The organism is Pseudochrobactrum sp. sp1633 (assembly GCF_030376605.1).
In the GTDB taxonomy this organism is placed as follows: domain Bacteria; phylum Pseudomonadota; class Alphaproteobacteria; order Rhizobiales; family Rhizobiaceae; genus Pseudochrobactrum.
In genome coordinates this window covers 1-50,670 of the sequence record NZ_JARRAE010000020.1, presented here as the reverse complement: position 1 = coordinate 50,670, position 50,670 = coordinate 1, and the positions used below count along the sequence as shown (strand labels likewise).

Sequence of the window (50,670 nt, the reverse complement as noted above, 5' to 3'; positions counted from 1 at the left end):
TTGCTGAAGTAATTGATGTAGGTACTCTTTTCGACTTTACAGCCAAAGATTTTAATGAGCTATCTCAGAAAATATGCTCTTCAATAAGAGATGTAGTTGCACAAGATTTACCTAGTGAACCAAACCCTTATTCTGAACTGGTATCATGGATTACCGGTATTAATCGAAAATACGCAGTTGAAATTTTTACAACTAATTATGACCTTTTAATTGAAAATGCATTAGAGAGAGCACGAACACCTTATTTTGATGGTTTCAGTGGATCAAAATGCGCATTTTTTGATCCTTCGAGTATTTCTAAGAATGACCTTCCACCCCGTTGGGTAAGACTATGGAAGCTTCATGGATCCATTGGCTGGGAATCAACAGAAAATGGCGAGGTCGTGCGCGTACCAAATTCAGACAATGCTAATATGGTCTATCCATCACACATCAAGTATGATCAGACACAAGCAGCTCCATTTTCATCTTTGTTCGAGCGCTTAAAAAATTTCATCCTGGAACCAGACACATTGATTTTATGTACAGGGTTTTCTTTTGCCGACGCGCACATCTCATCTCGACTACTTGAGAGTTTAATGGCAAACCCTACAGCAGCATTACTAGCATTCCAATTCAATAGCCTAGCGGACGAAAAAGCGGCTAAAGAATTAGCCTTGAGATGCTCAGGCGTGAGTGTTTTTTGTACAGATGGTGCAGTAATAAACGGCGTAGAAGCGAAATGGAAACTTGGCACTCCTCCAACAAAAAACTGGCCAGAAATTCGATCTGAATATTACCAAGAAAATAAATTTTTACTTGGAGATTTTGTCCGTCTCGCTCGTTTTTTAGCAACAGCGGGTAGTAATATATCTCAAGACATCGTGCAGCCAAACGCTCCAGAAGAAGAACAGAACACAGGGGCGTCAGACGCACATGAGGTGCAAGCATGACAACTCTGCAACCAACATTTTTAGGCGTTGTAAGCTCCGTTTCAAGTGCATCAGTAACGGTTGATCTTGCTGCGTCTGTTGAGTCAGGAATCGTAGTATTAGAAGGGCGCAATTATAGAATTGGACAGGTTGGAAGTTTTGTAAAAATTCCTTTGGGATATAATCATCTTTACGGTGTTATTTCCGAATCCAGTGAAACATCAAAGATTAATGCAGATTCCGAAATGGCCTCCGAAAGAAAGTGGATCAAAGTCGAACTCGTGGGGGAAGCCATTGGTGGTCACTTTGACAGAGGTATCAGTGAATATCCAAGCATTGGTGATCAAGTTCATTTTGTTGTCGATAGTGATTTGGAAACAATATTCAGCAAGCGCTTAAATAGTCATTTTCAAGTTGGTCGTTTATCTAGTTCAGAAGGAATTGAAATCAGTTTAGACTTGGATAAACTTATTGCACGACACTCTGCCATACTAGGATCTACCGGATCCGGCAAGTCCACCAGTACAGCAAGTCTTCTGCGATCAATGGTTATAAAATCTGATGAGACACCATTACCATCAGCGAGAGTTCTTCTAATAGATATACATGGCGAATATGGCCCTGCTCTCAGCGATGTAGCAAAAACATTCTCAATTTTGCCATCGGGAGAAAACCAACTTTACATACCCTTTTGGAGCATTTCACCCGATAAATTGATCGATTTTCTTTCAAACAATCCCAACGAAACTCAAAGAACTCTCTTTTTAGACAAAACTGTTGAAGAAAAAAAATTAAGTATAATAGAAAACAACATACAAAATATTGAGCCCGAAAAAGTAACCAACAATACTCCTCTTCCTTATCGATTGAAAAAAATATGGTATGATCTCTGCCATGAAGACGGCATAACCTATAGTGACAATGCCATGACTACACCGGCCTATACAGAAAATGGTCAAGGATCATTTGAAGAATTAGTTGCTCCTAAGTTCACCCCTCCTGGGATTGGTTCAGCATTGCCGAAAAAAGGTGGCACTGGGTCTATGAAAAGACAACTTGATTTAATGAAATCAAGATTACTCGATTCTCAATATTCATTTCTTTTGGAACCAGGTGATTGGAACCCAAATCCCGATGGAAAGATTAATAAAGACTTAGATCAACTTCTTGAGGATTGGCTTGGACATGATAAACCTATAACAATTTTTGATTTATCTGGGATGCCATCGGCTCGATTATCATTACTTCTAGGAGCCTTACTTGATATTATTTTTGAGGCAGCACTCTGGGGGAGAAATGTTGCGGAAGGAATGCGCGAACGTCCACTTTTAATTGTTCTTGAAGAAGCACACCGCTATCTAGGAAAGGCCGAAAATGGACATTCGAAAGAAATGGTACAACGGATTGCTAAAGAGGGACGAAAGTTCGGAGTCGGTGCAATGATAGTTAGCCAGCGTCCCTCTGAGATAGATGAAACAATCTTATCTCAGTGTGGAACTATTATATCCTTAAGAATTAATAATTCAACTGATCGTGGCATAGTTAAAGCAGCAATGTCAGATGGCTTAGCTGGAATTGTTGATTCATTACCTGTTCTTAGAACTGGTGAAGCCATAATAGTAGGTGAGGCAGCACAGCTTCCCACGCGTTGCAGATTCAATGTCTTACCAGCTGATAAATACCCCAACAGCGGGGATCCCCAAATTGGTGAAAAATGGAATACTGAACGAGGTGATGAAGATTACTCAAAACTTGTTCAGGCTTGGAGAAACCAAGATAGTGTACAGTAGGGAAAATCATGGATCGTCAATCCGTTAGTTCTTCGAATATCGCTTCCGTAGGGTATGATGAAATATCACAGACTCTTGAAATAGAATTCTTATCTGGGGGGATATATGAGTATTACAACGTGCCAGAGAATGTTTACCAGGAATTAATAAGCGCATCATCAGTGGGGCGTTATTTTGCACAAAGAGTAAGAAGTACGTATAATTTCAGTAGAGTTGGATAAACAAAAATACTAAATTCAATAATCCATTATAGTATTTTTTACTAATCAGAAGCCACTTCTGAAAGTTCCTCCCATTTTTTACGCAATGCTGCTTCGATCACATCTTCTATCTCATTAACTCTCATGCCCTTACTATGAGCTAATTGTGATATTAGTCTAAAAATATTTGGATTTATTGGCCCATAAAGGTGCCAATCGTCTAGTAAATGACTGTCCGGATGATGCTGCATACTGCCTCGTTAGAATAAATTATACATTGTAGAAAAATGGGAATTTCTGTTTATATCTCGACTTAAGAGGAACTCATAATAACTCTCTAAGTGCCATGCAAAGATTCTACTAGATTATTACGAATTCGATATTTTTATGATCCTGTGATAGATTGAAGCGATATGTCCACATCAAATCTATGTCGTGTTGTTAGCATCTATAATATTCAGTGTTTTTTTAATTCTTTCAAGCTCTTGCTGAAGAACTTTGCGCTGTAGTAGAGGCAAACGCCTTTCCTTCAACAACTCACTAATCTCATTGGCAGAACGCAACCAAGCCGGCCTATGCCTTGCCGTTATACATGCATTAGGACAATGTGTAGGTTGGCAAAGTGACGGCAAAGGTATCTTATCATTCGTAGAGCTCACTTGCTTCAAACATAGAGCTGTTCCGGGATCAAAGAAACAATCAGCTAAAACGCCAACATGTAATGTCCGTGCGAGACTTGCAAGCATAGTTCGCAATCGAGACCTGTCAGCAATCATAGCTGGCAACGCATCAAGATCGCCTGATATATGATCAAGTGTTTTCGCTATACGTGTAGCCGCAGGCCCTGACAACGACTCTCCCGCTTTTCGTTGATCGAAATAGATCAACAAATCATCAATCTGACCGAGACTGTGCTGACTCTCGACTTCCGCCTTGAAATCAGATCGACTGGAGCCAGCATATCCTTCAAAGACAGCGACGGACGCATGCTTATATTGTATCATGCCCGCAATAGTTCCGAACGGGCGGTTGGCAATGTGCCATGCGATCGTTCGTCTGAACTGCCGCGTTGTAATCCGCCATGGTTTTCCCTCTGCGTCATTCGGAATTACGGGCTGGTCAGGCGTGCCGAATAAATCATTAAGATGGTCACGGTAATGATTGAGCTGAGGAACGATTTCAGCCGAAAGGTGATCCTTACTAACCGATTTAGCCGCGAGTACAGGCCAGAGCGTTGTCAATCCGCGAGCAGATGCAGCTCTAAACGACAAACGCTCCAGAACTTGTATAGCTCTGGCAACAGGCTCAATAGTAATCCAATCAGCGGGTTCACCCTGACTAGATTTCCCCTTATAAGCGACTGAACGCACACGATGGCGCATGATTATACCGTCTTCGCTACGCGTCAGTGAAAGACACCCGCGCTGCATCGCTTGAACCTCGCAGTCCCGCATGCCGGTCAAATAGGCACAGACTATATAGGCAGCCGACTGCAACATCCTCTCTTCCTGGGCGAGAGCTTTAATATCAAAGCGAGATCGCCAAGGTTTGCCAGACTCCGCTAAATAAGAAATTGGTGTATTCATTCCACCAGCCTCCACACCAAGCTCGCTCACAGCAGCCTTGATCTGACGGGACATATCGCCTGACAATTGGATATGCATTTTGGGCTCAGCTTTAACATCAATCCCGATATGCAAATTTAGTAAATGTGAATTAATCGGTGGAGAGATATTGCCAGTTTGGGGATGTTGTAGAAACGTACCATTGTGTGTGTTTACCCAAATTGGGACCCCACGCCCATCGTTACGTAGACGTTCAAAATAATTCTTGAGCCGTTTGCACTGTCGTTCTCGACGTTGCTTGTGATCCAAAAATCGATCCGCTTTTACAATCGCTGCACATTTAGCTTCCAGACAGTCCATTTCATCACGAGCAGCGAATATATCGGAAGCGAATTGGTTCAAATATTGGATCGACCAAGCCAGAAGTGGCGATATGATCTCCTCGGGTATTCGCGGTGTTCGGTTCTCTCTGACATGACATCCCCCCGCAACTCGCGTTGGCGAAGTTCCTGCCCAAGGCTGAAATGACAAACCTCCAGAGGAAAGATGATCCCTATAGATATAGAGATCAGCAGGGATCTCCAGCAATTGCGCTATAATAATAGGGCGGCGATTACGATCAGCCATGAGGAAATGAGCATAGCGATCCAGATGGGACTGGCCAATACGTTGAAGATCAACAACACCCAGTTCCCTATGCACGAACTCAAAAAAACGTCGTGCGCGATTGAATACCTGCCGGACACTGGCCGGAGGGAGCATTTTGCGGTACCCTGGTATATTAATGTTGAGTCGAGCATAAAGAAATTCACGAACCGCCTCACGGACACTCGCATCATCTACCGAGCCAAAGTGCACAGTAACATGACAGCGCCGAGCGTTTTCACGAAACACAGCCGGCCCAAGATCCCAACTCGGATCACTGTAGCGCGACAGTGCACTTCGTTCAAAACCAGACTTTAATGGCGCCGTTAAGAGAACTGGGCGAAGATCAAGTTGCAAAAAAGTACGAACTACTGACCTCTGTCTCGTCATTGCCTAGCCTCCGGCGGGAGATAAAGGGCGCTCCTCTCCGCCTCGAGACGGGCGATAGCAATCACACTTTCGGGGAAAGCAGAGAGAATTTGCTTCACAATACGATCATGTACGCGGCCGAACTTCATTGCCCAATCCATTGCAGCCAGTCCTATCCGTTGATCTTCAATAAACTGCAAGAACGCGATTATCGCGGGAAGTTTGCGCTCGGTAATAACCGCATTACTGCATTCGAGACACCCCCAGAAGGGCTGCGGACAAGGAGCTCCCTGCTTTCCAAAAGGGCTACTGGTAAATCCGGAGCATGCAGCCAACCAGACATCCTGCTCACCATTTAGAAGAGTATCAACATTAGTGCCACCTTCGGAAGCAGAGTGGTTTTTGCGCCAAGAATCCTCGTTGCCGGAAGCCAAGATGGTCGGACCTAATACGGCCGCAGCCTCAGTAAATGCTTCCGCTACAGTGGCTTCGTGAAGAGGACGTAGTGAAGGAATATCAGCATAGTGGCGAGCTGCAATTTCAGATGTATGTCCGACAGCAAAACGAGCCATATGACCTTCGGTCTTAAGATACCAGAGCGCTTTATGTGTCTTACGTAGGCGAGAAAGGACAAGGCGAAGAGGTTCACCATTGTCATTAAGAATGTTGTGACTCCTAGTCCATCGATCAACAAGCTCATGCGGATAAGCGATACCTGCACGGAGCTGTTTCCTTCCTGTATAATAGTAAAGCCAAAGGCAATCACTCGGCACAAACTGCCTTGTAAAAGCAGTAACTTCGATCAATTTTCGGATGAGACCACCCGGCGTTCCGATTCCACCATCACGCACTCTAATATTTTTGTACTCGGAGCCACGGGCGCGGCGCTTTACATAAGCGATCTCGACTGTCCCAGGTCGAGGATTTTGAAGACACTCTATCGTCAATGTCTTACAGCACTCAATTTCCAAACCAGTTTCTAGGGAAAGAAAGCTTATGAGGGGAGGAATATCAAAGGCGCGAAGATGAAAACGCGCATGCAAATCTTCGGCTAAGGTTGACACAGAAAGACCGCGGCGCAGCCTCATGAAATAGACTTTTTTGAAAATGCGATCCCCACTGCTGATCCTGCCAGCGGCGGCAATCCGAGCGTTGGCCTCGTCGGTTATTTCACGAAGATAGGGATAGTCATCGTCTTCATCAAACGGCTTGCCAACCCGCTTGAATATGTTGGTAATATCAGCGCGGGCAGCATCTCGAAGTTGTCTTGCAACGAACGGACTATAGGCGTCACGCGGTTGCGATCGACCAATGGGATGCGCACTAGTGTAATTCAGCCGTCGACGCACCCCTTCAGCGAGAAGACCTGGATGATCGGCATCAATTGAGCGTAAGGCAAGAATAACCTTGGCGAGAACTGAGTGAAGGTGAATAGGTTTCATTCCTCCGCTCTTGAGAAAAGTTTCGTATCCTTCAATATCCTCAGCGCGCAGATCCTGCAGCGTCTTGATTATGGTGTGTTCACGCAGAAAGGCGAAAAACTTCAAATAACCCTGCAAGTGCTGTTTGATCGTGCTCCGCGCGCCCAACGACCCGCCAAGCTCAGATTGCCTACGAAGAGCACCGGCAAAAGCAATTACAATCTGCCGCGGATGCACATCTACAAGATCAATCTCGACAACCCCACCATAGCGCGCTTCGATATTGAAACGCAGACCCAATACCGTATCCCGCTCTTGCACCGGCGCAATACCATCTGTGGGCTCAAAATGGACTGAGGTTCCCTTCCTAGGCCGCCCCCTCATAACGAGACCTCCGAAGGAAGTAGTGCCAGTAACTCCTCAACCGCGGCATCCACAGTATCCGCTCGTGACGCAATATGATTGAGATAAATGTAGGTGGTCGTCAAGCTAGCATGACCAAGAAGCCTTTGTACCTGTTGGAGAGGATCGCCAAGGATTTGTCGGTAGCCTTCCATTGAAGGGGTCGGTTCCGGTATGGGGCGAAATGACACCCTAAGCGCCCGTCAAGCGGCGAGCGCGTTAAGGATCGGGCATTCCGGCACGTCTTCGCCAGAGCATTGCGAGATCATTGTCACGAGCACCGCTTCAATGCGCTGGAGGTCGGCAATCTTGGCGCGAACCTCGGCTAGATGCGGTTCGGTCCGGCGCTGCACCTCCGCGCAGGTCTGGCTTCTGCAATCGACAAGATGAAGCAGGCCGCGGACCTCGTCGATGCCAAAGCCGAGTTCGCGCGCCCTGAGGATGAAGCGCAGGCGGCGGACGTCGGTTTCGTCATAGATGCGATAACCGCTGGCGCTGCGCGGCGGGTCGGGTAGCAGGCCGATCTTCTCGTAATAGCGGATGGTCTCCAGATGGCAGCCGGTCGCACGGGCCAATTGGTGGCGCTGCAGTCCCTTGGCGGAAAGAAGAGAATTCATGGTGAAAATACCTCTTGAGTCTGTACTGGCTACAGAGCCTATCCTGTTTTCAGTCAGAAATCGAGGATGGTTTGCGATGAACGAAATTGGTAGCAAGACATTGAATTCTTCGAAGGCGGCCGCCGAACCGGATCGGCGCGAGGGCGGGCTCGCGGCGATAAGCGTTATCGGCGCTTTTCTGGCATCGGCCTGTTGCATCGTCCCGCTGCTCCTGGTGACACTCGGTGTATCGGGCGCATGGATCGGCAACCTGACGATGCTCGAACCCTATAAGCCCTATATCGCGGCGGCGACACTCGTGCCGCTCGGGTTTGGCTTCTGGCAGGTCTATTTCAAGCCCAAAGCCGCGTGCGAGCCGGGTTCCTACTGCGCCCGTCCGCGCTCCGCCATCATCACCAAGACCGCGCTTTGGATCGCAACGATCCTCATCGTGCTCGCCAGCACCATCGGCTGGTGGGCGCCGCTGTTCTATTGAAACGAGGAGATAACCACGTGAAATACCTGTCGAAACATCTGGTCGCCGCGGCTGCGCTTGGCTTGAGCGGTACTATTATGCTGCCACTTGCCCTTCCCGCGTCCGCACAATCCGCGTCGGAAACGGTTACCGTCAAGGAGCTGACGCAGACCTTCGCAATCGAGAACATGTATTGTGCCCTTTGTCCGGTCACCGTGCGCAAGGCCATGGAAGGCGTTGCGGGCGTGAAGTCGGTCAAGGTGGATTTCGAGGCCAAGACGGCGACGGTTGCCTATGACCCGTCGACCGCGACGGTCGCGGCCATTGCCGCTGCTTCCACCAATGTTGGCTATCCTGCCAAGGCGATCGGGAGTTGAGTCCGTGCCTGACCGGTCCATGCTTGGCGTCGGAGTGGTTGGCGTCTTGATCGCGGCGCTGTGCTGTCTGGTGCCGATCCTGCTGGTGGCGGCAGGTTTGATCGGCGTGGGAGCGCTGACAACAGCGGTCTACGGTCTGGTGCCAATTCTCATCCTCATCATTGCCGCAGCCGGTTACCTGCTGTGGCGACATCGTTCACACATCGATACCAGGAAACATTAGGAGATTTTCATGTCTGACTGCTGTGCGCCCCAAAAAGGCAATGGCCGCTACGATCTTGCGGTGATCGGTGCCGGTTCGGCAGGGTTCTCGGCCGCAATCACGGCCTCTGAGCAGGGGGCGAATGTCGCCCTGATCGGCCACGGCACGATCGGCGGCACCTGTGTCAATGTCGGCTGCGTACCGTCGAAGACGATGATCCGCGCTGCCGAGGCGCTGCATGGTGCACGCGCCGCGCATCGCTTTCCCGGTCTTGCCGGGGAAGCCAACGTCGCTGACTGGGGCCGTTTGGTCGCCGCCAAGGACGACCTGGTGACCACGCTCAGGCAGAAGAAATATGTCGACCTTCTGCCACAATACAACGGCGTCGCCTATCTGGAAGGGAAAGCGCGCCTGAATGGGCAGGGCGCTCTGATTGTGAACGGCGATCCGATCATGGCTGGCAAAATCATCATTGCTACCGGATCAGCGCCGGCCCTGCCGGACATTCCCGGCATTGGGGATGTGCCTTACCTCACCAGCACGACCGCGCTCGAGCTTTCCGAGCTGCCGCGTTCGCTGCTGGTGATCGGCGGTGGCTATATCGGCTGTGAACTGGCGCAGATGTTCGCCCGTGCCGGGGCGGAAGTGACACTTGTAACCCGCCGCCGCCTGTTGCCGGAAGCCGAGCCGGAAATCTCCGCAGCATTGACCGGTTATCTTCGCGACGAGGGCATTACCGTCCTAACCGGCCTCTCCTATCGCCGGATCGCGCGCACGGACCGCGGTGTCGAACTGACGGTCGCCATCGACGGAGCGGACGAAGTGATCGCGGCCGAGCAGGTGCTTTTGACCACTGGGCGGTCCCCGAACACCGGCGGTCTTGGCCTTGCCGAGGCGGGAGTTAAGCTATGCGGTAATGGCGGCGTCTTGGTTGATGAGCGGATGCGCACCTCAAAGCCTGGCGTCTATGCGGCAGGTGATGTCACCGGTCGCGACCAGTTCGTCTATATGGCAGCCTATGGCGCCAAGCTCGCTGCCCAAAACGCACTGAACGGTGACAGCCTTGTCTATGACAATGCGGCCATGCCGTGGGTGACGTTCACCGATCCGCAGGTCGCGGGCGTCGGCCTGACCGAACAGGCGGCTCGCGACGCCGGCTTCGAGACCAAGACTTCGATCGTATCTCTTGACCAGGTGCCGAGGGCGCTGGCCGCGCGCGACACGCGCGGGCTCATCAAACTGGTTGCCGACGCCAAAAGCGACCGATTGCTTGGTGGACAGATCCTCGCGCCCGAGGGCGCCGACAGCATCCAGACGGTGGTGTTGGCCATCAAGCACGGCATGACGGCGAAGGCGCTCGGCGAGACAATCTTCCCTTATCTCACCACGGTCGAAGGGTTGAAACTGGCGGCGCAGGGCTTCGGCAAGGACGTGGCGAAGCTGTCATGCTGCGCCGGATAGGAGGCTTCGATGGAACCTTCGAACGGATAGGGGTCAGAACAAGAGCTGCTCGAAATCGTACGCTAAGCTTGAACGGAGCGGGAACGCTTGATTGACCGCATTTCAAAAAGGGCATCTATGACCGGACATTCTGGAACCTGATCGCCGGTGCATTGCGCCGCCATATTCGACATGGCCCGCTCCAGACGCCGCAAATCGGCGATTTTCTGACGGATATCTTTCAAATGTTCGATGGTGAGCGCATGGACCTCCCGGCAGGTGTAGGTATGCCCATCGACCAGGCGAAGCAGGCCGCGCAACTCGTCCAGGCTGAAGCCGAGTTCACGGCCGCGCCGCACGAAATGCAGCCGCCTTGCGTGTTCAGTTGTGTAGATACGATAACCCGCTGCGCTGCGGGCGGGCTTCGGCATGACGCCGATTTTCTCGTAATAGCGGATCGTCTCTATGTTGACGCCGCTGCGCTCGGACAGCACGCCGATCGAAAATTCATCATTCTGTGTCATCACATAGCTCGCACAAATCCGTGAAAATTTCTCGCTTGACCCTGTAGTCGCTACAGGCACTAGGGTCACGATAGATCAATTGCGGGAGCATGTGAACGATGATGCAGGATGAAACACGGACGCTGGCAAATACAGTCACAGAGCCAGCCGAAAAGGGTTTTGATCGGGCAGCATTGCTGTCGGTCGGCGGCATCGTTGCGGCACTGGGCGCAGCAACCTGTTGCGTGCTGCCCTTTGCCTTGTTCTTCGCTGGCATCAGCGGCGCGTGGATCGGCAATTTGACCGCGTTCGAACCCTACCAGCCTGTGTTTATCACGATCGCGCTCGCCTGCCTCGGCTACGGTTTCTATCTCGTCTATCGCAGGCCGAAGGCGGCTGAATGCGCCGAGGGTTCCTACTGCGCGCGTCCATCATCCCATCGGAACGCCAAGATCGGCCTTTGGGTCGCAACTGTCTTGATCATTATCGCCGTGGGCTTTCCCTACGCCGCCCGCCTTGTCCTCGATGCTTAATCCCAAGGAGAATCTCATGAAAATCCTGCCCCTCATTGCCCTTACTGCGTCCCTGCTGACGGGTGGTCACGCTTTTGCCGCCGAGCAGACCGTAACCTTGAATGTTGCCAATGCCACCTGCGAACTCTGCGGCCCGATTGTGAAGCGGGCGCTCAGCAACGTTCCAGGCGTGCTCGATGTTGATGTATCGGAGGCGACCGGCGCGGCGATCGCGAAGGTGCGCTTTGACGACAGCCAGACGAATGTCGCCGCGCTGATCACCGCAACCACCAATGCTGGCTATCCGTCCGGCGTTTCGCAGTAAGGAGGTTCAGCATGACAGATGGAAAGTTCATCGGCCTTGGCGGAGTCGGGTTTCTCGCCGTCATCTGTTGCGCCGCGCCATTTCTTTTGGTCGCCGCTGGCTCTTTTGGCTTTTCCGCATGGTTCGCAGCGGCCGGCTATGTGCTGATCCCGATCGCTCTCGCCGCGATTGGGGCGTCCGCACTTTATCTTTACCGGCGTCGGCGTTCCGCCTCATCAGCGGATGCCAATTGCTGCTCGATGAATAACAAGACAACAAAGGTGAATTGAATGTGTGAAGCTTGCGACGTTCCAACTTCCAACAAAGGCAACGGCCGTTATGATCTTGTGGTCGTCGGAGCTGGCTCGGCCGGTTTCTCCGCCGCGATCACGGCCGCCGAACTAGGCGCCCAAGTGGCTCTTGTCGGGCATGGCACGATCGGCGGTACATGCGTCAACATCGGCTGCGTGCCCTCGAAAGCCCTGATCCGGGCCACGGAGGCTGTACGTCACGCCAACGATGCGGCTGCCCGGTTTGATGGGATCGAAAGCGGCGCGCGCGTGGTTGATTGGGCCGCTCAGATCGCCCAGAAAGACGCTTTGGTTGCCGGTCTGCGACAGGCGAAATACGCTGATCTGCTGCCGGAGTACAACAATGTGGTCTACCACGAAGGTCCGGCCCGCCTCGTTGACGGCGGTGTCCAGGTCGCGGGCCAGCACATCGGCTCCGAGCGAATTATCATCACCACCGGTGCGCGTCCGGCGTTGCCGGGGATTCCGGGGATCGCTGACGTATCGCCGCTCGACAGCACGACAGCGCTCGCCCTGACCGAGCTGCCACGCTCGATGATAGTGCTTGGCGGCGGCTACATCGGCGTGGAGCTTGCCCAGACTTTCGCACGGGCCGGTGTCGAAGTGACACTCGTGTTCCGCAGCCGGCTTCTGCCGGAGGCTGAACCCGAAATCGGCGCTGCGCTTGCCACCTATCTGGCCGATGAGGGGATTAAAATCGTCAGCGGCATTACCTACGAGTCCGCCCGCAAGACCGATGATGGTGGTGTTGCCCTCGCCATCGCGCGGGACGGACGTCCGGAAATCTTGACTGCCGAGCGGATTCTTGTGGCGACGGGACGCCGCTCGAACACTGAAGCCCTTGGGCTTGCTGAAACCGGTATAGACCTGACACCGGCCGGGGCCATCATCGTTGATGATCGAATGCGCACCTCGAAGGCGGGCGTCTATGCCGCCGGCGATGTAACCGGAAAAGATCAGTTCGTCTACATGGCCGCCTATGGCGCAAAGCTCGCCGCCAAGAACGCATTGAACGGCAACAGCCTGAGTTACGACAACACCGCAATGCCCGCCGTGGTCTTTACCGATCCGCAGGTGGCGAGCGTCGGCATGACCGAAGCGCAGGCGCGGGCTGCCGGACATTCGGTTCGCACCTCCGTCCTTTCCCTCGACAATGTGCCGCGGGCGCTGGCGGCGCGCGACACGCGCGGCCTGATCAAGCTGGTCGCCGACGGGTCAACCCGGAAACTCCTTGGCGCTCACATCCTTGCACCAGAGGGTGCTGACAGCATTCAGACGGCAGCCTTGGCCATCCGCTGCGGCCTGACGATCGATGATCTCTCGGAGACGATCTTTCCATATCTGACGACTGTCGAAGGTTTGAAGCTTGCGGCTCAGACCTTCGACAGGGATGTGAAAAAACTGTCCTGCTGCGCGGGGTGAGGCGAAAGGGAAACGGGTGCCTACTCAAGTCACGGCTTAAACGGAGCGGTCGCCCTCGATCCTGACACGCATGATGGTCTGGCGGCTGGTGTCAAATTTTCTGGCGAGTGCGGAAACGCTCATCCCGCCCGCCAAATCCGAGAGAACATCCAATTTCTGCTTCTCATTGAGCCGAGCGGGACGGCCGAGGGTCTTGCCTTCCGACTTGGCTCGTTTGAGGCCCGACTGCGTGCGTTCGATCAGCAGATCACGCTCGAACTGAGCGACGGCATTGATGACGCTCATCGTCATCTTCCCGGCGGAACTCGCCAGATCGACGCCGCCGAGGGCCAGACAATGGACCCGCACGCCCAGCTCCTCCAGTTTCCTGACCGTCGTACTGACATCGATCGCATCTCGGCCGAGCCGATCGAGCTTGGTGACGATGAGCACGTCCCCGGCTTCGAGTTTATCCATCAGTCGCGAGAAACCCCGGCGCTGCGCAATGGCGACGCTGCCCGAGATGGTCTCGGTGACTATACGGCGTGGCTCGACGTGGAAGCCGGCCGCTTCGATTTCCTGAATCTGGTTTTCGGTGGTCTGTCCGGTCGTGGAGACACGGACATAGGCAAAGGTGCGTGGCATAAGGTTCAATTTCGTCCGAATAGGTTGTCCGAAAGGTGATGCCTGTCCACAAATAAGTCAAGATAATTTGTGGACAGGGTGATTTAGGCCTGTACTCAAACGACCGTTTCCGGACATGCCCGGAACCATCGACGCAAGTTTGTATGGAGTAAAAAATGGCGCGGCGGAAGTTTCTCAAAATTCAGGATCAACAGGAGCTGTTCGGCGTACCGACCGATGAGGATAGTCTGATCCGTCACTACACTCTATCTCCATCGGACCGGCTGGAGATCGAAGTCCGCAGGCGAAAACATAACCAGCTCGGCTTTGCTGTCCAGCTTTGCATGATGCGGCATCCGGGCCGGGCTCTCATGGTGCACGAAATTCCGCCGAGGGCGATGCTCAATTATATAGCCGAACAATTGGATGCTGATCCGGAGAGTTTCCGTTCCTATGCCAGGCGGGAGGAAACTCGCCGCGAGCATATCGCGCATTTGCTTTCCTATTTTGGAAAACGAACAGCAACAGCACAGGACCGGCGCGCCGCCTTACTATCCGCCGTCGAAACGGCGACCGCAACGGACAAGGGCCATTCTATTGCCCAAGCTATTGTCACCACGCTGCGGGAGCGGAAGGTGTTACTTCCCGCACCTGACACAATAGAGCGGATCGGCTTTGCCGGCCGCGTAATAGCCCGCCGTCGCGCCGAGGCTGCCCTGATATCGGGCCTTTCAGCCGAAAAGCTCCAATCCCTCGATGATCTTTTGACGGTTGATCCCGAGATACGACAGACGCGATTCCATTGGCTGCGATCTGCGCCAGATGCTCCGGGAGCAACCAACCTGGTCACGCTGACCGACAGGATCGCTTTCATCCGCGCGCTCGATATCGATCCCCGACTACAAGCCCGCATCCACTCCGGTCGCTGGGAGCAGATGGTCCGGGAGGGCGATGTGACACCGGCATGGCTTGCCGCCGACTTCAACGCCAGTCGGCGGCGCGCGACGATCATCGCGCAGATCATCAAGCTTGGGCAAAAGCTCACCGACGCCGCAGTCACCATGTTCATCAAGCTGATCGGCAGGCTGTTTTCGCAGGCGAATAACCGCAAGAAGCAGCGCCATGTGAACACCCGGATGGAGACGGCTAAGGCACTACGGCTGTTTCTCGACACGATATCGGCTCTTCAGTGCGCCAATGACAATGATGAAGATGCAATTGAAACGCTCGACCGCCACGTCGGCTGGCATCGCTTGGTGCAGGCAAAGCCGACGCTTGCGGCGATGGTGGAAGACAATGACGCCTCACCCTTGCTTATTGCAGCTGAGCAATATGCCAATGTTCGCAATTATGCAGGCCGGTTCCTCCTGACCTTCACATTCCATTCAAGTCGTCGGTATGATCCTTTGCTGGCAGCGATCGAAACACTCAGATCCCTTTACGCGGAAGGAAGGCGCGTGCTTCCCGAACGTGTCCCGATCGCTCATCTCGGCGCGGCGGAGCGTAAACTGATCTTCGGGCAGGCAAAGGCCGATCGCCGTCTCTATGAGATTGCAACACTGGCAGCGTTGCGCGAGCGGCTTCGTTCGGCCGACATCTGGGTCGAAGGCAGCAGGGCGTTCCGGCCGATAAATGAAAATTTCATGCCCCGCCCTACTTTTACCAAGCTGAAGGAAACTGACCAGCTTGGGCTCGGTGTGCAGCGCGACGGGGTGGCTTGGCTCACCGAAATGCAACAATTGCTGGACTTCAATCTGAAACGTCTCGCCCATCGCGCCCGCAACGGCAAACTTGAAGGCGTCCGTCTCGATGCCGGAACCCTGATTGTAACACCGCTGGCGAGCGAAGTGCCCGCTGCAGCCGATGAACTAAATATCGAACTCAGCGAAATGTATCCGCTTGTCGAAGTGCCGGATCTCTTAAGAGACGTGCATGAGTGGACCGGCTTTGCCGACCAGTTCACCCATGTTCGAACGGGCGATTCACCGCAAAACATTCCGGCCATGCTCGCCGGCACGCTCGCGGACGCCACCAATCTTGGCCCGAAACGTATGGCCGGAGCCTCCAAGGGGATCAGCGCCCATCAGATCGGATGGATGCGCATGTTCCATGCCCGCACGGAAACCTATCGCGCAGCGCAGGCATGTGTGACCGACGCCCATGCGCGTCATCCCCACGCCCAGCTCTGGGGAACAGGGACGACCGCATCATCTGATGGTCAGTTCTTCCGGGCCAGTGATCGTGCCGCCAAACGCGGTGATATCAACCTGCATTATGGCAGCGAGCCAGGCTCGAAATTTTACAGCCACCTTTCCGATCAGTACGGCTATTTCAGCATTCTGCCGATCAGCCCGACCGAGAGCGAGGCAGCCTATGTTCTCGACGGCCTGTTCGACCACGACACCATCCTGGAGATCGAGGAGCACTTTACCGATACCGGAGGTGCGAGCGATCATGTATTTGCCCTCTTCACTCTGATCGGAAAGCGTTTTGCGCCTCGGCTGCGCAATCTCAAGGACCGGAAGTTCCATACTTTCGAAAAGGCCGACTCATATCCAGCACTGGCCAACCATATCGGCGCGCCGATCAATACCGCCCTCATTCTGGAACACTGGGATGACCTTCTCCATCTGGCGGCATCAATCACGACACGCTCTGTTGCGCCCTCAATGATCCTCAAAAAGCTGGCGGCATCCTCGAAACCGAGCCAGTTGGCGAAAGCCCTGCGTGAGCTCGGGCGCATCGAGCGATCCCTGTTTATGATCGAATGGTATTCCAACCCGGCACTTCGCCGGCGATGTCAAGCCGGTCTTAACAAAGGAGAATCCGCCCACAAGCTCAAGCGGGCCGTTTTCTTCCATGAGCGCGGCGAAATCCGCGACCGATCGTTCGAAAGTCAGGCATTCCGTGCCTCGGGCCTCAACCTTGTCGTCAGCGCCATCGTCCACTGGAATACCGTTTATCTCAGCCGTGCCGTAGCCCATCTGCGTCAAAGTGGTCGAACTATCCCCGACATATTGCTCAAGCATGTCTCGCCACTCAGCTGGGAGCACATAAATCTCACCGGCATCTATTCCTGGGACACCGAGCAGCAGATGCCCGAAGGCTTCAGGCCATTGCGACTTCCTGGAAGAATCCTCCGCGCTGCATGACGTTCCCGCTCCGTTCGGTCTTAGCGTACGATTTCGAGCAGCTCTTGTTCTGACCCCCTCATGGCGTTCGGCAGCCCGGAAGCATGGCAGCGGGTGGCGTCGGCCGACCAGCTCATTGAGGCGAACAGGGACTCGGTAGCGGCTTGTTGGGAGGCCGCGCGCACGTCCGGAGGATCAGCGTTGCACCATCACCGTGAAAGCGACGGAATGATCGGCGTTTTCACTCGGCAAACAAGTGTAGAGATCACTTAGGCTCCAAGTCACCGTTCGATTAACTGACCATCATCCGTTAGATACATACCATCTGATAGGTAAACTAGCCCATCTTCGTCGGCGGCATCGGAAAGCTCCGCCCATATCTCAGCCATATCCGACAGTTCCAAGCCGAGGGCATTTGCCAAGGATTGCCCTCCTTGCTCGATTTGGGTTTGGCTCAAGCCAGTAAATTCGACGTAGCGCCTGCCATGGAGGTCGCTTGCATGTCGGGCCGACGCCCCAAATGCGGAAAAGATGCTGGCCGCATGTTCGATGAGGCGTTCTTGATTTGGATATGGGGCTTTACTTCTGTCGTCTTCTCCGGCTGTCGCTGTCATAACAGTATAGGATGCTTGGAACCGAACTATTCTCAGAAGCACAAAACTATCTGACGACAAGCAGTATTGAGCCTGACTAGAATCAAATTTGTCCGACGAAGAAATTGTAGCCACAGGGTTTTCTCTTACGTTGCTGCACCTCTGCAAATGCAGGTGGGTGAGTTTTGTCTCGCTCGCTTGCAACAGCGCCTAGCGTCCCTTGTCGGAAAGGTGTCCATCGGGCGATATCCACAGACCATCCGAAAGATAGGCGTCGTCGCGGCCGTCTCCCCCGATCGCGTTATACAACGCATCCGTACGGTGTCCTAGAATAGGGCTGGCGCTCCTCCGGCTAGGTTTTCGATCTGAAATCGAGACGGCCATTTCGAAGAGGCGCTGTTCGGGATCGGAGCGATTGGTGCGTAAGAGGCGGCCGGCAGGATCAATCAACTCTCCTAACCGAGATGGATCAGATATCGAGGAGCGAACGGCTTCATGATCGTGCCCCAGGCTGACGAGATGTTGCGTTAGCCGCCCGAGCGCGCTCCTGGTTTCTTCTTCTGACGGCTCAAAGTCCTTTGTGATCACACGCAAGATTTTACCGCTCTGACCATCAAAAACGACTTGTCCTGCCTGCGATAGGTCGAACCGGCATGTCATGCCGCGAAAAGATTGCAATCCAGAAAGCACCGCAAGAATGCGCGAAAGCGAGGTGTTAATCGGCCAGTTCTCACGTTCGAAGAGCAAGGGTTTGTCGCTCTTCTGTTCAACTACGATCCAGGATCGGTGGTGAGAGGAAGCGAATGTGAGCCGCCCTGCCAGGAATTCGGGCCAAACAGCGGCCATGATCATAACGGCTTCTTGGACCCCGATGTACTGGTCTTCAGTCCATGAGCGGAGCTGCCGAACGAGCGGCCGCTTTTGATGATAATCTAGCGCCGCAGCGGTCAGAATATCGAAATTCGAAGCGACTCCTTGATTGTTACGGTGTTTTTCGAGCCAATTTTGCTCACTGTCGGCTCGATCTCTCATAAGAAGACGACGAGAGACGCCTATAACGTCCTGATTTGATCCGCCGTTGGCGAATTCTTCAATTATGAGCGGATTTCGAAACCCATCCGGAAGCGTGGTAATATAGCTGTTTTCCGGGTTATCCTCATCTTCATATGGAATGCCGAAGTGGCTTCGGAGGTAATTCTCGGCAACCTCATTCGACCGCTTCTTGCGTTCCTCCGGTGTTAGGTCTTGCTCGTCATCATCCCAGAATTCCTCACTATCCTGGTCGTCCTCTTCACCGTGTATTTCATATAATGGCTCGTAGATCGCCTGAAACGGACTGCCGCCAAAACTTGCCAGAAGACCTCTTGGTCGAACGAGAGCCCAAGTAGGGCCATGCGAACCATTCCCGTTCGAAGGCGAGGAATCACAAATTAGCAGTCCTATCCAATCCGCATGACGGAGATAGACCTTTATTACTTCTACGACATCGTTGGTCGTCATATGTCGTGCGTTGACGACATGCAGAAATATTTCGAAGAAAACGCGCTCTTGCACTTCGGACATGTGCCATGGGACGCGATCACCTTTCAAGCGATCCCATTCGGCAACAAACCTGTCCGATATCTCCTTGGCGACGGAAAATATTTCGTCATCACTCATGATCGCCCCTCTCACTAGCTGCCGCTACTTCTCGGCGCGGCCGTATTCGTATTGTTGTCGGATCAGACCAGAGCCGCTTGCGGATCGAGCGGCTTTCCCTTGAAGGGCGCGACGTTGATCTCCCCTTCCCGCTTGCGGGCTTGGGCAATGTCATAGCTGTTCTGCATCCGCATGAGCGTATCCATCGACACGCCGAAAGCCTTTTCGACCCGGAGCGCCATTTCCGGCGAAAGGTGCGCGCGCTCGTTCAGCACGGCCGACAACGCCGCCCTCGTAACACCGAGAACTTGCGCGGCGCTCGTGACCGAAAGGCCAAGCGGCTCGATGATCTCACTTTTGACGAAGCCGCCGGGGTGGGCGGGATTTTTCATACGGATGCCCTGCATCGCACTCATAGCCACCTCCTAGTGGTAATCTTCATAGTCGATGTCGATGATCTCGATTTCGGTTTGGTCGATCCGGAACGTGATCCGCCAGTTCTTGGTGACGAACAGGCTCCAGGTGCCTTTTCGATCGCCGGTGAGCTGATGGGCCTTCCAGCTCGGGACCGTGCGCAGCTCGTCTTCCCGCTCCATATCTTGGAGGAAGGTGGCGATGCGACGGACTTTCGGCACTACGGCCACCTCCAAGTCGGTGGCGTCATCATCTTCGATGAAGCGGCGTAACCCCTTATGGACCACGTTTCGGATTCTCATGTGCCGTCACTATCAAGCTAAACGTATAGTGTCAAGCGACGCTATACAGTTCATCACCTCATAGCCTTGTCGCGCAAGTCCTAAGTTTTAGAACACTTCACCCGCTCATTGTAATGATTGCGATTTTTCTGTTGCAAAAGTCAGGCGCAAAAGTAAAGTTATGCGAACGATTTTTGCAACGGATATGACATGCTTATTGGATATGCTCGGGTCTCCACCGACGACCAGAACCTTGAACAGCAAAGAGCTGCTCTCACTGAGGTCGGTTGCAAGAAAATCTATGAGGAGAAAGTCTCCGGTGCAAAACGCGATCGGGTACAACTCGAACGCATGCTTGATCAATTGCGTGATACCGATGTGGTGGTGGTCACCCGCTTGGACCGATTAGCGCGCTCAACGCGTGATCTCCTCGACATCGCCGAGAGACTGAACGTACTCGGCGCTGGACTGCGTTCAATCGCTGAGCCATGGGCGGATACAACGTCGCCAGCCGGGCGAATGGTGCTGACTATCTTTGGAGGCATCGCCGAATTTGAACGCGCGCTTATTCACCAACGGACAAGCGCCGGACGATCGATTGCCAAGCAGAAGGGTGTCCGTTTCGGACGGCCACCAGCACTAAAGACCGAGCAAATTGTACTTGGACAGAAGCTCCTAGTCGAAGGCAATTCACCCCGTGATGTCGCCAAGGTCCTCAACGTTCACTCCTCAACCATTTACCGTGTGCTTCGCAGCTCGATTTCCAGCCCGGATTGAGCTGCAATCCCAGCTGTTCGCCATCCGTTCTAACTTACCGTATGATTCCGCACAGTTCTTGTCGCTGCCCCTAAAGGCGCGATGATGATCGCGGTCACGATGCCGGCGGTCGGTTTGTCGTCCAAGGCGCTCTCCGTTCTGATCGCAGATCCATAGCATCGCTGCGGCGCGGTCCATTAATCACAAGCACGACCGCGTCGGGTATCCCGATGACGCGATCGCTGCCAAAGAGATTCGTTACACCCTGTACTCGGTACAGGGTCAAGACAAAATCTTGATCGCTTGGCCACGTAGGCACTGCGGAAACAGAGATTGGTAGCGCCACGGTTCATGATGCTTGAAAACCCCAGCTACGGTCTTCAGACGACAGCGACTGCTCAACGGGTTCCACTTTCCAACGCCCTCACAGAAGCGTGATCGCAAATCGTTGAAATCCCCCTTGAGTCTGTAGTGACTACAAGGCGTAGGCTACTTCGCAAATCGCTGTTCAACGATGCAGAAAGTGAGCAATTATGGAGGCATCATCAGGTCTCAAAGGATCCCGAACGTCGGCGACCGCCGCCATCCACGTGACATCGGAACACCAGCGGGGCGGACGCCAGCAACTGCTCGCCGCCGGCGGCATTCTCGGGGCGATCGCCGTCTCGAGTTGCTGCGTCATCCCGTTTGCCCTGTTCACCGTGGGCATCGGCGGAGCCTGGATCAGCAACCTCACCGCCCTCGAACCGTATCAACCGATTTTTGCCGCCATGACGTTCGGTATCCTCGGCTACGGGTTCTATCTCGTCTATCGCGAGCCAAAGGTCGCCTGCGCTGAGGGCTCCTATTGCGCCCAGCCCAAGTCGGGACGGATCGCCAAAGCCGGCCTCTGGGTTGCCACCGTCCTCGTCATCGTCGGACTAGGGTTCCCGAGACTTGCGCCCCTGTTCCTCTAAGCCAAAGGAGAATGATCCCATGATCCGCCCTGTCGCAGTTGCCGTTCTCCTCGCTCTGCTTTCCCCGCTCGCCGCCGTGGCCGGCGAGAAGACTGTTATACTGAACGTTGACAACGCCACCTGCGCGCTCTGCGCCCCCATCGTCAAAACGGCCCTCTCTCGTGTCTCGGGTGTCACAGCGGTCCAGGCAAAGGAAGCCGACGCAATGTCGGGTGCTGTCGCCACGGTCTCTTTCGATGACGCAGTCACCGGCGTACCGACCCTCATTGCTGCGACGACCAACGCCGGCTATCCGTCGCATGTGGCGCAATAGCCGCCGGCTGATTGGCGGCGGCGGGCGGAGAGCGGTATCACCTCTCTTCGCTGCTCCACATCGGCACGCTGCTGCCTCAAAGGGTGAACGGCGCCGTCGAAAATATCCACCCGGCGGGTGCGAAGTTGCAGGTGTGTAGGAGACTGCAGCTATGGCCGCGAACACCATCGAGCAAAGTACCTTTTGGAAACGGCACCTGGACAAATTCGGGGCCGCCGGATCGGTCTTCGCGGCGCTCTGCTGCCTCGGTTCCCCGGTACTCCTTTCGATTGTATCGGCCGTCGGGCTTGGCTTCATCAAAAGAGATGCGATCCTGTTCCCATTGTTAGCAGCGTTTCTGGCCGTCACCCTACTCGGGCTATATCTTGGAACACGCAGCCATCATCAACCGTGGGCTCTCATCATCGGGGGCTCAGTACGCTGGCGATAGCGGTCGTGTTTCTCGGTCTCATGCCAAGCCTTGTCCTGGCCTACGTCGGCATCTCTGGTTTGATCGCCGCCAGTTTTCTCAATGTCTGGCTCAGAGTACGCCAGCTAAGGAGCCGGTAACACCGAAACAATCAGTTCGCTTTTGGCGAACGGGAGACGATGTAGGCGTATCTCTGGTCATGGAGCCGGCGTTGCCCGGCGATCAACCGGCGTTCCGGTTCTCGCTCGATGTCATCGGGACCTTTATCGGGCTCAACGATTTGGCTCGCGAGCGACGATAGCGTTGCGGTTACGTTGCACGATATCGGAGACGGTGTTCTTGCTGAGCCCAAGTTCGCGACCAATGAGCCGATAGCTGCGGCCTTCAGCAACGAGCGCCAGAACTCGCGGAGCCAGACGGTCCGACTTCGGGCGCTGCCCCCGCTGTCGACCGAGTTTCTTGCCGCGCGCTTTGGCAACGGCCAAGCCCGATTTGACCCGTTCGCTGATAAGATCGCGTTCGAATTCAGCGATACCGGAGAGGAAAGTCGCCAGCATACGGCCATGAGGAGATGACAGATCGAAGGTCATGCCGTTCATGGCGATGACTGAGACCTTCCAGCTTTCCAGCTCGCGCAACGTGTTGAGGAGATCGATCGTCGAGCGTCCCCAGCGGGAGAGTTCTGTGACCAGGATGGCGTCGATATGTCTGGCCTGAGCGAGCGCCATGATCTTCTTGCGCTCGGCCCGGTCCAGCTTCACGCCCGAGCCCGTCTCTTTATATATGCCGGCAATTTTATATCCGGCACGTCCGGCGAAGGCGGTCAGATCTCGCTCCTGTCGTTCGCAGGACTGATCAGCCGTCGAAACCCGGCAATAGATGGCCACGCGCTGTCCCAATTGAACCCTCGTGGTTTTGTGGCTCGCAAAGCCTTGATTTGCATGGGGCGATTGTTGTCCAAAACAGACTGTACTTCAACAGGGACAACGCGCGCATGCCAAGACGACATATTCTCGCCGAGCGACAGCGCTCGGCGTTGCTCGACCTGCCGACGGACGAGTTATCACTGCTGAAGCATTACACATTGGGCGACGACGATCTGGCAAACATTCAGGAACGCCGCAGACCAGAAAACAGGCTGGGTTTCGCCCTGCAGCTTTGTGCACTACGCTATCCAGGGCGCGCGCTGGCTCCGGGCGAAATGATTCCGCATGAAGTCCTTTCCTTCATCGGAGCTCAGCTCGGCGTTCCGGCCGATGCGCTTCTCACCTATGCCGCCCGGCGTCAGACCCGCCAGCAACATATGGAGGCGTTGCGCGAGATCTACGGCTACAAGACATTCACGGGGCGCGGGGCCCGTGATCTGCGGGATTGGCTTTTCGATCAGGCTGAAGATGCCAGGTCGAACGAAGATCTGGCGCGGCGCTTCGTCGCGCAATGCAGGAAAATGGTGACCATCCTGCCGGCGGCGTCAACGATCGAGCGTCTGTGCGCCGATGCCCTTGTTGCCGCCGAGCGATGCATTGAGACACGGATAGCGGAAAGGCTCGACTTTAGTGTGCGCGAGCAACTGGACGGGCTTCTGACCGAAATGGTTGACGGAAACATCAGCCGTTTCATCTGGCTTCGCCAGTTCGAAGTCGGCAGCAATTCCGCATCAGCGAACCGCTTGCTTGATCGGCTGGAGTTCCTGCGCGGTCTGGAAGTCGATCCCCAGATCCTCCTAGGCGTACCGCCACACCGCATCGCGCGCCTGCGTCGGCAGGGCGAGCGTTACTTCACGGATGGCCTGCGCGACATCAGTTCGGATCGGCGGTGGGCGATCCTCGCCGTTTGCGTCGTCGAATGGGAAGCCGCGATCGCCGATGCCATCATCGAAACCCACGACCGCATCGTTGGGAAAACTTGGCGAGAGGCGAAACGGCTACATGACGAGCGGATTGCCGGTTCCAAGGCCGCAGTCACCGATACGCTTCGCGCTTTCACGGCATTGGGAGCCTCTTTGCTGGAAGCTCGCGACGATGGTGTTCCGTTGGACAATGTGTTGGCACGGTCGGCCGAATGGCATCAGCTTGAACAGCTGGTTGCCGTAGGGACGCAACTCACCAGTACATTGGCAGACGAGCCGTTGGCTCACGTCGGACAAGGGTATCATCGTTTTCGCCGATATGCGCCGCGGATGTTGCGATGCCTGAAGCTCAAGGCTGCGTCGGTGGCGGAGCCATTGATTGCAGCCGCGAAAGCCATCGGCGAAACACGTGCGCCGACATCAACAGGTATATCATTCCTGCGGCCGAATTCGAAATGGCATCGCCATCTCCGAGCGCAAGACCGAGGCGATGGTCGTTTATGGGAGGTCGCGGTGCTGTTTCATCTTCGCGATGCTTTCCGGTCTGGAGACATATGGCTGGATCATTCCCGCCGCTACGGCGATCTCAAGCAGGTGCTTGTTCCGATGACCTCGGCGCAGGCGAATGCCAGGATGGCTGTTCCTCTCGATCCTCAAGCTTGGCTGGCTGACCGCAAGGGTCGCCTTGCGGATGGTCTGAAGCGGCTGGCACGTGCCGCTCGCGACGGGACCATCCCCCATGGTAGCATTGAAGATGGAACGTTGCGGATCGACCGGTTGACCGCAGACGTTCCCGAAAGCGCAGAGGAACTGGTCCTCGATCTTTATCGTCGAATGCCGCCTGTGCGGATCACTGACATCTTGCTGGAAGTTGACGCGGCGGTCGGATTCTCGGACGCCTTTTCCCATCTCAGAACCGGAGCGCCATGCAGCGATCGGGTCGGCTTGCTGAACGTTCTGCTCGCCGAAGGGCTGAACCTAGGCCTTCGAAAAATGGCGGAAGCCTCGAACACGCATGATTACTGGCAGCTCTCGCGCCTTGCCCGCTGGCATGTCGAAAGCGAGGGCATGAACCAGGCGCTGGCGATGGTCGTGGCCGCGCAGGGCAAGCTGCCGATGTCCCGGTTCTGGGGCATGGGAAAAACCGCATCAAGCGATGGTCAGTTTTTCCCTTCGGCACGACAGGGCGAGGCCATGAACATGATCAACGCCAAGTACGGCAGTGAGCCTGGGCTCAAGGCTTATACCCACGTCAATGACCAGTTCGCGCCGTTCGCCTCACAGACTATTCCCGCAACCGTCAGTGAAGCGCCGTACATCCTCGATGGCCTGCTGATGAATGAAGTCGGCAGGCAGGTCGGCGAGCAATACGCCGATACGGCGGGGTTTACCGATCATTTGTTCGGGACCAGTGCCATGCTCGGCTACCGGCTCGTCTTGCGCATCCGCGACTTACCGTCGAAACGGCTTTATGTCTTCGATCCCGCGGGGACACCCAAAGATTTACGCAAGCTGGTGGGCGGCAAAATCCGCGAAGAACTGATTGTGTCAAACTGGCCTGATCTCTTCCGCTGTGCTGCCACGATGGCCGCCGGAAAGATCAGACCGAGCCAGTTGCTCCGGAAACTCGCATCCTATCCCCGACAGAACGATCTTGCGGCCGCGCTTCGGGAAGTCGGCCGCGTCGAGCGCACTCTCTTTATCATCGAGTGGATCCTCGATACCGATATGCAGCGCCGCGCCCAGATTGGCCTCAACAAGGGCGAAGCCCACCATGCCCTCAAGAGTGCCCTGCGCATCGGCCGTCAAGGTGAAATCCGTGATCGAACCACTGAGGGGCAGCATTACCGGATCGCCGGGCTGAATCTGCTGACGGCGATCATCATCTACTGGAATACCGTCCACCTTGGCCACGCCGTCGCCGAACGGCGAAACGAAGGCCTCGATGTGCCACCCGAACTTTTAGCCCACATCTCTCCTCTGGGCTGGGCGCATATCCTGCTGACCGGCGAATATCTTTGGCCCACGGAGGCAAACGCTTAGGGTGTCATTCCGCCCCCAGCCGGAACCGACCCCTTGAACCTGTAGGTAGTGTTGCGTCTCGAATACGGTGCTGAATGAGCATCGCTAGCATGTGGACAGCGAAGGTGTGACGGAGTTGGTGCGGGCTGATACAGATATTAAATTCAAAAGATTTGCACCGATTAGAGGCACGGGCAAAGATAACCTCCCAAGTGTTGGGCTGCACTGGCATGCCAATTTCTGAAAGCCACAATGCAGCCGGTTCGCTCGGTGTACCATCCTTCTCGCAAATAATGATCCGGCTTCGTTCCTCGGGATCAAGCAGATCGAGTGCTATATCACCGCCATTGAGCAATCGTATATGAGTAGTGTTGCGCTCTCGTCGAACAAAAATTGGTTGAACGATTGATCGCCACAACGAGCGCTGCTGGAATTTTGCGACCGCATAGGAACGTTCAACATCGACATAGGCTCGCACCTGTTCAAGCAGACGGCTAGGTATGAGAATCTGGCGACCACGATCACCTTTAGTCTGAGCATCTGGCAAATCAAGCCATATCTGTCGGCTTGAACGTTGATCAGTGAAAACAAAATCAGACGCGAAAAGGGACGAAGCTTCTTCAAGCCGAAGACCTGTCGTCACTAAAAGATCGGAAAACAGCGAATTGCGAATACCATTGCGATCTCGCGCTCCAGGTCGTGTTCGACCGTCTGGTAGAAGTGTTTTCAAACCGACATCCCGAAAACACCGATAGTCGTCAAGAGTTACAAAACTGACATCTGCCCTGCGCGCAGCTGGTTCATAAGCATCGTTTCGTGCTGTTATCTGAATTCGCTGACCTGCATATCCTTGCCGCCAAACTGATCGATGCGTAAATGGCGCTTGCGTTATTAAACCTTTTTGGACGCCCCATCTATATAGACGATCAAGGCAAGCGACAGCTCGATTCCAAGAAGCTCCGGAGATGCGCTGTTCAGCCACGACACGACGCCGAACACGATGATAGGCAAGAACATCATAACGGTCGGCTTGCCATATAGTCTTTTTACAAGCCTCTGAAAGAAAACGAACCCAAACAAGAACGTCGTAGCCATATGCGCGAAGAGAATGGCGAGAGCGGACGCCATTCAGAGGAAGATCACAGAAAAAGCGATCCAGCTCAGCATCGTAAAGTGCTCCGTTATGCAAAATCATCGGAATATAAGCATCTGGGCCTTCGCTAAATCTGCGTTCCTGAAGAGTGATATTCGAAGCTGTAATTCCCTTGCTCAAAAGCTGCCTAACCTTCCTCTGGCTCCCATCCAGAAAACCAGCTTCAACGAAGGAGTTCAACTTGTCCAGAGCAATTCAGGCCAGCCTCCGCCAGCTATGTGGGAGCGCTTCGGCTGGCCTGAATTGAACATCCTTCACTGCTATTACACCAAAATGAGTAGGGCTCTGGAGGCGGTACAGACTGTCAAGATAAGGCAACGAGCTCTTCGACCGCGTAAGCGTTGGTACCGAAGCGGCCAGACAGATCGCGATCAAGGCGATACTTTGCGCCTGACCAATGACCAATTTCGTGGAGAAGCGACGAGTACAGGTGGACGTCGCTTAAAAAACGCTCCCGGTCGGGCATGAGAATGTCGTCAGGTCCAGGACGATAGCAAGCCTTCGTGCCGCCATAGTGAATGACGGCTCCGGTCTGGCGAACAAAGGTGTCGACGGTTTCATTGTGAGGCACGGGCGCCATCGGCATCGGTTCGGCTGGGCTGTAATAGTCAGTCGGCAGGTTCTCGATCTGCTCTACGTTGAATACCGTGTAGCCCTTGAGATAAGGGATCGAACGGTAGTCATCGGCGTCCTGATCCTTCGGGGTAAAGGTGCCGAATTTGACGACAAGCGATCCACGTTCGCCCTTCCGGACTTGACCGCCGAGATCCTGCGCCTGACGATAGGTGATCCAGGTGGTCTGTTCGTAGCCGTTCATCTGCGCCGCGATCCAGAGCATGAGAACATTGATGCCGCGATAGGCTTCGCCGCTGGATCGGCGGGGGATGATGGAGCTCGGGCGGGTATTTCCGTGCCACGGGCGAACCCAAGGCTTGGTGCCGGCTTCCAGCGCCTCGATGATGAGGTCGGTAATGCGCTGATAGGTGTCGATGACGTTGTTCATGGCCGTCTCCATTCGTTGGTTGACGGCAAAAAACGGAGATAGCCGAGACGAGCCCATGCACCTATTGGCCGCAACGGAAGTGGAGGACCGCGAAGCGGTTGCATTGGGGAGGGGCTATCGCAGCTTGTCCGTCAATCAGCCAACAGGTGGGGCGGCCCAAATATCACCCACCGGAGCAAACGGACCAGATCTCTGCGCGGAAGATGTACCGCTTATCGTTCGCGGTCGTCGGAATCCCGCTCGGGCTGCTTGTGCGTCGACAGCTCTGAAAGCCGGGATGGGACCGCTGCGCTTTTCTGCTCTGGTGACATTCGCTCGACGGCGGGACCATCCGCATTTCTGACCTGATCCGGACGCAACAGGCGGGAGAAGTCAGAACGAGCGGTGAATGTGATTTCGGTGTTGTCATCGGGTAACCGTTCTGGAAGATCAGCGCGATCGACTGCGACAATCCCGTGGTCGGTAACAAGGCTGGCAACGCGGATATCGTGACCGAGAACCTGACCTGAAATCTGTTCGCCCGGCCTGGCGCTGCGCACGTTGTGCTCGAAAGCATTCTCACCGCGCATTTCCAGATCGATGAAAGCAGCTCTTATGGCTTCCTGCCGGTTTGGATCGATCGCGTCTTCAAAGACATGTTTCATAGCTGGACTGGAGGGGTCGTTGGTCGTCGCGATCGACGCTTCGATCATGCGCGGCTTGGTGATGACGGTGAAGTCAACATCATGACCATATTCGCGTCCGATGGATGCTAGCAGTGCCTCCTGCGCCCGTCCGTTTCCTTCTCGGAAGGGGTGCACATAATTCAACTCTGCCAAAACTTTACCGGCGATTTCGGCGAACTGCTCGACCGACAATCCATGCAATATTTCCGGATTCCTGATCGGTCTAAAGGCTTCGTCCAAGCCCATCTCGATGCGCGAGCCGTGAAGAAATGAGCTCCCACCTTTCGACAGATTGCCAATCGGCTCCACCCTCTGGCCATCGACAACAGGGCTTTCATTGCGCGTATGACTGGCCCATTCATAAACATCTTGGAAAATATGGTTATGGATGGCCTTCAGATGTTGCGCATCAAAAGCGCCCTTTGGACCGTCTCCTTCGGCGATTTCAGCCATCCGGAAAGCTGTCGCGCGATATTCTTCGACGCGTAGTTCCTTATGGAACCGGATTCCAAGTTTATTACGCAGCACGTCCCTGCGGTCGGGATCGTCAGATGTGTTTGGATAGGTATAGGAGCCCTTGGGTTCCGTTTCAGCCATAGCGAAGACCAATAAAAAGCCGCCTACTCAAGGCAGGCGGCATCAAATTAAAAAGGATAAGCGTGAGCTATTGCGGTTTGCGGACAACACGCTCTCTGTATTCGTCGCGTGTGATATCGCCCGCGACGTAGGCCGCCGTCGCTGCTTCCAACAGTGGGTCGTGGACATAGCCCTGCCGCATGTTTGCAGCACGCGCCTGATCCGTAGCCTTTTTGCGCTTGGCAACAGCTTCTGGAGATCGATCCGGACGGGGGGCATGAAAGTTCATCTTCAAAACTCCTATTGTGACAACTCCTAGCACAAAATGCGCACAAAATCCAGAAAACAAAGGGATTTCCGAGACTTTCGGTATAGTGCGCCCGGCACTCAGCCGGGCGCTGTTGCGCTATCAATTACGCGGTTCCCATTCGAGAACGGCCTGAAGGCTTGGGTCGTCCTGCCCCCCGAAGCGGCCTAGGTTGGCGTTGTAGTTCAGGCGGCGGATCGAGAGGTTCCGTTTGAAACCTTCGCCATCGGCCTTAGCTTTTCTCCAGATACCACCGACCTCAATATTGAAGCCACGCGGGGACTTGGCGAAAACGCGATGCGTAGGGGCGTCCGGGTTGTCCGAATTGAAGGGCACGACCTCGATGTCGATGTCGTCAGTCAGGGTGGAGATGCGACCTTTGCCGGATGCGGTGTCGAGGTCTTCGCTATCAAACTGGATGAAGTTGGTGATTTCGTTGGTCATGGTATTCACTCCTCTATGTGGTTGCGATGATCGTTCCAAGGCACGGCGGTAAGCAGTGTTGCACCCTTGGGCCGGAGCGCAGCGAAGGAAGGCGAGGGCCGAAAAATTTGTCGCGCGAGGAGCCGCACGCGGGGAAATTTTTCAGGCTTCCGGCTTTGCGGCAACTGCGTCGACGTGCGAACGAGCGTCAAAAGCAACCGAATTAGAGGTGTGCTCTATGCGCCAATATGGCAACTCTTCTCGTTGGCATAGACCGTTGATACAATACCGATTGTGCAACGCATGATAGCCGGATATAGCGCAATTTCAACGGGTCTTGTGTAATAGCGGCAAATTTCTATAACCATAACGGTTCTCCGCTCTGAATATTCGACAATGCCAATTTGGCTATGTTGGAGGGGCTTATCTGGAAGCTTGGGTCCGTCGATATAGATGCGGGCTCTCTACGTCCGCCGCCCATATTCCAAGCAAACGTTCGCGTGCTTCGTTCTCGGCATACCCATATTTGGCAATGTCGATGCCGTGGTTTCGCGGCAAGTAGCGCAACATCGCTTCAGCCTGACCCGCGCGCACCATTGCAATGCCGATATCCGTATTCCCGAGAAAGCACTGACCGACGGACCGGTTATAGCGATCGACGTCAATGATCCGGCAGGACACATGCATGCCGTCGATCATTATGCGAAGGTACCTGCGCGCAACCAAGCCGCACGGCCACGTCTTGCCGTTCACAAAGCCACTCTGCTTCTTTTCGCAAGCGTCGATTGCGGCAATCCGCACGCGCTGTTGTCGTATGCTGATCGTATCGCCATCGATGACGCGGGCGGTTCCGGCAACGGAACCCGACCATTGTTCAGCGGCAGCTAGCCCGACAGTCAGCAGCAGGGCTATCGCGGCGGAGAAAATGCAACGAAAGATCACTGTATACCCTCCATTCCATGTCGGGCAGCAAGCCCGAAAACCGAGCGGGCAAGATGCAATTCGCCGGCAGCGGCGCGCTCTGTCATGGCCCGCAAATAGCCGCCCGGCGACTTCACTTGCCTCTCGTCGAACTTCTGCAGCGTGATTGCGATAGCAATCGCGGCGGCCTGTTCCCCCATCTGATCGACCGCGCGGCGGCGTGCATCTTCGGAAATCCCGGCCATGCGGCAGATTTGCGGGGCGAGACGGGCAAAATCAGTCCAGGTGCGGGGGCGCGATATTCCATAGGTGTTCAGCGCCGGTATTGCCCGTAACAGATCCTGCAGGGCCACTAACGTTTGTGGCGGGTGGTGCGGTTGATTGACTAGGCTCGATTTGCCTCCCAGGCTTTTTTCGAAAGCCCTCTTACTGGCGAAGCCGGTCTTTAAGATACCGAGTTGTTCGGCATAAGCCGAACGCATTTCCTCACTACTATCCTCAAGGGAATAGGGGTTTGTAATCTGTTTGTGCATGTCGTTTCCGGCATGCGGGCATGTCGAATCTTCGTTTCTATCGGAAGACTGATGACGGCCAGGCAGCTGCATCACCCGCTCGACGATCCATTCAATCAAGCTTGTCGCGCGTCGCAGAACAGCGCTTGATGCCTTGCTCGCGATGCCTACTGCTTCGAGAACACGCGCAAAACGCTTCTCGATCATGGCGCGCAGCCGCGCGGGTAGGTCCTCGACGGAGGCGAGCGCGTAACGCAAATTGCGAACGGCGCCGCGATAGCGACGCAGGTTTGCAGTGAGTGCGTTCTTTTCCGCCTTTGCCTGCCGGACCATTCCGTCAAGCTCCGCGAAGCGGGCAATGAGAACGCGTAGATCAATACCGCAAGCGTCGGCAATACTGCCGTCCGCATTTCGGACCGGATAGCGCTTGTAGTTGCCGCTGTCCTGCATGGTGATGACACCGGCGTCAAACAGCCGAGACAACATTCGGCTGACGCGGCCCTCGGATCGGCCGACCTCGAAGGCAAGCGCTGCATTGGATTTGAACACGATCGGTCGTCCGCCCTTGTCATAGCTCTCGGCTGGAGCAGTATTGATCAGGGCCACAAGCAAGTGCGCTTCGATGCCATTGATGAGGCCAAGGCAAGGAAGAGACTGCGCAAGGCCGATCAGCTGGCCACGCGTCACCGATCCGATTTCCGTGGACTGGGCCAGCCGCCGAAACTCGGTTCGTTGTGGTGTCTGTTTGCGGCCAACCTGCCGCGCTGTCTGTAGGGTTTCCCCCATCCTCCTCGTCTCCTTATTGAGGACCAGGCAAAGCTTTCCCGTTCGCCGAAAAGCGTTTTTGTTTGACTTTGGAAGTTGGGAGTGCGATTTATGAAGAACTGAATGTTTGTAATTTGCACCCCGCTTCCGGATTTTTTCGGGAGCGGTTTTTCTTTTATAACCTGGTCAGATTTCTCCTTGAGATGGTTATGAATTGCATCGGATCAATGTTACCGATTTGGCCCTCTCCGACAACCCTAATTGTGCTATACCATATGGACGCTCTTGCTTTTATAGCGGACATTTCGGGATTTTATGGGTATTTCAAGGGAGAAACCGTAGTTATATGGCCGGCGATGCTCCTGGTGCCGTATCAGTCAATTTACCATTTCGGTAACTTTCATAAGCGGCGAGGTTTTCAATCTGTCGCTGCGCGATTCGGGCCTCCGGCAACCCTACAGCGCGATATGAAAGCGCGGGTGCCTCCGGCAACTACGTTCGCTTCGCTCTCTTCGTGTCAATTTGCAGAAAGGAATGAACAGATCCAAACTCTGTTCGCCGGTCACTATTGACATGGACCACAACATGGACCATTTCTTACGCTAAGTATGAACGAAACCCAAAGGAACATGGACCATGCGCGTATCTGTCAGTGACGCGAAAGGACAGCTCACCGAACTGGTTAAGCGGGCGGAAGCCGGGGATGAGGTCATTTTGACTCGTCGCGGCCATGAGATCGCACGCCTTGTAGCCGTTGCGGCAGCGCCCGGCCCCAAGGGCCGACGCGCTTTGATGGAAAGGGTGAGGGCAACGGCAGCGACTAAAGCATTACCCGGGGCTAATGCTGCGCGTAGCCAGGACTTTCTTTATGACGACGATGGGATGCCCGTATGATTGCTGTCGATACATCCGCGCTCATGGCGATCGTGCTCAATGAGCCCAAAGGCGAAGCTTGCATGACGGCAATCGAACAGGCTGATGAGCTATTGATTTCCGCCGGAACAGTTACTGAAGCCCTAATTGTTGCTGCGCGACGTAATGTCGGCGAAGAGGTTGACGCGTTGATTTCCGGGCTCGGCTTCGAAATCGTATCCGTGACAGCCGCTTCCGCACGCCGGGTGGCCAACGCTTACGCCAGATGGGGCAAAGGCATTCACCCAGCCTCGCTCAACTATGGTGACTGCTTTTCCTATGAAGTTGCTCACGAGCATGGCTGTCCATTGCTCTATGTAGGAGATGACTTCGTTCAGACGGACCTGCGCTCGGTTCTATAATGGTTGAGTTCAGCCAAAGCGATATCCGGTTTACCGTAGATGAAGTGTTTCGAACCACTCTGATTTCTTCCAGAAGACAGGGTCGTCCGGAAAACCCTTGTCTTACCCCTTCATTAGTCCTGAAATTGCGCTGCTTCCTGATGATGGCTCTTTTATCGAATTAGCTCTCATATCGAAGACTACAGAACGGAGGGTATCGATATCATCTGCATTGATAGCATGCTGTCCTTTTGCGACCAGCTCATCATGTATTATTTTATTTACGGCATTTGATCTTTCCACGGCGAGTTCTTCGAAAAGTCCTACCCAGAATCCTGGGTTTTTCGCTAGCGACGTAAAGGCAAGCGAACGCGCTTCTTGCAATGACTTAATGCTTTCCCCCAATGCCACTCCGCTATTGTCGTCCAATACAGTGCGAGCATGAGCAGCCAGGCGACCAATCTTCGCAGCGGTAGCTTCATCAATTAAATCACTGTTGAAAGACGATACTCGGTTAGCGAACTCTTCAATGTCGTCTTTGAGCACCAGTCTTACATTGTCAGGCCGGCTTTTAATGTTGCTAATTTCCTGCCGAATGGCTCGACAATCCTCTACGACTGACCGCCTCACGTCGGCATCGTTTGTCAGGGTTAACTGTTCTCTGCGCTTTTCAAAGCGCTTTCTAAGCTCACTTACTTCTTTACCGACCCTTACGCTAAGCGCCTGATCTAGCTTATTGGCCTGCTGCCGGTTTCATGGACATCGAGTTAAGATGCTTCTCGTGAAACCGGAGAATATGAATGTAGAGAAGAATATTCAGTCGCGAATATAAGCTTGAGGCAGTTAAACTGGTCAGAGAACGTGGGGTTGCAGTTGCCCAGGCGGCACGTGATCTGGATGTCCACGTGAGTGTCCTGCGCAAATGGGCTAGGGAATACGACGATGACCCAAGCCAGTCCTTTCCTGGAAAAGGACAGATGAAGCCGGAGCAGCTTGAAATTGAAAAGCTTCGTCGCGAGGTCGCAAAGCTTAAAGCGGAGCGTGATATCCTAAAAAAGGCCGCAGCCTACTTTGCCAGGGACGCGATATGAAGTTTGCGTTTATTGCAAAGCACCGCTCGATCTGGCCGGTGGCATGGCTATGCGAAACGCTAGGAGTTTCTCGTTCAGGCTTTCACGCCTGGTTCAATCGTTCTCCGAGTGAACGTGCACGCTATGATGGAGTGCTGCTGGAAATGATCAAGCAGAGTTTCCAGTCCAGTGACCGCACTTATGGTGCCAGGCGAGTCTGGCACGATATTCTGGCGGAAGGGTTATGCTGTGGTCTTCATCGTATCGAGCGACTAATGCGCTTGAATGCGCTGAGAGCCAGGCCGAGGCGGCGTGGTTTGCCAAAGGATGCCGGTGATCGTGCTGTCATCATGCCAAATGTGCTGGACCGCCAGTTCTCGGCAGAGCGTCCGAACCAGAAATGGGTAGCGGACTTCACCTATATTTTGACGGCAGAAGGTTGGCTGTATGTCGCAGCAGTCATCGATCTGTTCTCACGCCGTGTCGTTGGCTGGTCAATGAATGCCAATATGACGGCTCAACTCGTCACTGATGCACTGATCATGGCGATCTGGCGTCGAGGAAAACCAGATGCGCTCCTGCATCATTCTGATCAAGGAAGCCAATATACGAGCGAGCAGTTCCAGCGTCTCATAGGAGACCAAGGAATTACATGCTCAATGAGCCGATCTGGAAATGTCTGGGATAACGCCGCAATGGAGAGCTTCTTCTCATCGTTGAAAACGGAAAGAACAGCACGGAAGGTATATCGAACGAGGAGTGATGCCAAAGCAGATGTGTTCGATTACATTGAGCGCTTCTACAATCCTAAGCGGCGCCACTCGACACTGGGCTATCTCAGCCCCAATGACTTTGAAACCAAGGTGGGATTAGCTTAACCTCGCGTCCGAAAAACCGGCAGCAGGCCAATTCACTTGTGCTTGAGATGGATCCAATGTGTCCAAGGACATTCAAACGAGAGACCGGTGACAAAGCCAATGCCGATGACAACGTGTCCGAAGTATCGGTAGATTTACGTAGCCGCTTTAACGTATGTTGGGCTGTACGCTCTGGTGTATCTATCAGATAGGATAACTCAGCGCTCAAGCGCTGATTGGGAATAAGAAGAACTCTCCGAGAGTCGCGCAGTAATTGATCGTTAACGTCACCATCCGCTTGTTTTTCGTCATAAGCTTCGGCAACCTGTTCTTTCGTGGCCGACGGATTAATCGACAGGACGACAAAGGGGTTGAGAAGTATATTTGAATTATCGAAGACCGCCACTGCCGCCACCAAAATTAGAACTCACGCCAGCTATTAATTGAACTCTTTTGCATACACTGTATTTGGCCCCAAAATTCCCCTAACAAAAAATACCAAATATTTATAATTTATAATATCATATAATTATAATTAATTATACTACTTTCTATTAATTTAAAGATCACTTTTACTAAAAGTACCTCTTATATTTATGACTCTTATACATTCACCCCCCCCTTCTCTTTCCTGACTGGTAAAACCTAGAATATTAGAATATTATTATGCATAGCTAGCCCCCTAAAACCTTATTTATCAGTGTTTCCTATCGATTCCATCCTGAAAACGAGAGTTTCAGGCCATCGTTTTTTATTTCAACAATTATTTCATGCTTGCAATAAAAAGCAAGCGCCCAATTTGTGACGGCCTAGTCACTGTCCAAGAACGCATTGCCTATGCAGTGGTTTGATTGAAATTTCGGGACCTTTTTACATTGCGGTAACATCAACAACGGTCAAACTCTGCCCACATTCTATCCATAGGCCTCATCAGAGCATCCGACGCGGGGGGATATATGAAATGAACACTAACACCGCAGTCATCGCGAAGCCAATACGCGCGACAGAAAAGGATCTGCGTAGATCCAAGGCAATTGAAGCACTGTTGACACAGCCCCTGGGCGTTTTGCCCAGCGAGACTGGCGATCCGATCCGTTCCGTATCGATCGGCTTCTTTCAGCAGCTTTCGCCTCTCCTCAAGCCTGAAGCCAGCGTTAAGGCTCTTCGTCGTGCGATTGGCGCTTATGTTCGTTCCAAGCGCTACTATCTCAGCTGTAGCCATGAAGGCGCCATGCGTCATGACGGCGACGGCAATCCCGTTGAACCTGTGTCAGATGCTGACAGGCAAAATGCTCATAAGTGGCTGCAAACCTTCATACAGCAAACCAGCCAAGCGCCAGAGCCTGGAATTGTCACCTCCACTGTTCCAGCAGCAGAAAACAAAAGAGATTTGATCCGGGCCTCCCTCCTCGGGAGACTGCGTAGTTGATTTTTTACTCGTAAGGCTGACAAAGCTTATTGAAGCTGTCAAAAGGCGGCATACGTTTCGATGTGCGGTAGCGCTTGGCGATAGAGTTCATGCGTTTTCTGACACTCCTGCGTTCATGAATATTTTGCAAGCACAGTGTTCAATCGTGAGCTGTTTTTGAGGTTTTGCGCGCAATATGGACAAATGAACGACAACCATCCTCCGTCAAAGATCGATTGGATTGGCCAATCATCCTTCAGTCACCGGCGACACGTACGGCTATTCGTCGCCGTTTTTGTCATGTCGATGGCTTTGATCGCCATCATGGTTGTCGTGTACAGTCTGTTGACCTCAAACACGCCACTGCGCGGCATCCTTTAAGAAAGCGGACCACTGCGCACAGTTTGAATGAACTTTAATCACAACAAATAGTTCGCCTTCTGTGGTTTACGAAACACTGAATATCACACCACTCTGACGATCAATGTCCTCAACATCCAGCGATGGCAATCCATGGTCGCTGGAAAGTTTCAGTGCCATTCTTTGCGCGTCCATCGCGGTAGCAATCGCCTGCTTAATGCCCCAGAGTTTTCCGCGCCTCGTCTTATCTGCGCCAGTCATCGGTATAATCGATCCTAACCCTTGTCATTGTGGAATAGTCACCATCTAGTAGTCAGAACGTCGGAAGAGCGAGAGCAGGTCCAACAAACAAATCACCCCTAAACCGATCGTAAGGATTATGCCGAGCGCAAAAAACCCGCTTAGAGCCCAGAAAATGAAGGGGCTGTCGCCGATATAGACGTCAGGTCCCCGGCGATTAATGATCCTACCGTCTTGTATTATGCGCATGAGCCCGTGCACGCCCTCCCAAACCAACCAGAAAATCATTCCCACGACGAGGCCCGAGCCAATTTTGCGGGCAATTTTCGGAGAACGTTTCGCACTCATGCTTGGTAGAGCGCCTGGTTCGCCCTCATCCCGGAAAACAGAAGCTGACTGATTGAAAAGCCCCCTCGCCTTGCCTTCTGGGTCAGAGATCGCAAATAGCCGCCAGGCGAATTGATGGTTGCCAGTTTCTGGAGAATCCAGGCAATAGCGGTCGATGCAGTTTCCGCGCCCATGGAGGATATCGCTTCCTGATAGGCCGAGTGGCTGATGCCGAGGAAACCAGAGACCATTCGTGAAGCATCATGGAGATCACGCCATGAGGCAATCCCGTTTGCACCATATTCGCGGATATCCGGGCATGTTCGAAGCACCTGATCGAGAGAGATTGAAGGAGTAACCTGAACTCGGTCCTCTCTTTCGAGATTCACAGGAACAGTGGCTTCCGAAGAAAACACCTTCAAATCAATCTTTTTGCCATTTTGAGATTCAAAAAGGGATTCTGGCAGGGATTCATTATGCTGCCGCTCAGATTGAGCGACGCTGCCGCTCATTTCCGGAACATTTTCCATATTATTCAAAGCGATAGCTACTTCATCGCCAATAGCGTCAAGATTGGCCTTGATGACGGTCAGTTCGTCGAATGATGCACGGCGCGGAATGGCATCCACAACATGACGGAAACGGACAAACATCTCTTGAAGATCAACACTAAGGTTCCCGGAAATATCGGTGTTGTCTGCAAACGCCGCCGCAATATCTCGTCGTATGACGGATACTTCATCGCGAAGCCGTTTCAGGGCTTTTTGATCACTGAGAACCTGATCCGCAACGGTGGCGATTTCGCAGGCACGATCGAACAAAGGGGCAAAGGAAAAGCCGAAGGCAAGTTCAATGCCCCCTTCCCTATCCTTATGTGCATAGCGTTTGCGGGTTGGGCTGTCCTTACGCGCGATAATCCCTGCTTCAACGAGTGAAGCGAGATGGCGGCGCAATGTTGATTCCGGCATGCCATGGGCGCGCAGCGAAAGCTGACGATTGGATGGGAAAACAACCAGACCGGTTTTCTCATTCATGTCATCGTCAGGGAGAAATGACAAAAGCGAACTGAGTACCGCCAGGCACCGATCATTTAGATCAAAGGCTGACTTGGCCACACAGAGCTGTTTGTAGATCACCCATCTGTTTACCCCACTTCCCTGCTTCTTCGGCAGATCTGGATTTTGGGCAAACAACTTCAATCGCCCACGCAAAGTGGACGTGACAGTCTGCAGAATTTGCATTCCTTCTCACCTTTCAAAAGGCAAAAGAAATCCACCCGCCAAAATGACGTCTATGACTCTTGACACTGATTCATGGAAATGCGATTCTCAGACTTGCTAAAGATCGAGAGAGGCTTCCACGACGGCAACGTTTGGGGGCCTTTTTCTTTTGGTATTAAGCTCCGTTTTTTAGCTTTTCGGCACGTTTGAAATCCTCGTAGAGTGAATCGAGATGGTCGGATAACCATTCTCCGAATAGAACTCCACTTGGGTCGGACAACTCGATAGAGACCTTTTTCACTTTGTTGGTAATGCTGAAGGCTGCGCTATTATCATGTGATCTCCAAGACTTTGATGGCGCAGCAGCTTTTTCGGGACGCACAGTCAACGCTTTGAGGACAGTTATGAATCTATCATCAGTGCTAAGCTCTCTAAATTTTGGATCAGAACAGAGCGTGTGAGCATTTTCCGACCGCTTGCTATCATCAAGCAAATCGGCGAGTTCTTGCCAGCGACGCCGACCAGCTGCAGGAGCAGGCCCTATCTTTCTAATAAGATCGTCAGGCACGCGCTTGGCAACTGAAATGAGCTTTGAAAGCTCGCCTTTGTCTAGCGAAACTGCTTGTCCGATAATGTCACGCGAAAAGCCTTTATTCTCCAATCCGTATGCGAAGAGCGCCTTCTCGATGTAACTCAGATCTTTTCGGGCTGTATTCTCTACACCTTGTGCAATGACCAACTGCTCATCGCTCAATGTACGAACTACCGCCCGCACCTTCTTTCTAAGTAGTCGAAGGGCCGCCAAACGTCGATGGCCATAAGCGACCTGGAAGTGCTCAGGTTTTAAAGGGTGCTGTCGAACAAGAATGGGAACTTCTTGGCCATTTGTTAAAATGGATTGCACAAGTTCATCGCTCTCATCCAGGTTGCTGTCTAGACGATCACGAATAAATGAGCCTTCGATCAAATCTGTGTCGAGTTCTAAAACTGTTTCTCCCGCCGCTAGAGCTTCATGAAGTGCCTTACTTTCGTTCTCCATGCGATCAAGGGCTAGCCCCATAGTTCTAACCGAGCCAGCTAATACGCGTTTCTCTGTATGAGATGCGTTTTCCGAGTTGGCCATGGCCAACTCGTCAGACTTGTCGTCTTGTGATGCTTCATGCGCAGTGGTGGCAATGATGTCAGCGAGCATACTCTTGCGGCTCATGATCTCCCCCATGCTTTCTGTATTCCGGTGAGAATTTCACTGTTGACTGCATCTAATGACTCGATAGCTCGATCATATGTTTGACGCCGAACCTGGCCTTTTTCTATTTCGTACAAGGTCTGTTTGCTGAGACCGGCATCCGAAATCGCCGTTGATTTAAGTACCGTCGCAGCAAGAACTTCTTCGCCAAATAGGCTTCTCAGGAGCCCGACGATCTGAGCCTGAGGGCCGTCATGAGGTTCGTGTCGAGTGATAACGTACTTGATCATGTCGTGCTGAAGTTCACCGCCTGCTTTGTGCACAACGGAAAGCAGATCTGATGTCATCAGAAGGAATTGCGACATCGAAGCTACGTCTACCATTTGCGGGTGAACGGTAATTAGGATGCTAGTCGCGGCACAAACGGCACCGAGCGTCAGATATCCAAGCTGTGGCGGACAATCGATAACGACGATATCATAATCCGCTTCCACTTCACTGAGCGCATTCCCTACGCGCTTAAAAAATATATCGGTGTTAGAAGTCTTGCGTTCCAGAAGCGCCGTTGGCGTTTCGTGTTCAAACTCCATTAATTCGAGATTGCCTGGAACCAGATCTAGTCCGGTAAAGTATGTCTTGCGGATGATATCTTTCATCGGTCGTTTTTGATCGTCGTAGCGGATTGCACCATAAAGTGTATCGCCATCATCAAGGTCGAACTCGGGTTGAATTCCAAGCATAGTTGAGAGTGAAGCTTGCGGATCAAGATCGACGGCCAGAACGCGATATCCTTGCAAAGCTAAATACTGTGCAAGATAGATGGTCGTCGTCGTCTTGGCGCTGCCGCCCTTGAAATTAGACACTGCGATAGTTTGCAGCTTTTCGCCCGGCTGGCGGCGCGGGAGATAACTCAAAACGTCCTTCGGTTTCGCATTTGCCATATACTCTCGTAGTTCATTCACCTGAGCGAGTGTGTAGGAGCGGCGGCCAGAAGAAGATTGTTCAGGTATAGGTCCTCGCCCCTCATTTGATAGGGTACGAAGAAAACCATCGGACACGCCAACTAGCTGTGCTGCCTCTCCAGAAGTGAACGTCCGGAGAAGCTTTTCTGCTGTCGGTGGGAACAATCTCTCACGCAGCAGCTGCAATTGCTTAGACAGCTGTTTTGCATGTCGCTGAATGCGCGCATCGGACGAAAGTTGCGCAAAAGCGCTTTTGTCTTGTAGCATCGAATAACTCCTGTCGATGCGCTTTATAAGCAGAAATTGTGAATAATCCGTATCCAGTTTTACATGATTCGTAAACCATAGCAAATCGTAATGATTTCAGCAGGTTGAGCTTGATGAAAAATGAGTTGGCCATGGCCAACCTTCAATTTCCGATGCAAATAATTATTGTTGGCCATGGCCAACTTTTATAATCAACACCAAAATGATGCCCCGCGATATCGATTTTGCGCGAAGTCAGTCTTACGTCCGTTCGCTTAAGGTCGTGGTTGAATGACGATCTCCACGCCAATCGCATTCTAGTGCGTATAGTTGTGGGGCTCTTCTGTCTCTCCGACGAACTTGGCACGTTCTAAGATTGCGCTTGAGCTCGGGGTTGTTTCCTTGTTGATGGCAGCGAGAATGCTGACTGGAAGGCATCCGGCATCTCGGTTCGAAAAATTGAAGTTCTCCACAAAGCGATTATCGCCGTGAGCAATGGCTTCGGCCTTCTTCGAAGCTCCATTGATGTCGATCTGTATCAGCCCCTCCTTTTAACAGGGTATGATTGATGACTACGATAGCCATGCAGGGGCCTTCGATCTGCAAATTGCAACGTTCCATTATATGGCTGCTGAAGGCTCGAATGTTGAATATCCGCGTATAATCCGTCGGCGATTGTTAAGACGGATAGTCAAGAACAGCAACTCGCTGCTTTTCGCAATAAGGCCTCGAAAGAAGTTGATGGACCTTTGTCTCGCGGCGTGTTTTTGCCGGCCACAGCGATCGCCAGCCGTATCGTCAAAGCGGGACGCACCGTCGAGGTGGTCAGCCGTGCCCCCGCCAGGACCCGGGCGCTGGCCGACAAACGGACAGCCGGTGCGACCACGGGGACCTATGGCGCCACGCCGGCGGGCGACATCGTCATCCTTGCCGTGCCGTATTCCGGTGCGGCGGCAGCGGTAGCTGACTATGGAAGCGCGCTCGACGGCAAGACGATCATAGACATCGCCAATCCGGTTGCCCCCGACCTCTCGGGCCTCGTCACCTCCCACGACAGTTCTGGTGCGCAGGAGATGGCCAGGATCGTCGCCGCCGGTGAGAGTGTCGTTAAGGCGTTCAACACCATCTTTGGTCACATTCTTGCTAAGGGCGGCCCGCTCGACGCATTCAACGCGGCCGACGATGCGGAGGCAAAGGCGCGCGTCCAACGTTCCTCGAAAGTCTCGGGCTGCGTCCGTTCGATGTCGGCGGCCTGCACATGGCCAGACGCTGGAGGCGCTCGGCCTGATGATGATCGGTCTGGGCAAAAACGGGGTCGGATCCTGGGACTTCGCCATGAACGTCGATATTGGCTGAGGCGGCGACACGCATCTCGTGCCGCCCAGCACAACGCTCATGATCCTTTCCACGGGTCGTCCTAAAGCAGATCACAATCTATTGCTGATCTCCAAAAATTAGTTTGAATCTGATTTGCGACCCGAAAGGGTCTCTCAGAGCCTTAAGTCGTCACCACAACCCGGCCAAATCGACACTGCGTTTACGGCGTTGACGACATAAATTGCGTAAGTTCGCTGTTGGTAATCACGACATAGTCGCAATACCCCATGTGATATCATTCATTCAACACGCTGGCCCCAGTTCGATTTCTTCAGCGAAGATACAATTACTTGTGCGGGAACCGCTTGGGAATAAAGAAAGCCCTGCCCAAGTTTACAGCCCATCTCTTGCAGTCGTACGGCCTGTTCCCGCGTTTCTACCCCCTCTGCAATGCAATCAATACGAAGCCCCTTTGCGATATGCAAAACTCCCTCAATTATGCCATCCCCCGCGATGTCCAATCCAATATGTTCTACAAAAGATTTATCGATCTTGATGATATCTAGAGGGACGGTGAGCAAATGCGTTAGCGAAGCAAAACCTGTCCCAAAGTCATCGAGAGCTACTTTCACGCCCATTGAGCGAAGGGTTTCGATCTCTTCTGCTATTCTCTCGTCTTTGCGTCCAATGAAAAAGGACTCGGTCAGTTCGAGTACAACTTTATTAAGGGGGACACCGTGGGCCGTGAAACTAGATTGTAAAAATCTGCTGACAGTACCCTCTCGAATATCGACCGCAGAGACGTTTATTCCGACGTGCGCGATGTCGATGCCTTCGTCTGACCAAATCGATAAATCACGCGCGATCAGGCTGATCATTCGGCTTGTAAGTGCATTTGCAGCCTGAACATCTGCAGTAGCCTCGTGGAATTGCGATGCGGAGAGTACGGAGCCCTCCTCAGTCCGGATCCGTGCAAGCGCCTCGACGCCGACTATCTCTTGCGTGGCAAGGCGAATGATCGGTTGATACCACGCCTCGACGCGATTATCGCGTATGGCTCTCACAACCATTCGAATTTTCTCGCGCCTTTGAGAAATGGCGGTGGACATCGATTTCTCATAAAGCACAAAGCTGCCTCGAGAGATCTCCTTGGCATGATGAAGCGCCAGGTCGGCCTGACGGTAAAGCTCTTCAGTCGATTGCCTGTGTTGGGTTCTTTTAGCGACGCCAATCGTTATTGAAGGAGAAATGATACTGCCATGGCATGGGGCAGGTTGAACAATGGTGCCAAATATTTGCTTTAGGATCGTTTCTAGATTCTTAGAAGAGATCGATCTGACACACACCGCGAATTCATCGCCGCCTAGTCGATAAACCTCCAGTTTTGGATTTAAAGCTGCTAATCTGTGTGCAACAGTTTTAATTAAATCATCGCCAGCTGCGTGTCCAAAGGTATCGTTAACGACCTTGAGATTATCAATATCAATTAAAAGTAGCGTTAGCGGCGCGTCAGTAACCATGTTACTGACATTGCTGAAGGCTGCCCGGTTTCCCAAGCCGGTAGTGATATCGGTGAACGCAAGGTGACGCTCTTTCTCTCGACGTTCATGATGCTCCAGCACGATCATGCACAATGGCAAACATCCCTCTATGATGCTTTGCTCCAGTGCAGTCGGTTGCCGCGATTGCTTGTAATAAAGAGCAAGCGTGCCGATTACGTCGCTTGTCGTGCCGAATATCGGGCTTGACCAGCACGCTTTCAAGCCGTGCGGTAAGGCCAACTCCTTGTATTGTTCCCAACGAGGGTCCGTTGATATATCGAGAACAGCGATTGATTTTTTGTAATAGGCAGCAGCACCACAAGAACCGCCTTTTGTTCCAATCTTGGTGCCCTCCAAAGATTGAGAATAAGAAACCGGCAAACTGGGGGAGGCCGCGGGATGCAGCCGCCCTGCCTTGTCCACAGTCAAAACACTGACGATCGCGTCTGGTAATAGGTTTTCCACCTCCCGACACAAGGCTTCAAGGGTAGTCTCCAGCGAAACTCCCCTCGCGACCATTTTCAAAATGACATTCTGGAGCTCAAGGAGCATGTTCCCCCCAATATTTCGATGCAATAATAGGCGGAAAATAAGTAAAAACAACTCGCTTCGAACAGCCCGATCGACTGTTATTCAACATTCTCCTGAACCGTATCAGGATTGCCGGAGGCTGTTTGGTTTGAGTCATGCAGCCATAGCATGGTCGGTTGTCAGTCTGCCTGGTTAAGCGGAGACATTTCCATTGAATTGATAGTACTACTCGTTTTCCAGGATTACCGGAATTTGCCCAATTGCCTGGAATATATTGATCGTGCTCGTCGTTCGTTTGTCATGTTCAGCAAGCATGACAGCCGAAATAGAGAACCGGAACTCGGTGACTTCAAAAACGGGGTAGGGCAGCAAGGAGGGCGTTTGGCCGAATGATCCGTCAGGCGCTTAGCGACGAATGAGACCAAAACGATGGGTTTCATCCAAAATATGACGAACGGGGGAGGGCAGCCATTGCTGCCCGCCATATACCGGGCTTAAAATAGAGTTACCGATTTTCGGCTTCAAATCAATAACCTCCGATAACTATCCATCATGTCTGAGTACGCTACCACAAGCAACTATGTCCAGCTCGGCATTGCCAAGTTGTTTGAGCCTGGCGTTTCCGGTATCAATATGGCATGAAATTACCCAGCTCCTTTCCCCGGTTGAAGGGGTTTCGTTTTCCTCGTGAAATTATTGGCTACGCTGTCTGGACCTATCACCGATTTGCGTTAAGCACGGCCGATGTGGAAGATCTTCTCGCTGAGCGTGGCGTGCTTGTCGGTCGGGAAACCGTTCGCGTCTGGATTAATCGCTTCGGCCGCCATTTTGCCGACTGTATCCGCAGGGACCGACCAAGGCCGAATGATAAATGGCACATTGATGAGGCCGTCATCTCTATCGGAGGAAAGAAGTATTGGCTTTGGCGGGCAATTGATGCGGACGGCGATGTTCTTGATATTCTGGTTCAAACACGTCGTAACACCAAGGCTGCCAAACGCTTTTTCTCCAGACTGGTGAAGCAATTCGGTCAACCATGTGTCGTCGTGACGGATAAGCTGCGCAGTTACATTAAGCCAATACAAAATCTTTCACCAGATGCGGATCATCGGGCTCATAAAGGCCTGAATAACGCCATCGAAGTCTCGCATAGGCCAACGCGAAAACGGGAAAAGATATTTGGGCGGTTCAAGTCAGCGCGACATGCGCAAAGGTTCCTTGCCGCTCACGATCAGATTAATCTGATTTTCCGTCCACATCGCCATAAACTCACAGCTTGTTCCTACCGCCATGCACGTATCGATGCATTTGCATTATGGCACGACTACACTGCTGAAATGAACGCATGAGCAAAAGCTCAACGGGGTCGTGCCGCCTACCTCAAATAACTTGGCAATACCTACGGATGGTATCGACGGATCTGAGGAGAATGCAGGGGCGTTCATCGATGGGACGACGGCGAGGCGCATTCTGGAAAATGGCATGGATGCAAGAGACATGCTCTCACGGCACGATAGCTATTCTGTTTTTTCGATGCTGAATGATCTGTTCGTGACTGGACCAACAGGGACGAACGTCAACGATTTAAGGGCAATCCTGATCCTGCCACAGCAGAGATAGGTGGCATGCCAGCAGCCCTTGCGGATCATATGCGCCACTTCAATGCCGATATCACTGAGGATCAGGTGCTTCCGCTCATAGCCGACGGACTGATCGATCGCGTGCTTGATGATTGCTGTCCGCTGTTCCCGGGCTATTATCTCTATTACCCGAGCCGCCGGCAGCATTCCTCCGGGCCTCCGGGTTTTCCATGCTGATCCAAGCTCTACGCTTCCGGGGCTAAAGCAATCGTGACGCGCGTCCGCTGCGCCGCTTGGCATTGTTGTAATAGTCGGATGCCTGCTGCACGGAGCGATGGCGTGATTGTTCCATCGCTTCCGGGAGCGGAATGCCACGATTGGCCGCTTCGGTGAGATAGCCGGAGCGCAGCCCGTGCGCCGAAAACGCCTTCGGATCGAGACCGGCGCTCGCGGCCCGTGCTTTGACGATTGCATTGACCGTTTGGGCATCGATTGCCTGGCGTCCGACATTGTTCCATCGATCGACGGCGCGAAACAGACTGCCGCTTTCGATCTTCGCCGCTGCAATCCATGCATGGAGCGCGTCGACGGGGCGACCGGTCAGATAGACGACCTCGTCTTGCTCGGCACTGGCCGTCTTGGTGCGCCCGAGGCGGATCGACAAAGAGGGGAGGGGGCTGCCATCCTTGTCGATTACGGGCTCTTCCAGGGTGAACTGTTCCAGTGCGAGGCGTGCGACCTCGCTGCGCCTGCGGCCGCCAGAGGCAAAAGCGACCATCAGGATGGCCCGATCGCGCAGCGTGCGCAAATCGTCGCCAACACAGGTTTCCAGAAGTTTCGTCATGATGTCGCCGGTAATGGCCTGCGCACTCTTGCGGCTGCGCGGACGATTGGTGGCACGCACGGCAAGACGCAGAGCGGATTTGACGCACGGTGACGAAAACGATCCGTCCAGCCCGCGCCAGCGGGTCAATGTCGACCAGTTGGACAGACGCCGCCGCACAGTTGCCGGTGCATGCGGTCCGGATGCGCGCAAAAAACCCTGGCTGCGCAATGCCTCTTCCACGCCGGCTGGCATGCCGTGATCGGGATCGATCTCGCGTTGTTGGTGTCGCCACAGATGATGGGCGATGAATTTCAGCAACAGGGCTTCGGGCGCCGGGAAGGGCAGGGGGCTACCGGTTGCGGCCAGCGACCAGGCTTCGAGATAGCCCAGATCCGAGGTCAGCGCGCGGAGCGTATTTTCGCCCATGCCTTCCTTGACCAAATGGCGCAGCGTTTCGACATCCTCATCGGCCAAAATGCCTGCCAGCATGTCGCGCCGGTTCATCGGCAGGACGGCGGCAATCGTGTCGAGTGTTTCGGCGCGTCCTTCGACGGCGGAGACGGGCGCTGATGGCACGAGCAAAACTCCTTGATTGGCCGGAAAGCGGGCTTTCTGCGGCACGGCTTTGCCCCGACTTTCACTGATTTGCGGCTTCAAATCAATCACCATCGATACTGTATAATTATCGAAAGTCATAAGCCCAACCCAAGGCCATCATCAGTGCCGGACATTAAATAGATAGTGGATTCCGTTTAAGACTTCATTTATCATAAATTCAATGCGTTACGATCTCGACCAATTGCCTCTGAAGACCCTGCTATCGCCGTTGGCCCGCGCCAGTGAAGCCCTGGCGCGGCTCGACGAGCGGCTTGCCCATTCATCTGTTGGCAGGGGGCTGATCGAACGGCTTCATTTTGCCGACGCCTGCGCCTCGCTGTGGCTCGATGGCGAACTGGTCGAGATGGAAGATCTGGTGCTGCATGAAGCAGCCCGCGATATCCGCTCGCCCAGTCACGCGCTGACCATTGCCCGCGACGTGTTGCAGACAAGGCGGCGCATTGCCGCGCAGGCGCCGGACTGGGCACTGAGCCCGAACGGTTTGCGCAGCCTGCGACAGGCGGGGCAGGCGTGGCCTGCATACTCTCCTGGGGACGGCGGCACCATTGCGGAGAGCGAAAACGTCGCGGTGTCCGATGCGGCGGTCGATCGGCGGGATCAGGACGGGGAGGCGAGAAAAAATCGTCTGGATGACGGACTGGATCTGCCCGGCATCGATCTCGACGCCATTGACGCGGTACTGGCACGGTCCGAAGACGTTCTCGTCAAAGCGAGACAGCCGCATCGGTTTCCGAAACCCGAGGCCGACGCGCTGATCCGCGATCCCAACTGGGATGAAGACGAACGGCTCGACGAATGGCGAACCGTGTTGCGGTCGATCCGCGATCTGCCGCCGGTGTTACAAGCCGTCCTGGCGCTCGATGCCTGGAACGAGCTTGCGGTTTTGCAGCGGGCGCCGTGGCTGGGCCGTTTGTTGGCCGCCTCCTTGCTCCGGCGCGAGGGGCTGACAAGCCAGGCGCATCTCTTGGCCTTCAATGCCGGCCTGAAAACCATCCGCGTCGAACGGCGGCGTCATCGCCATTTCGAAACCCGGTTGCACGCTAGTCTCGAGGGGCTGATTGCCGGTATCGAGCTCGGGTTCAAGGAGCATGACCGGCTACTACTGGCGCGGCAGATGCTGGAACGGCGGCTTACCGGCCGCCGCGCTTCGTCCAATCTGCCGGGGCTCATCGAGCTGGTGCTGGCGAGACCGCTGGTTTCGGCTGGCATGATCGCGGCAAAGCTCGATATCACGCCCCGCGCAGCCCTTCGCCTGGTCGAAGAACTCAGCTTACGCGAAATGACCGGCAGGGGGCGGTTTCGCGCGTGGGGTATTCTTTAGTGAATTTATGTGGCAGACAGCACGCGATATCGGCCTGCAGACCCATATCTTTTGTGAAGATATGGCCGGTCATCCCGGATGAGTGTCGCCTTAGTGCGACAGTGCTCCGTAAAAATGTACCGAGGGAACAGGCATCCAGAATTCGCCATCAGGACGTCAAGCGCTTGTACGAATCTGCTGTCAGAGAGCTGGCGGCAAGTCGCGACCCGGCAGACAGATATTGGGCACACAAGGTGAATCAGTTTACGGAAGCGATGCCAGCGCCAATGTTTGCTCGGAATCTATACAAGGATGCCCTGGAACATCAGCTCGCAGCCAAGCTGGGGCGCGATCAATCCGGGCGAGAGGAAACGCGAGGCGGACCGGATAAATAGATGCGCAAGGTGGTTTTCGCTTGGCTGTCTTGACGTGGTGCAACGTATGCGATACGTGTATCGCATTAATGGCGGAGAGATAATCATGGCTATTTCGATTAGGCTACCTCACGATGTCGAAGCGCGCCTGAACGATCTTGCATCACGAACCGGTCGTAGCAAAACGTTTTATGTTACCCAAGCCATCGTTGATCACATTGAGGATCTGGAAGATCTCTACCTGGCAGAACAACGATTGGCCGACGTTAGAAATGGAAAGTCTGATGTCGTAGGCATTGAGGAACTGATGCTGCGTTATGGTCTGGCGGATTAAATTTGAGCGTTCAGCTGAGCGGGAACTGTCGAAACTGGACAAACAGGTAGCAAAACGCGTCTTGGTTTTTCTGCATGGGCGCGTGGCAATGCTGGAGGATCCGCGTAGCATAGGCGAAGCTTTAAAAGGCTCTTCGCTCGGGAGTTTCTGGAAATATCGGGTGGGGGACTATCGTGTGATCGCCAGTATCGAGGATGCCGAATTGTGCATTCTTGTCGTACGGATAGGCAACCGTAGGCAAGTATATCGTTGAGCAGGTGCGCGCGAAATCCCGCCAACAGCATCGGTTGCAACAAAGTTGGAATTGTACCTGCTTTCCAGATGTGGTCCATTGATACCGCATCTGGTTCCACTGCATGCCAGACTGTTGATTGCCGCTGAGAAG

General features: G+C 53.7%; 51 protein-coding genes and 3 pseudogenes. 28 read left to right on the top strand and 26 right to left on the bottom strand.

Translation table 11 applies throughout. The annotated features are described in order from the left end of the window. From P8H26_RS16170 to P8H26_RS16160, 3 genes are all read left to right on the top strand, one after another. Window positions 1-932 (top strand): SIR2 family protein (locus P8H26_RS16170; RefSeq protein ID WP_289634207.1); only part of this gene is annotated, 932 nt, incomplete at its 5' end. Next, window positions 929-2,701, top strand: coding sequence for an ATP-binding protein (locus P8H26_RS16165; RefSeq protein ID WP_289634206.1), 1,773 nt, complete (start codon window positions 929-931; stop codon window positions 2,699-2,701). The genes P8H26_RS16170 and P8H26_RS16165, both read left to right, overlap by 4 nt. An 8-nt stretch (window positions 2,702-2,709) precedes the next feature. After that, window positions 2,710-2,922: a KTSC domain-containing protein gene (locus tag P8H26_RS16160; protein ID WP_289634205.1), complete on the top strand. Its 213-nt coding sequence runs from the start codon at window positions 2,710-2,712 to the stop codon at window positions 2,920-2,922. 407 nt (window positions 2,923-3,329) lie between these two features. On the opposite strand, the gene P8H26_RS16155 is transcribed toward P8H26_RS16160, so the two are convergent. From P8H26_RS16155 to P8H26_RS16140, 4 genes and pseudogenes are all read right to left on the bottom strand, one after another. Continuing rightward, window positions 3,330-5,501 (bottom strand): integrase, encoded by a 2,172-nt coding sequence (locus P8H26_RS16155; protein WP_289634204.1) that lies wholly within the window; start codon window positions 5,499-5,501, stop codon window positions 3,330-3,332. Next, entirely contained in the window at window positions 5,498-7,201 is a 1,704-nt protein-coding gene (locus tag P8H26_RS16150; RefSeq protein ID WP_289634203.1) for a hypothetical protein, read from the bottom strand. Before P8H26_RS16150 ends, P8H26_RS16155 begins: the two co-directional genes overlap by 4 nt. An 80-nt stretch (window positions 7,202-7,281) precedes the next feature. Then, window positions 7,282-7,455, bottom strand: a pseudogene (locus P8H26_RS16145) (integrase); the annotation flags it as partial. Between the two features lie 51 nt (window positions 7,456-7,506). Further along, window positions 7,507-7,920 (bottom strand): helix-turn-helix domain-containing protein, encoded by a 414-nt coding sequence (locus P8H26_RS16140; RefSeq protein ID WP_052642499.1) that lies wholly within the window; start codon window positions 7,918-7,920, stop codon window positions 7,507-7,509. 76 nt (window positions 7,921-7,996) lie between these two features. Between P8H26_RS16140 and P8H26_RS16135 the strand changes: the two genes are divergently transcribed. From P8H26_RS16135 to merA (P8H26_RS16120), 4 genes are read left to right on the top strand one after another with little or no spacing between them, the layout of a single operon-like run. Then, on the top strand, window positions 7,997-8,395 hold the full coding sequence (locus tag P8H26_RS16135; protein WP_052642501.1) for a mercuric transporter MerT family protein: 399 nt from the start codon (window positions 7,997-7,999) through the stop codon (window positions 8,393-8,395). A 17-nt stretch (window positions 8,396-8,412) separates the two neighbouring features. Then, window positions 8,413-8,751 carry a heavy-metal-associated domain-containing protein gene (locus P8H26_RS16130; protein ID WP_225246255.1) on the top strand — a complete coding sequence of 113 codons (339 nt, stop codon included), beginning with the start codon at window positions 8,413-8,415 and terminating at the stop codon, window positions 8,749-8,751. 19 nt (window positions 8,752-8,770) lie between these two features. Next, window positions 8,771-8,974, top strand: coding sequence for a hypothetical protein (locus P8H26_RS16125; RefSeq protein WP_052642503.1), 204 nt, complete (start codon window positions 8,771-8,773; stop codon window positions 8,972-8,974). Between the two features lie 9 nt (window positions 8,975-8,983). Continuing rightward, window positions 8,984-10,414 carry a mercury(II) reductase gene (gene merA, locus P8H26_RS16120; RefSeq protein WP_052642505.1) on the top strand — a complete coding sequence of 477 codons (1,431 nt, stop codon included), beginning with the start codon at window positions 8,984-8,986 and terminating at the stop codon, window positions 10,412-10,414. Window positions 10,415-10,476: 62 nt separating this feature from the next. Here merA (P8H26_RS16120) and P8H26_RS16115 read toward each other — a convergent pair whose 3' ends face one another. After that, on the bottom strand, window positions 10,477-10,917 hold the full coding sequence (locus P8H26_RS16115) for a helix-turn-helix domain-containing protein (RefSeq protein ID WP_023517540.1): 441 nt from the start codon (window positions 10,915-10,917) through the stop codon (window positions 10,477-10,479). Window positions 10,918-11,015: 98 nt separating this feature from the next. On the opposite strand from P8H26_RS16115, the gene P8H26_RS16110 reads away from it, so the two are divergent. Genes P8H26_RS16110 through merA (P8H26_RS16095) form a run of 4 tightly spaced genes read left to right on the top strand, consistent with a single transcriptional unit; the run spans window position 11,016 to window position 13,445 of the window. Beyond that, window positions 11,016-11,429, top strand: coding sequence for a mercuric transporter MerT family protein (locus P8H26_RS16110; RefSeq protein WP_003501072.1), 414 nt, complete (start codon window positions 11,016-11,018; stop codon window positions 11,427-11,429). 16 nt (window positions 11,430-11,445) lie between these two features. Next, window positions 11,446-11,733 carry a cation transporter gene (locus P8H26_RS16105; protein ID WP_010661778.1) on the top strand — a complete coding sequence of 96 codons (288 nt, stop codon included), beginning with the start codon at window positions 11,446-11,448 and terminating at the stop codon, window positions 11,731-11,733. A gap of 11 nt (window positions 11,734-11,744) precedes the next feature. Continuing rightward, window positions 11,745-12,002 carry a hypothetical protein gene (locus tag P8H26_RS16100; protein WP_003501076.1) on the top strand — a complete coding sequence of 86 codons (258 nt, stop codon included), beginning with the start codon at window positions 11,745-11,747 and terminating at the stop codon, window positions 12,000-12,002. After that, window positions 12,003-13,445 carry a mercury(II) reductase gene (gene merA, locus P8H26_RS16095; protein WP_003501078.1) on the top strand — a complete coding sequence of 481 codons (1,443 nt, stop codon included), beginning with the start codon at window positions 12,003-12,005 and terminating at the stop codon, window positions 13,443-13,445. A gap of 36 nt (window positions 13,446-13,481) precedes the next feature. Here the strand turns inward: merA (P8H26_RS16095) and P8H26_RS16090 are convergent, their stop codons facing one another. Further along, on the bottom strand, window positions 13,482-14,069 hold the full coding sequence (locus tag P8H26_RS16090) for a recombinase family protein (RefSeq protein WP_003501080.1): 588 nt from the start codon (window positions 14,067-14,069) through the stop codon (window positions 13,482-13,484). A gap of 155 nt (window positions 14,070-14,224) precedes the next feature. Here P8H26_RS16090 and P8H26_RS16085 point away from each other — a divergent pair, with 155 nt between their 5' ends. Next, window positions 14,225-17,200 carry a Tn3 family transposase gene (locus P8H26_RS16085; RefSeq protein WP_003501082.1) on the top strand — a complete coding sequence of 992 codons (2,976 nt, stop codon included), beginning with the start codon at window positions 14,225-14,227 and terminating at the stop codon, window positions 17,198-17,200. 60 nt (window positions 17,201-17,260) lie between these two features. Next, a complete protein-coding gene (locus tag P8H26_RS18180) occupies window positions 17,261-17,452 on the top strand; it encodes a DUF6118 family protein (RefSeq protein WP_374708315.1) in 192 nt (63 codons plus the stop codon). An 8-nt stretch (window positions 17,453-17,460) separates the two neighbouring features. Here the strand turns inward: P8H26_RS18180 and P8H26_RS16080 are convergent, their stop codons facing one another. The 4 genes from P8H26_RS16080 to P8H26_RS16065 all read right to left on the bottom strand — a co-directional run bounded on the left by P8H26_RS16080 (window position 17,461) and on the right by P8H26_RS16065 (window position 20,126). Continuing rightward, window positions 17,461-17,793 carry a hypothetical protein gene (locus P8H26_RS16080; protein ID WP_092938933.1) on the bottom strand — a complete coding sequence of 111 codons (333 nt, stop codon included), beginning with the start codon at window positions 17,791-17,793 and terminating at the stop codon, window positions 17,461-17,463. A gap of 189 nt (window positions 17,794-17,982) precedes the next feature. After that, window positions 17,983-19,431, bottom strand: coding sequence for a hypothetical protein (locus tag P8H26_RS16075; protein WP_092938935.1), 1,449 nt, complete (start codon window positions 19,429-19,431; stop codon window positions 17,983-17,985). A 62-nt stretch (window positions 19,432-19,493) separates the two neighbouring features. After that, window positions 19,494-19,826, bottom strand: a complete 333-nt coding sequence (locus tag P8H26_RS16070; RefSeq protein WP_092938937.1) for a HigA family addiction module antitoxin — start codon at window positions 19,824-19,826, stop codon at window positions 19,494-19,496. 9 nt (window positions 19,827-19,835) lie between these two features. Beyond that, window positions 19,836-20,126 (bottom strand): type II toxin-antitoxin system RelE/ParE family toxin, encoded by a 291-nt coding sequence (locus P8H26_RS16065; protein WP_308446684.1) that lies wholly within the window; start codon window positions 20,124-20,126, stop codon window positions 19,836-19,838. Window positions 20,127-20,315: 189 nt separating this feature from the next. Between P8H26_RS16065 and P8H26_RS16060 the strand changes: the two genes are divergently transcribed. From P8H26_RS16060 to P8H26_RS16045, 4 genes are all read left to right on the top strand, one after another. Then, on the top strand, window positions 20,316-20,882 hold the full coding sequence (locus P8H26_RS16060; RefSeq protein WP_116088497.1) for a recombinase family protein: 567 nt from the start codon (window positions 20,316-20,318) through the stop codon (window positions 20,880-20,882). Window positions 20,883-21,394: 512 nt separating this feature from the next. Continuing rightward, window positions 21,395-21,817: a mercuric transporter MerT family protein gene (locus tag P8H26_RS16055; protein WP_052642515.1), complete on the top strand. Its 423-nt coding sequence runs from the start codon at window positions 21,395-21,397 to the stop codon at window positions 21,815-21,817. A gap of 19 nt (window positions 21,818-21,836) precedes the next feature. Next, the gene (locus P8H26_RS16050) at window positions 21,837-22,130 is read left to right on the top strand and encodes a cation transporter (RefSeq protein WP_125302869.1); all 294 of its coding nucleotides are present in this window, start codon (window positions 21,837-21,839) and stop codon (window positions 22,128-22,130) included. 151 nt (window positions 22,131-22,281) lie between these two features. Then, a complete protein-coding gene (locus P8H26_RS16045; protein WP_289634201.1) occupies window positions 22,282-22,560 on the top strand; it encodes a MerC domain-containing protein in 279 nt (92 codons plus the stop codon). A gap of 251 nt (window positions 22,561-22,811) precedes the next feature. Here P8H26_RS16045 and P8H26_RS16040 read toward each other — a convergent pair whose 3' ends face one another. Continuing rightward, window positions 22,812-23,438 (bottom strand): recombinase family protein, encoded by a 627-nt coding sequence (locus P8H26_RS16040; RefSeq protein ID WP_052642521.1) that lies wholly within the window; start codon window positions 23,436-23,438, stop codon window positions 22,812-22,814. Between the two features lie 95 nt (window positions 23,439-23,533). Here P8H26_RS16040 and P8H26_RS16035 point away from each other — a divergent pair, with 95 nt between their 5' ends. Further along, window positions 23,534-26,431: a Tn3 family transposase gene (locus tag P8H26_RS16035; protein ID WP_289634200.1), complete on the top strand. Its 2,898-nt coding sequence runs from the start codon at window positions 23,534-23,536 to the stop codon at window positions 26,429-26,431. A gap of 4 nt (window positions 26,432-26,435) precedes the next feature. Here P8H26_RS16035 and P8H26_RS16030 read toward each other — a convergent pair whose 3' ends face one another. From P8H26_RS16030 to repC (P8H26_RS16000), 7 genes and pseudogenes are all read right to left on the bottom strand, one after another. After that, window positions 26,436-27,683 carry a site-specific integrase gene (locus P8H26_RS16030; protein WP_289634199.1) on the bottom strand — a complete coding sequence of 416 codons (1,248 nt, stop codon included), beginning with the start codon at window positions 27,681-27,683 and terminating at the stop codon, window positions 26,436-26,438. Window positions 27,684-27,876: 193 nt separating this feature from the next. Beyond that, window positions 27,877-28,566 (bottom strand): annotated as a pseudogene (locus P8H26_RS16025) (ArdC family protein); the annotation flags it as partial. A gap of 212 nt (window positions 28,567-28,778) precedes the next feature. Continuing rightward, on the bottom strand, window positions 28,779-29,828 hold the full coding sequence (locus P8H26_RS16020) for a Fic family protein (RefSeq protein ID WP_289634198.1): 1,050 nt from the start codon (window positions 29,826-29,828) through the stop codon (window positions 28,779-28,781). A gap of 67 nt (window positions 29,829-29,895) precedes the next feature. After that, window positions 29,896-30,096, bottom strand: a complete 201-nt coding sequence (locus P8H26_RS16015) for an antitoxin VbhA family protein (protein WP_105529505.1) — start codon at window positions 30,094-30,096, stop codon at window positions 29,896-29,898. A gap of 120 nt (window positions 30,097-30,216) precedes the next feature. Beyond that, complete coding sequence (locus P8H26_RS16010) at window positions 30,217-30,558, bottom strand: DUF736 family protein (protein ID WP_289634197.1); 342 nt, start codon at window positions 30,556-30,558, stop codon at window positions 30,217-30,219. A 402-nt stretch (window positions 30,559-30,960) separates the two neighbouring features. Next, window positions 30,961-31,479, bottom strand: coding sequence for a thermonuclease family protein (locus tag P8H26_RS16005; protein WP_374708314.1), 519 nt, complete (start codon window positions 31,477-31,479; stop codon window positions 30,961-30,963). After that, on the bottom strand, window positions 31,476-32,756 hold the full coding sequence (gene repC / locus P8H26_RS16000) for a plasmid replication protein RepC (RefSeq protein WP_289634196.1): 1,281 nt from the start codon (window positions 32,754-32,756) through the stop codon (window positions 31,476-31,478). Before repC (P8H26_RS16000) ends, P8H26_RS16005 begins: the two co-directional genes overlap by 4 nt. A 615-nt stretch (window positions 32,757-33,371) precedes the next feature. On the opposite strand from repC (P8H26_RS16000), the gene P8H26_RS15995 reads away from it, so the two are divergent. Further along, the gene (locus tag P8H26_RS15995; protein WP_011983080.1) at window positions 33,372-33,629 is read left to right on the top strand and encodes a type II toxin-antitoxin system Phd/YefM family antitoxin; all 258 of its coding nucleotides are present in this window, start codon (window positions 33,372-33,374) and stop codon (window positions 33,627-33,629) included. After that, window positions 33,626-34,009: a type II toxin-antitoxin system VapC family toxin gene (locus tag P8H26_RS15990; protein WP_151664499.1), complete on the top strand. Its 384-nt coding sequence runs from the start codon at window positions 33,626-33,628 to the stop codon at window positions 34,007-34,009. Before P8H26_RS15995 ends, P8H26_RS15990 begins: the two co-directional genes overlap by 4 nt. A 102-nt stretch (window positions 34,010-34,111) precedes the next feature. Here the strand turns inward: P8H26_RS15990 and P8H26_RS15985 are convergent, their stop codons facing one another. Continuing rightward, complete coding sequence (locus P8H26_RS15985; protein ID WP_289634195.1) at window positions 34,112-34,534, bottom strand: hypothetical protein; 423 nt, start codon at window positions 34,532-34,534, stop codon at window positions 34,112-34,114. 266 nt (window positions 34,535-34,800) lie between these two features. On the opposite strand from P8H26_RS15985, the gene P8H26_RS15980 reads away from it, so the two are divergent. Next, window positions 34,801-35,936, top strand: a protein-coding gene (locus P8H26_RS15980; RefSeq protein WP_289634210.1) for an IS3 family transposase whose coding sequence is annotated in 2 segments (ribosomal slippage) — window positions 34,801-35,038 and window positions 35,038-35,936 — 1,137 coding nt in all. Because the reading frame shifts where the segments join, the coding sequence is not laid out codon by codon here. Between the two features lie 940 nt (window positions 35,937-36,876). Next, the gene (locus P8H26_RS15975) at window positions 36,877-37,344 is read left to right on the top strand and encodes a ProQ/FINO family protein (protein WP_289634194.1); all 468 of its coding nucleotides are present in this window, start codon (window positions 36,877-36,879) and stop codon (window positions 37,342-37,344) included. A gap of 426 nt (window positions 37,345-37,770) precedes the next feature. Here P8H26_RS15975 and P8H26_RS15970 read toward each other — a convergent pair whose 3' ends face one another. The 4 genes from P8H26_RS15970 to repA form a co-directional block, all read right to left on the bottom strand. Further along, a complete protein-coding gene (locus P8H26_RS15970) occupies window positions 37,771-37,944 on the bottom strand; it encodes a hypothetical protein (RefSeq protein ID WP_289634193.1) in 174 nt (57 codons plus the stop codon). Between the two features lie 323 nt (window positions 37,945-38,267). Further along, window positions 38,268-39,491 carry a plasmid replication protein RepC gene (gene repC / locus P8H26_RS15965; RefSeq protein WP_289634192.1) on the bottom strand — a complete coding sequence of 408 codons (1,224 nt, stop codon included), beginning with the start codon at window positions 39,489-39,491 and terminating at the stop codon, window positions 38,268-38,270. Window positions 39,492-39,645: 154 nt separating this feature from the next. Beyond that, complete coding sequence (gene repB / locus P8H26_RS15960; protein WP_289634191.1) at window positions 39,646-40,677, bottom strand: plasmid partitioning protein RepB; 1,032 nt, start codon at window positions 40,675-40,677, stop codon at window positions 39,646-39,648. Next, entirely contained in the window at window positions 40,674-41,885 is a 1,212-nt protein-coding gene (repA, locus tag P8H26_RS15955; protein WP_289634190.1) for a plasmid partitioning protein RepA, read from the bottom strand. Before repA ends, repB begins: the two co-directional genes overlap by 4 nt. Before the next feature lie 728 nt (window positions 41,886-42,613). Between repA and P8H26_RS15950 the strand changes: the two genes are divergently transcribed. After that, on the top strand, window positions 42,614-43,285 hold the full coding sequence (locus P8H26_RS15950) for an NADPH-dependent F420 reductase (protein WP_289634189.1): 672 nt from the start codon (window positions 42,614-42,616) through the stop codon (window positions 43,283-43,285). A 195-nt stretch (window positions 43,286-43,480) separates the two neighbouring features. On the opposite strand, the gene P8H26_RS15945 is transcribed toward P8H26_RS15950, so the two are convergent. Next, the gene (locus P8H26_RS15945) at window positions 43,481-45,274 is read right to left on the bottom strand and encodes an EAL domain-containing protein (RefSeq protein WP_289634188.1); all 1,794 of its coding nucleotides are present in this window, start codon (window positions 45,272-45,274) and stop codon (window positions 43,481-43,483) included. 617 nt (window positions 45,275-45,891) lie between these two features. Here P8H26_RS15945 and P8H26_RS15940 point away from each other — a divergent pair. Further along, window positions 45,892-46,602 (top strand): IS6 family transposase, encoded by a 711-nt coding sequence (locus P8H26_RS15940; protein ID WP_289634187.1) that lies wholly within the window; start codon window positions 45,892-45,894, stop codon window positions 46,600-46,602. Between the two features lie 40 nt (window positions 46,603-46,642). Further along, a pseudogene (locus tag P8H26_RS15935) lies at window positions 46,643-46,873 on the top strand (MOFRL family protein); the annotation flags it as partial. Here the strand turns inward: P8H26_RS15935 and P8H26_RS18110 are convergent. Both P8H26_RS18110 and P8H26_RS15925 read right to left on the bottom strand, forming a co-directional pair. Then, window positions 46,771-47,040 carry a hypothetical protein gene (locus tag P8H26_RS18110; RefSeq protein ID WP_308446685.1) on the bottom strand — a complete coding sequence of 90 codons (270 nt, stop codon included), beginning with the start codon at window positions 47,038-47,040 and terminating at the stop codon, window positions 46,771-46,773. The pseudogene P8H26_RS15935 and the gene P8H26_RS18110 sit on opposite strands and share 103 nt — an antisense overlap. A gap of 52 nt (window positions 47,041-47,092) precedes the next feature. Continuing rightward, the gene (locus P8H26_RS15925) at window positions 47,093-48,163 is read right to left on the bottom strand and encodes a site-specific integrase (RefSeq protein ID WP_374708316.1); all 1,071 of its coding nucleotides are present in this window, start codon (window positions 48,161-48,163) and stop codon (window positions 47,093-47,095) included. Between the two features lie 265 nt (window positions 48,164-48,428). Here P8H26_RS15925 and P8H26_RS15920 point away from each other — a divergent pair, with 265 nt between their 5' ends. The 3 genes from P8H26_RS15920 (at window position 48,429) to P8H26_RS15910 (ending at window position 50,538) form a co-directional block, all read left to right on the top strand. Next, window positions 48,429-49,598, top strand: coding sequence for an RHE_PE00001 family protein (locus P8H26_RS15920; protein ID WP_289634208.1), 1,170 nt, complete (start codon window positions 48,429-48,431; stop codon window positions 49,596-49,598). A 459-nt stretch (window positions 49,599-50,057) separates the two neighbouring features. Next, window positions 50,058-50,285 (top strand): DUF6290 family protein, encoded by a 228-nt coding sequence (locus P8H26_RS15915; protein ID WP_025091205.1) that lies wholly within the window; start codon window positions 50,058-50,060, stop codon window positions 50,283-50,285. After that, entirely contained in the window at window positions 50,269-50,538 is a 270-nt protein-coding gene (locus P8H26_RS15910; RefSeq protein WP_025091204.1) for a type II toxin-antitoxin system RelE/ParE family toxin, read from the top strand. The genes P8H26_RS15915 and P8H26_RS15910 overlap by 17 nt, the downstream gene beginning before the upstream one ends. Window positions 50,539-50,670 lie beyond the last annotated feature (132 nt).

Coding starts and splice junctions, on each gene's coding strand:
- repB (WP_289634191.1), bottom strand. CDS start 40,677: ATGAGCCGCAAGAGTATGCTCGCTGACATCATTGCCACCACTGCGCAT.
- P8H26_RS16110 (WP_003501072.1), top strand. CDS start 11,016: ATGATGCAGGATGAAACACGGACGCTGGCAAATACAGTCACAGAGCCA.
- P8H26_RS18110 (WP_308446685.1), bottom strand. CDS start 47,040: ATGCTGCCGGCGGCTCGGGTAATAGAGATAATAGCCCGGGAACAGCGG.
- P8H26_RS15945 (WP_289634188.1), bottom strand. CDS start 45,274: ATGCTCCTTGAGCTCCAGAATGTCATTTTGAAAATGGTCGCGAGGGGA.
- P8H26_RS15970 (WP_289634193.1), bottom strand. CDS start 37,944: ATGACTGGCGCAGATAAGACGAGGCGCGGAAAACTCTGGGGCATTAAG.
- P8H26_RS15990 (WP_151664499.1), top strand. CDS start 33,626: ATGATTGCTGTCGATACATCCGCGCTCATGGCGATCGTGCTCAATGAG.
- P8H26_RS16045 (WP_289634201.1), top strand. CDS start 22,282: ATGGCCGCGAACACCATCGAGCAAAGTACCTTTTGGAAACGGCACCTG.
- repC (WP_289634196.1), bottom strand. CDS start 32,756: ATGGGGGAAACCCTACAGACAGCGCGGCAGGTTGGCCGCAAACAGACA.
- P8H26_RS16160 (WP_289634205.1), top strand. CDS start 2,710: ATGGATCGTCAATCCGTTAGTTCTTCGAATATCGCTTCCGTAGGGTAT.
- P8H26_RS16050 (WP_125302869.1), top strand. CDS start 21,837: ATGATCCGCCCTGTCGCAGTTGCCGTTCTCCTCGCTCTGCTTTCCCCG.
- P8H26_RS16090 (WP_003501080.1), bottom strand. CDS start 14,069: ATGCCACGCACCTTTGCCTATGTCCGTGTCTCCACGACCGGACAGACC.
- P8H26_RS16100 (WP_003501076.1), top strand. CDS start 11,745: ATGACAGATGGAAAGTTCATCGGCCTTGGCGGAGTCGGGTTTCTCGCC.
- P8H26_RS16035 (WP_289634200.1), top strand. CDS start 23,534: ATGCCAAGACGACATATTCTCGCCGAGCGACAGCGCTCGGCGTTGCTC.
- P8H26_RS16020 (WP_289634198.1), bottom strand. CDS start 29,828: ATGGCTGAAACGGAACCCAAGGGCTCCTATACCTATCCAAACACATCT.
- P8H26_RS18180 (WP_374708315.1), top strand. CDS start 17,261: ATGGCGTTCGGCAGCCCGGAAGCATGGCAGCGGGTGGCGTCGGCCGAC.
- P8H26_RS16085 (WP_003501082.1), top strand. CDS start 14,225: ATGGCGCGGCGGAAGTTTCTCAAAATTCAGGATCAACAGGAGCTGTTC.
- P8H26_RS15995 (WP_011983080.1), top strand. CDS start 33,372: ATGCGCGTATCTGTCAGTGACGCGAAAGGACAGCTCACCGAACTGGTT.
- P8H26_RS16165 (WP_289634206.1), top strand. CDS start 929: ATGACAACTCTGCAACCAACATTTTTAGGCGTTGTAAGCTCCGTTTCA.
- repC (WP_289634192.1), bottom strand. CDS start 39,491: ATGCAAATTCTGCAGACTGTCACGTCCACTTTGCGTGGGCGATTGAAG.
- P8H26_RS15915 (WP_025091205.1), top strand. CDS start 50,058: ATGGCTATTTCGATTAGGCTACCTCACGATGTCGAAGCGCGCCTGAAC.
- P8H26_RS16065 (WP_308446684.1), bottom strand. CDS start 20,126: ATGAGAATCCGAAACGTGGTCCATAAGGGGTTACGCCGCTTCATCGAA.
- P8H26_RS16135 (WP_052642501.1), top strand. CDS start 7,997: ATGAACGAAATTGGTAGCAAGACATTGAATTCTTCGAAGGCGGCCGCC.
- P8H26_RS16070 (WP_092938937.1), bottom strand. CDS start 19,826: ATGAGTGCGATGCAGGGCATCCGTATGAAAAATCCCGCCCACCCCGGC.
- P8H26_RS15940 (WP_289634187.1), top strand. CDS start 45,892: ATGAAATTACCCAGCTCCTTTCCCCGGTTGAAGGGGTTTCGTTTTCCT.
- P8H26_RS16015 (WP_105529505.1), bottom strand. CDS start 30,096: ATGAACTTTCATGCCCCCCGTCCGGATCGATCTCCAGAAGCTGTTGCC.
- P8H26_RS15910 (WP_025091204.1), top strand. CDS start 50,269: ATGGTCTGGCGGATTAAATTTGAGCGTTCAGCTGAGCGGGAACTGTCG.
- P8H26_RS16060 (WP_116088497.1), top strand. CDS start 20,316: ATGCTTATTGGATATGCTCGGGTCTCCACCGACGACCAGAACCTTGAA.
- P8H26_RS15975 (WP_289634194.1), top strand. CDS start 36,877: ATGAACACTAACACCGCAGTCATCGCGAAGCCAATACGCGCGACAGAA.
- P8H26_RS16075 (WP_092938935.1), bottom strand. CDS start 19,431: ATGAGTGATGACGAAATATTTTCCGTCGCCAAGGAGATATCGGACAGG.
- merA (WP_003501078.1), top strand. CDS start 12,003: ATGTGTGAAGCTTGCGACGTTCCAACTTCCAACAAAGGCAACGGCCGT.
- P8H26_RS15925 (WP_374708316.1), bottom strand. CDS start 48,163: ATGAACCGGCGCGACATGCTGGCAGGCATTTTGGCCGATGAGGATGTC.
- merA (WP_052642505.1), top strand. CDS start 8,984: ATGTCTGACTGCTGTGCGCCCCAAAAAGGCAATGGCCGCTACGATCTT.
- P8H26_RS16115 (WP_023517540.1), bottom strand. CDS start 10,917: ATGACACAGAATGATGAATTTTCGATCGGCGTGCTGTCCGAGCGCAGC.
- P8H26_RS16010 (WP_289634197.1), bottom strand. CDS start 30,558: ATGACCAACGAAATCACCAACTTCATCCAGTTTGATAGCGAAGACCTC.
- P8H26_RS16080 (WP_092938933.1), bottom strand. CDS start 17,793: ATGACAGCGACAGCCGGAGAAGACGACAGAAGTAAAGCCCCATATCCA.
- P8H26_RS16140 (WP_052642499.1), bottom strand. CDS start 7,920: ATGAATTCTCTTCTTTCCGCCAAGGGACTGCAGCGCCACCAATTGGCC.
- P8H26_RS16105 (WP_010661778.1), top strand. CDS start 11,446: ATGAAAATCCTGCCCCTCATTGCCCTTACTGCGTCCCTGCTGACGGGT.
- repA (WP_289634190.1), bottom strand. CDS start 41,885: ATGCTACAAGACAAAAGCGCTTTTGCGCAACTTTCGTCCGATGCGCGC.
- P8H26_RS16125 (WP_052642503.1), top strand. CDS start 8,771: ATGCTTGGCGTCGGAGTGGTTGGCGTCTTGATCGCGGCGCTGTGCTGT.
- P8H26_RS16155 (WP_289634204.1), bottom strand. CDS start 5,501: ATGACGAGACAGAGGTCAGTAGTTCGTACTTTTTTGCAACTTGATCTT.
- P8H26_RS16055 (WP_052642515.1), top strand. CDS start 21,395: ATGGAGGCATCATCAGGTCTCAAAGGATCCCGAACGTCGGCGACCGCC.